Consider the following 45,094-nt stretch of genomic DNA (forward strand, 5'->3'; position numbering starts at 1 on the left):
CGAAGTCGCCGATGGGCTCGGCCTCCTTGACGGCCGACTTGTAGGACTCGACGACCCACTCCATGTCGGAGACCTTCTGCACGCTGAAGCCCAGCACGCCGAGCCCCTTCTTCCCCGCCATGGCGTACGAGGACGGGGACCCGGCGGCGTACCACATCGCCGGGTGCGACTTCCCGTACGGCTTGGGCAGGACCTTGCGCGGCGGCAGCGACCAGTGCTTGCCGCGGAAGCCCTCGTACTCGTCCTGGAGCCACATCTTGGGGAACTCCGCGATGGTCTCCTCCCAGAGCTCCTTGGTGTGGTTCATGTCGGTGATGCCCGGCATGAAGCCCAGGATCTCGTGGCTGCCGGCCCCGCGCCCGGAGCCGAACTCGAAGCGCCCCTCGGAGAGGTGGTCGAGCATGGCGACCTTCTCGGCCACCTTCACCGGGTGGTTGACCGGGGCGAGCGGGTTGAAGATGCCGGAGCCGAGGTGGATGCGGTCGGTGGCGTGGGCGAGGTAGCCCAGGTACACGTCGTTGGCCGAGAGATGCGAGTACTCCTCCAGGAAGTGGTGCTCGGAGGCCCAGGCGTACTTGAAGCCGGACTTGTCCGCCTGGATGACGTACTCGGTCTCCTCCATCAGCGCCTTGTGCTCTGCCCCGGGGTCGGCCTTGGCCCGCGCCGCGGGCACGTACCCCTGCACAAAGAGTCCGAATTCCAAGGGGGTTCACCGTCCTCAATCGTTTCTGACGCATCGTCAGATCGTGATGCGTCCGACTGTTCCACCGGCACCCGCACCCGTCAATAGCTGACGCATCGTCAGCTGAACTCGGCGTGGGCGGGCTCAGAACAGGCTGACGCCCGCCAGCCATCCGCCGTCGATGACGAACGGCTGCCCGGTGATGTACGAGGAGTCGTCCGAGGTCAGGAACAGCGCCAGCGTCGCCACCTCCTGCGGGCGCCCGATCCGCCCCAGCGGCACGAGCTTGCGGTACAGCTCCGCCACCGCCTCCCTGGACTCCTCCGGGTCCGCGTCCGGGTCCAGCGCCGCCGGGTTGGTCATCGCGGTGTCCACGGCCCCGGGGCAGAGTGCGTTGACCCGTATGCCCCGCGCGGCCAGCTCCACCGCCGCCACCCGGGTCAGTCCGAGCACCGCGTGCTTGGTGGCGGCGTACGCGCCCACGAACGCCATGCCCGTGAGCCCCGTGTACGAGGCGGTGTTCACGATGGTCCCGCCGCCCGCGGCCCCGATCTCGGGCGCGACGTTCTTGATCCCGAGGAACGCGCCCACCTGGTTGACCTGCACCACCTGCTGGAACTCCTCCAGCGGTGTGGTCACCAGCTCGTTGAACCGGAGGATCCCCGCGTTGTTGACCAGCCCGTCGATCTTCCCGAAGGCGTCCTTCGCGGCGGCGACCGCACCCCGCCAGTCCTCCTCCCGGCCCACGTCCAGGTGGACGAATCTGGCGGCGTCCCTGCCCAGCTCGCCCCGCAGCTCCTCGGCCAGCGCCTCGCCCTGCTCGTCGAGCACGTCGGCCACCACCACCCGCGCCCCCTCCGCGGCGAACAGCCGCGCCTCCTGCTCGCCCTGCCCGCGCGCCGCGCCGCTGATCAGTACGACCCGCCCGTCCAGCTTGCCCATGGCCTGACTCCTACCTGTCGAGATGAGGGGCGACCCCGGCGGCGAACGCCGCCATCTGGTCGGTCAGTTCACTGCGGCTCCGGCTGCGGAACCGCACCTGGATCTGGTGGACGCCCATGGCCGCGTACGCGCGCAGCGACTCGGCGACGGCCTCCGGCTTCCCGGTGAGGGTGCGCCGCCCGACGGGCCACTCCGGCTCACCGATGTACAGCGGCTCGGTGATCGCGCCGACGACGATCGGTTCCTCGATCCCGGCCGCCTCGCGCAGTTCCCGCAGCCGGGCGATCCGGGCGGGCAGCCGCTCCCGCGGGTCGCCCTGCGGCAGCCAGCCGTCACCCCGCACCGCCGCCCGGCGCACGGCGGCGGGCGAGGAGCCGCCCACCCAGACCGGCACCCGTTCCCGGGCCGGACGCGGCAGCTGCCCGAGCCCGGAGAAGGAGAACCGCTCCCCCGCGAACTCCGGGTACTCCTCGGGGCCGAGCGCCGCCCGCAGGGCATCGATGGTCTCGTCGAGCACCCCGCCGCGCCCGTCGAAGTCGGCCCCGAGCGCCTCGAACTCCTCCGGTACGTGCCCGGCCCCGACCCCGAGGATCAGCCGGCCGCCGCTGAGGTGGTCGAGGGTGGCGTACTGCTTGGCGGTGGCCAGCGGGTGCCGCAGCCCAACGACCGCGACATGGCTCATCAGCAGGACCCGCTCCGTGATCCCGGCGAGAAAGGCCAGCGTGGCGACCGGGTCGTACCAGACGGTGCCCATGACCCCGGCGAGCCGCCGCGGGATCGCGACGTGGTCGCAGCTCGCCAGATAGGCGAAGCCGGTGCGGTCGGCGGTGCGGGCGACGGCGGCGAGATCGGCGGGCCCGGCCCCGGCCTCCCACCGCTCGGCATAGATGGTGCTCTGCGACTGGACCGGCAGCTGCATCCCGTACGACAGCGGCCCGGTGAGCGGTATCGGCACCGAGCGGCCTCCTCCCCGATCGAAACTGACACATCGTCACTTGACGGCGCGGGGCCATCGTCGTACCTGACGTTGCATCAGACAAGGGGTGGGGGCGGGACGGCTCGGGGCCGGGGGCTGTTCCGCAATGCCCGACGGGACAGCCCCTGGCCGGCACCGGCCGACGGGCGCGTCCTCCTTCGAGTACGACGCCCGTCGAGGTGTTCCGGAGCCACTACGTCAAGGTCCGTCGGGCCGGGCCTGCGGGGTGCCGGTGGCGTGGTCGGCGTCGCCCTCAGGGTCGTCGCCGCCGGTGGCCGCGCTCTCCGGGGGCGTGTTCCCGGGCGCCGCCGGCACCCCGTTCTCCTCCTCCTCGTCCTCGTCGGCCTGTTCGTCCGGTGCGGCCTGGACGCCCACGCCCTGCGAGGACGACACGTTCTGGTCGATCGCGCCCCCGCCGCCGTCGTGGTCGCTGCCCGCCGTGCCCTTGCTGAGGGGGCCCAGTACGTTCAGCGTCCGGTCCACCTCCAGCCAGGAGTCGGCGTTGGAATTGTCGATGGTGACCAACGACGGTCCATGATGCGTCTCCATGCCGCCGTCGGGGGCATCGGCCCAGGCGGCGCCCGCGGCCAACTGGCCCTGGCAGAGCGCCCCGAGAGCGATCACCAGGGCGGCCCGCGCCCCGGTCGAGGTGAATCCCATGCGGTGTTCCTCTTTCCGGCCGCGCGGCCCCGGACCGGACGCGGCCCACTTCGCGTGATTCGTATGGTTCGAGCGGTTCCGGCGGGTCGAACGGACCGTACGGCCCGTGCGGTGTGCACGGGCCGTACGGTCCGGAGCCGCGGTGGAGCGTGGGGGTCCACCACCGAGGCCCCGGCGTTCGGGCGGAACCGTCAGGAGCTTCCCGCCGGGACGCCCCACGGGCATCCGGACGCCCGCTCCCGGCATGTCCTCCGCGTCATACGGACACGGGCTCGCGGACGGGGTGGTGCCTGCTGATGTTCTTCTCCAGCAGCTCCGTCGAGCGCTGCACCCCGATCCCCTCGGTGGGCACGAACTCGGGAAGCCGTCCGTCGGCCTGCTTGAGGTCCGTCAGCGCGGAGTCGATCGCGGCGTGCGCGGCGAAGAGGCACGGAGTGCTGTAGATCGCCACCTGGCACTCCAGATCCGTCAGCTCGGAGAGCGAGAGCCGGGGGGACTTGCCGCCCGCGATCTGGTTGAAGAGCAGCGGCTTGTCACCGACCACCTTCCGGATCCGCTTGATCCATTCCACGCTGCGCACCCCGTCGACCAGGACGACGTCGGCGTCCGTCCCGGCCAGCGCCTCGGCCCTGCGCAGGATGTCGGCCTCCTCCGTGGCGTCCGTACGGGCCACGACCACCAGATCCCGCCTGCTCTCCAGGACGAGGTTGAGCTTCTCCAGGTACTCCTCCAGGGGAAGCACCTGCTTGCCGTCCGCGTGTCCGCACCTGCGGGGACGCTTCTGGTCCTCCAGGATGACGCCGGAGGCGCCGATCCGCTCCAGCCGCTGCACCACGTGGCAGGCGACCTCGGGATCGACGTAGCCGTCGTCGATGTCCACCAGCAGGTGGTGGGAGGGGAAGGCCAGCCGCAGCCGCTCCACGAAGGCCACCATGTCCGGCCAGGCGATGAAGCCGATGTCGGGGAGCCCGTAGTGGGAGGCGGCGAAGCCGAAGCCGGACACGAAGAATCCCTCGTAGTGCCGGGCCACGACGGAGGCCGAGTACATGTCGTAGATACCGATGAGAGGAGTCGTTCCCGGCGATCGGACTTCTTCCCTCAGCGCGCTTCCATAACGCACAGCGTCTCCTTGTCAATTGGGTCGTTGATTCGCGAACCGACGCCAGGCGAATCGACGAGGCGCCGGGCAGGGCCCGCGATTCGGACTTCCGGTGTTTCCGTTGGGGGAATGGGTGGAACAGGCGTGGTGCGACGGCGCCCCGCGCGATACGGACCCCGACGACATCGAGTCGTGGAGCCACCGGGGAACGGAAAACGCAACGGGAACGGCAGCGCCCCACCGCCCGGGACGCAAAAGGTCCACCCTCCTTACGAGGGCCCGTATACCTATACAGACATGACCGTCTCTTTACTCCGGGACACGCCGCGCCTGACCTTGCGTACGACACATCGCGGGGATCCTCCGGAAACGGGTTGACGGCATCGCGAAAGCGGGAACGTTTTCTTCCCGTGCCACCGGGAAATCGCTCGCACAGAATTCGTTGAATTCCTTGTGCAGAACCGGAGTTGGACATTGTCCGGTCCGGTTCGGTCGCGGATCATCCGAACTGGTCGAGAAGGCACTCCATGTAGTTCTCCAGGCGTTCCGTGAGCAGTCCGGGCGTCAGATCGGCCCGTCCCAGCTCCCGCCACGGGGTCGCCACCTTCTCCGCGTCGGGTGCATGGGCGAGCGCGTCCAGCAGCCGCCAGTACAGGTGGTCCGCCCCGCTCGCGAGCGGTCGGCCGCCCGCCTCGGCGTACCGTTCGGCGAAGTCCGTCCCGGCCGGAACCCCGTGCAGCAGCGCCAGCGCGGTCGAGCAGTGGGCGACGTCGAGATCGGCCGGGCCCCAGGAGGTCTCGACCCAGTCGACCACCCCGCCGATCCGCAGCCCCGGCCCCTCCCCGGTGAAGAGCACATTGCCCGGGTGGAAGTCACGGTGCAGGAAACACGGTGCGTACGCGGGAGGTTCGCGCCGGATCGCCTCGATCGCGCGCCGCCACAGCAGCGGCCGGCCGGTGTCCTCGGGGACCCGCACCCGGTCCGGCGCGGTCCACGCCTCGTAGCCGCGCGGGCGGGTCCGGTCCGTGACCGCGATCCGGTGGACGGCGGCCAGCTGCCCCGCCATCAACCCGGCGCGCTCCGCCGCCCCGGCGTCGTCGGTCCGCACCTCGCCGGGCAGCAGGGTCATCAACAGCGAGGGGTGGTCGCAGTGTTCGCCCCCGGCGTCGACGGCCACCAGCCGCGCCGCCGGCACTCCGGTGTCCTCCAGCAGCCGCAGGACGTCCGCCTCCCGGCCGAGCAGCCCCGGCGCATGGCGCACGTAGAAGGGTTTGACGAAGGAGCGCAGCACCAGTGAACGCCCGCCCCGCGGACCGGAGATGTGCAGTCGGCGCATCCGCGAGGTCCAGCCGCCGCGCAGCCGTTCCGTGCTCTCGATCCGCTCCCCGGGCGCGAGGTGCTTGCCGACCCACGCGTACGTCGCCGACCGGTCGGGTCCCTCGTCCGCCGCTTCACCCATACGGGGAGCGTACCGAGGAACGGTGCGGGGTGGGGCGTACGCCCCACCCGGCACCGCCCGCCGTGCGTCAGCAGTTCGGGATGACCGTCCCGTTGTTGTCACGGGCCTCGTCGTTGCCCCAGCGGGACAGGTAGTACGCCGAGACGTACGCACCGCGCCCGTTCTTGCCCGCGTAGACGGTGTCCAGGTCGGTCTTCAGCCACCAGTGGTTGTAGCTGGAGCCGGAGCCGACCTGGGCGCCCCACACCTTGCAGTAGACGTAGTTCGTGCCGGCGTTCAGCACGCCCTGCGGGTCGGCCGTGTTCGGGGCCGCGTAGCCGGTGGCGTTGGCGAAGGTGTCGACCCAGTACTTGCCGGTGCCACCGCCCCCACAACCGTTGTCGCTGGTCAGGTACTTGCTGTAGTACGAGCCGGGGTACGGGGCGAGCGACTGGCCGTTGATCGCGATGGTCTGGCCCACGCCGTTGTACAGCTGCTCGTAGTGAATGTGGGCGCCGCTGCTGTTGCCGGTGGAGCCGGTGACGCCGATCTGCTGTCCCTGCGCCACGGACGCGCCGTCGGCGACCGAGTACGAGGAGAGGTGGAAGTAGTAGGTCTGCCAGCCGCCGCCGTGGTCGATGACGATGTAGTTGCCCGCGCCGCTGGGCTGGGAGTAGCGGTGGGCGGTCCCGCCGGACGAGGCGAGGACCGGGGAACCGGCGGTGGAGCCGCCGTCGGTGCGGATGAAGTCCAGTGCCGATCTGACCTCCGCCGAGTGGTGGCCGTAGGTCCAGGTCTGGCCGCAGGGGAACGGCGCCTTGAAGTTGGGAGCGGCTGCGGCGGGAGTCGCGGTCAGCAGGCCCGCCACCAGGGCCACCAGGCCCAGCAGGGCGATACGTATCGAGCGCATGCGCGGTCGTCCTCCGAATCGGGATCGGGTCGTGGGGGGTGGGCATCACTGCGGGTGGAACGGACGTAAGCGTGCCGGACCCACCGGCCCGGCAGTAGACCCACCGGGCCCAAACGGTGGGCCCAAAGTGGGTCCGGAGGAAGGAAGTTGCCTGCTCACCGGCCGCGCTCGGGCCCAGCGACGGGGCAGCGCGCCGCCGCGCACCTCGGTCCACCCGCCCCGGTCCGCCCCGGAGCCGTACGCACCGGGCCCGGCCCGCTCACTTCCGGTACAGCGCCTCGATCTCCGCCTCGAAGTCCCGGGCGATCGCCTCGCGCTTCAGCTTCAGCGAGGGCATCAGATGGCCGCTCTCCTCGGCGAAGTCCACGGGCAGGACGGCGAATTCGCGGATCGATTCCGCCCGGGAGACCAGCTGGTCGGCCTCGTCGACCGCACGTTGCAGGGCCGAGCGCGCGAACGGGATGCGGCTGCCGCCGAGGACCGCGGCCCTGCGGGGCTGCGGGAGTTCGAGGGGGATCATCTCGACCAGATCCTGACTCTTCAGTAACCTTACTCCATAGTAAATCCATGACCGAGCAGGGAGTCCGGACAATGGCCGACCGCTATCTGCACTTCACCGGCACAGCACCCGGCCGTTTCCTCACGCGGCGGCTAGGACTCCCGCAACCCGCCCCACTGCGCCGCTGGTCACCCGGCACGCCGTCGCTGAACGGCCCGCTGCTGCACCTCACCGCCGGGGACTCCGTGGTCTCCGAGGATCTCGGCGCGCTCCTCGCGGCCACCGGTCTCGACGTCATCGGCCCCGGGCACGCCGAACGCACCGAACGTGCCGGACGCCCTGCGGGCATCGTGCTGGACGCGACGACCGTGGCCACCCCCGGCGGGCTCGCCGCCGTCCACGCGGCGCTGCACCCGGTGGCCCGCTCCCTCGCGCAGGGCGGCCTTCCGGTCGATGTCGCCGAGACGACCGCCTGGTTCGCCCAGCCCGCCTCGACGGCCGTGAACGGCCAGGTCGTGCGCGTCTGCGGCCAGAGCCTGCTGGGGGCCTGACCCGTGCCGAACCCGAACGCGGCACTCCTACGGGGAACCGTCACGTCCCCGTTCAAGAAGGCGGGCCGCCCCGGCGCCGTCCTGCCCGCCGACCGGATCGTCCTCCCGGCCGCGCCCGCCGCGCCCGGACCGCTCGCCGCGTACCGCCGGATCTGCGGCTTCCCCGACACCGGCCCGCTGCCGCTCACCCACCCGCACGTGCTGGGCTTCCCGGCCGCCATACGGCTGATGACCGCCCGGCGGTTCCCGCTGCCGGTCCTCGGGCTCGTCCACACCTGGATCGAGATCACCCGCCACCGGCCGCAGCACCCCGCCGATCCGCTCGAACTCACCGTGTACGCGCATGAGTTGAACGCCCACCGGCGCGGCACCGAGGTCACGATGGTCACCGAGGCGCGGTTGGCGGGCGAGCTGGTCTGGGAGTCCCGCAGCGGCTACCTCTCCCGCCACCCCGCCCGCACCCCGGCACCGACGACAGCGACCGGCCCGACCACCGCCGCACCCGCCGCGTCCGGGACTCCGGGCGACGGGACCCCGGGCGACGGGACTCCGGACGACGGGACGCCGCCCCCGGAGCTTCCCGCCCTCGCCGAGTGGCGGCTGCCCGGCGATCTGGGACGGCGTTACGGCGCGGCGTCGGGCGACCGGAACCCCATCCACCTGTATCCGCTCACCGCCCGGCTCCTCGGCTTCCCCCGGCCCGTCGCCCACGGCATGTGGACCGTCGCCCGCTGCCTGGCCGAGGCGCCCCGGCCCGACGAGATCCACTGGGTACGGGCCGACTTCAGGGCACCCGTCCTGCTGCCCTCCACCGTCACCCACGCCGCGGACGCCACCGGCTTCCAACTGCGCGGCGCCGACGACCGCGTCCATCTCACCGGACGGACGCTCCGCGCTCCCGCTCCGGGACCGAGGCCTGAGGCCGGGACCGAATGTCCGAGCCCGAACCGAAGACCTGAGCCGGGACCGAGGACCTGAGCCTAGGCCTGGGCCGGGGGCTGCCAGGGGCGGCCGTTCATCAGGTTCTCCAGCCCCGCCCAGGAGAAGTTCATCAGGGTGGCCGCGGCCTCCTTCGCCGAGACGCCCGGGGTCTCGTTCGCCCAGTCGGCGAGCGACTCCGCGGCCCCCACGAGCGCCTGCGCGAGCCCCGACACGTCCCGGTCGGGAAGCGCCGGATCGTGGTGCGCCTCGCGCGCCGCGGCCCCGATCAACTCCGTCACGAAAGCAACGATCTCGTTCCGCATCACCGTCACCTCGTTGGCGAAGGGCTCCCCGTGCGTGCGCGCCTGCCGGTGCAGCACCGCCCAGCCGTCCGGGTGCTCCGCCGTGTGCGTGAAGAACGCGCGCAGCCCCGACCACAGTTGCCGGTCCGCCGGAAGCCCCGGCTCCACCCCGGCCCGCACCGCTTCGACCAGCGCTTTCGCCTCACGCCTGATGCAGGCGGTGAAAAGCTCTTCCTTGGAGTTGAGGTACAGGTAGACGAGCGGCTTGGACACCCCGGCCAGCTCTGCGATCTCGTCCATCGACGCCGCGCGGTACCCGCGCTGCCCGAAGATCTGCACCGCGGCGTCCATCATCTGCTGCTCGCGCACGGCCCGCGGCATGCGTTTGCTCTTCACAGCACCCACGTCGACTTCCTCCCGCCCCCGTGTGCCACTCCCGGTCAAGGGTACGGCGCGGGGCACCTCCCCTCGTACGGCGCCGACCGCCGCGCCCCGCCCCCGGCACTCCCCCGGAACGCACCGTGGGCCCCTCCCCCGAGTCCGGGGAAGGGGCCCACGAAAGAGCCGTGGTGCGCGCGGGGACTACGCCGCGACCGGCACCCGCTGCGGCTCGGCGCCGACCGTCTCGCCGTCGACCGGGGAGGACGAGGCCGAGTCGTACGCCTCGCGGTCGAGGATCTTCTCGCGGGCCGAGACGATCACCGGCACCAGCGCCTGACCGGCCACGTTCGTCGCCGTCCTCATCATGTCCAGGATCGGGTCGATGGCCATGAGCAGGCCGACGCCCTCCAGCGGGAGGCCCAGCGTCGAGAGGGTGAGGGTCAGCATGACCGTCGCACCGGTGAGACCGGCGGTGGCCGCCGAGCCGATGACCGAGACGAACGCGATCAGGAGGTAGTCGCCGACACCCAGCTGCACGTCGAAGATCTGCGCGATGAAGATCGCCGCCAGCGCCGGGTAGATCGCGGCGCAGCCGTCCATCTTGGTGGTGGCGCCGAACGGGACGGAGAAGGAGGCGTACTCCTTCGGGACGCCGAGGCGCTCGGTGACCTTCTGGGTGACCGGCATCGTGCCGACCGAGGAGCGGGAGACGAAGGCCAGCTGGATCGCCGGCCAGGCACCCTTGAAGAACTGCAGCGGGCTGAGCTTGGCGACGGTGGCGAGCAGCAGCGGGTACACGCCGAACAGCACCAGGGCGCAGCCGATGTAGACGTCGGCGGTGAACGTGGCGTACTTGCCGATCAGGTCCCAGCCGTAGTCGGCGATCGCGTAGCCGATGAGGCCGACGGTGCCGATGGGGGCGAGGCGGATGACCCACCACAGGGCCTTCTGGAGGAGCTCCAGGACGGACTCGCTGAGGCTGAGGATGGGCTGCGCCTTCTCACCGAGCTGGAGCGCGGCGATACCGGCGACGGCGGCCATGAAGACGATCTGGAGCACGTTCAGCTCGGTGAACGGCGTGATCACGTTGTCCGGGATGATGCCGGTGAGGAAGTCGAGCCAGGAGCCCGCGTGCTCCGGCAGCTTGCCGTCCTTCGGCGTGAGGCCGGTTCCGGCGCCCGGGTTGGTGACCAGGCCGATCCCGAGGCCGATGGCGACCGCGATCAGCGAGGTGATCATGAACCAGAGCAGGGTGCGGGTGGCCAGCCGGGCGGCGTTGTTGACCTTGCGCAGGTTGGTGATCGACACCAGGATCGCGAAGAAGACGAGGGGCGCCACGGCCAGCTTCAGCAGCTGGACGAAGATGTGGCCGACCTTGTCGAGCGTGGTGTAGAGCCAGCCGATGTCGTACGTGCGGGTGAGCCAGCCGAGTACGACGCCGAGGACGAGACCGGCGACGATCTGGGCCCAGAACGGGACCTTGGGTATGCGGAAGCCGGAGCCGGACGGGCTGCCGGCGGTGGTGGACGCGGGATTCGCGGACACGGACACACTCCAGATGTGACGCATCGGGGCGCACGGGGACGATGGTGCGAGGGGGACGGGGATGCGGCGCCCGCGTCGGGGGCGGCGCCGCTGCATGGTGCCGGTTCAGACGTTGCGGCAACAGACCGCGGACATACAGCGGCAGAGATCGACGTGCAGGCGCACCACGAGCGGGACGCTCGCGGCGGATCGATGGCGCACTGCGGTCTTCATGGCAAACACGTTAACACTTGAACTTTGAGGTTCTCAAAGTACTTCTTTGATACGGAGACCGGCGGCGGCGCCGGCCCCGACCGCCCCGGAGCCCGTGGGCACGACAAAACCCCAGTACAGGAGCGGGTGCTCCGGCGCTGGGGTTTCGGATGAAAAGCGTACGGATGTGAGGAGGCTTACAGAGCGCTTACGCGCCCCTCGCGTCGTCGCCGTCCGGCGGTCACTGGGTGACGTGGTCCTCGCGGGTCCGGTTCGCCTCCAGGCGCTCCTTGGCGCGGTCGACCGTGGACACGATCTGCACGGACATCTCGTCGCGCTGCTTGCGCAGCAGCACGTAGCTGAGCGGCGCGGAGAGGACCAGGGCGAGCAGAATCACCCAGACGGGATTGGAGCCGTTCGTCCCGGAGGGCAGCAGACCGAAGTGGACGGCCACGGCCGCGACGACGAGGCAGCCGACGAAGATGCCGAACCGCATCGCGGTGTACCGGATTGTCGCGCTCGGCTTGGCAGCGGACACAGTTGGCCCCTCTCTCGACGTATGACGGTCCTTCGATCCTGCCCGACCAGTGAAGCATGCCCCGGAATCGATCACTTGGGAGGGCTCTGCCAAAGGCGCCCCGCACCACCGTCCAGGACCGGCCGGGCGGGGCGGTGACGGCACGCCCCGCGGTCACCGGCCGAGCGGCAGCAGCATGATGATGTCGTCGCGGTCGTCCCCCTCGGCGACCCGGATCGCGTCGGGCACCCGTCCGACCTCCTTGTATCCGCACGAGGCGTAGAACCGGTCGACGCCGGTGCCGCCGCGACAGGTGAGCCGGACGGCCTCGATCCCGTCGATCCCGCGGGCGGCGTCGGCCGCGGCGTCCATCAGGTCGCGGCCGTAGCCCTTGCCCTGGTGCCGGGGGTGGACCATCACGGTGTAGAGCCAGAGCCAGTGACTCATCAGCCGGTGCGTGTTCAGGGCGAGGAAGGCGGTGGCGGCCACGGCGCCCTCCTCGTCGAGGCCGACCAGCAGCCGGGTGCGCCCCTCGGCCATGGCGACCAGGTGCTTGACCAGTTCGGGCCGGATGTCGTCGGGGGTGACGGGCGGGACGAAGCCGACCGCGCCGCCCGCGTTGGAGACATCGGTCCACAGCTCGACCATGCCGTCCCGCAGGGTGCGGTCGAACTTGGGATCCAGCTCGAATGTAAGTGCCATAAATGCAGATTAACCATTACTGCCCGGCGCCTCAAACGGCGTCCGGCACATGAGAGAGCCCCGGCCGGGCGGCCGGGGCTCTCCTGGTGGATCTTCCGCCGCGCGAGGGGGATTCCGTCGCCCGGGTCCGCGCCAGACCGGCGTCGACGGCGTCAGACCCGCATCGGCTGCGGCGACTCGCGCCGCTCGGCGTCCGGGCCCGGGTACTCGCGGATGATCTCGTACCGGGTGTTGCGCTCGACGGGCCGGAAGCCCGCGTCCCGGATCAGCTCCAGCAGGTCCTCGCGGCCGAGCTTGTTCGGCGTGCCGTAGTTGTCCGCGTCGTGCGTGATCTTGTACTCGACGACCGAGCCGTCCATGTCGTCCGCACCGTGCTGGAGCGCGAGCTGGGCGGTCTGCACCCCGTGCATCACCCAGAAGACCTTGACGTGCGGGACGTTGTCGAACAGGAGCCGCGAGACCGCGAAGGTCTTCAGCGCCTCGGCCCCGGTCGCCATCGTCGTCCGCGCCTGGAGCCTGTTGCGGACCTTGCCGTCCTTCATGTCCACGAAGTCGTGCTGGTAGCGCAGCGGGATGAAGACCTGGAAGCCGCCGGTCTCGTCCTGGAGCTCACGCAGCCGCAGCACGTGGTCGACGCGGTGCCGGGGCTCCTCGATGTGCCCGTACAGCATCGTCGCCGGGGTCTTGAGCCCCTTCTCGTGCGCCAGGCGGTGGATGCGCGACCAGTCCTCCCAGTGGGTGTCGTGGTCGACGATGTGCTGCCGGACCTCCCAGTCGAAGATCTCCGCGCCACCGCCGGTCAGCGACTCCAGGCCGGCCTCGATCAGCTCGTCGAGGATCTCGGAGGCCGAGAGGCCGGAGATGGTCTCGAAGTGGTGGATCTCGGTGGCGGTGAACGCCTTGAGGGAGACCTGCGGCAGGGCCTCCTTCAGCGCACTGAGCGAGCGCGGGTAGTAGCGCCACGGCAGGGTGGGGTGCAGCCCGTTGACGATGTGCAGCTCGGTGAGGTTCTCGCCCTCCATCGCCTTCGCGAGGCGGACGGCCTCCTCGATGCGCATGGTGTACGCGTCCTTCTCGCCCGGCTTGCGCTGGAACGAGCAGTACGCGCACGACGCGGTGCACACGTTGGTCATGTTGAGGTGCCGGTTGACGTTGAAGTGCACCACGTCGCCGTTGAGCCGGGTCCGCACCTCGTGCGCCAGACCGCCGAGCCAGGCCAGGTCGTCCGACTCGTAGAGGGCGATGCCGTCCTCCCGGGTCAGCCGCTCTCCCGCGCGGACCTTCTCCTCCAGTTCGCGCTTGAGCCCGACGTCCATGCGGCTGCCTCCAGTGTGTCGACGTGCTGTGCCCTCCCGGTGACCGGTGATACCGGGAGAAACCCCCGGTATCACCGGGGGCTCCACCACGGTACGCCTACACCTCCTCGGGAAGTTCCCCGACCCGGTTCTCCCACTTCGTGGAGAGCACGATCGTGGTACGGGTGCGCGAGACGCCCTTCGTGCCGCTGAGCCGACGGATGGTCTTCTCCAGACCGTCCACGTCGCCGACGCGCACCTTGAGCATGTACGAGTCGTCGCCCGCGATGAACCACGCGTCCTCGATCTCCGCGAGGTCCTTCAGCCGGCGCGCCACGTCCTCGTGGTCGGCCGCGTCGGAGAGCGAGATGCCGATCAGGGCCGTGACCCCGAGCCCCAGGGAGGCGGCGTCGACGGTGGCGCGGTAGCCGGTGATGACACCGGCGGTTTCCAGCCGGTTGATTCGGTCGGTGACGCTGGGCCCGGAGAGCCCGACGAGCCGTCCCAGCTCGGCGTACGAGGCCCTGCCGTTCTCCCGGAGTGCCTGGATGAGCTGCCTGTCCACCGCGTCCATGTGACTGGAACCTTCCATTGTTCAGCAGTATCGCGAGTTTATGTGTAGAATCTAAGGCATGCAGGCTCCATCGCCTGCAAATCTTCTCAAACATCCAAAATAAGCTTTCGAATCTTCAGGAGTGAGAACACCGTGTACTCGATCGAGATGGCCTACGCCCGTATGCGCGAGCTGCAGGACCTGGCCAACCGCTCGCGTGCCCACCAGCCCGCCGCCGCCCACCGGGTCGACCGGGCCCGCAAGCCGCGCACCATGAAGAAGCGCTGACCACGAGGTCAGTCCCCGGAGCCGCGAGAGTCACGGGATCCACCACCGAGCTCTCCCTCCCACCGGCGGTACAGGTCGTGCGGCACCCCCGCCGCGTCCAGCACCCGCCCGGCGACGAAGTCCACCAGATCCTGGATGTGCGTCGCCCCCGCGTAGAACGCCGGAGAGGCGGGCAGCACCACGGCGCCCGCCTCGTCCAGGCTCACCAGATGCTTCAGCGTCTGACCGTTCAGCGGCGTCTCCCGGACGGCGACGACCAGTTTCCGCCGCTCCTTCAGCGTCACGCTCGCCGCCCGCTGGAGCAGATCCTTCGAGAGCCCGAGCGCCACCCCGGCCACACACGCCGTCGAGGCCGGGACGATCAGCATCCCCTTCGCCGGGTACGACCCCGAGGACGGCCCGGCCGCGAGATCACCGGCCGCCCAGTGCCGTACGCCCTCGACGTCCGTGTCGAAGGTGTGCGGCTTCCCGTCCGCGCCCCGCGCCAGCCATGCACGCAGGTCCTCCCGCCAGTGCGCGTCGCGGAACGCGAGCCCGGTCTCGTCCAGCAGGGTCAGCCGCGAGGCCCGGCTCACCACCAGATCCACGCTCTCCCCCGCCGCCAGCAGACCGCGCAGCACGGCGGCGGCGAAAGGGGTGCCCGAAGCTCCGGAAACCCCGACAATCCAAGGCTGTCGCTGGTGTTGGCTCACTGATGTCCCGGATTCCACACTCATGAGCCTATCCGGCTGCCCCTGACCGGAACCGAGGAAGGTGCCCCAGGCGTTTCCCGTGAGGGGACCGGGGTGGGAACAGGGGCGACACGGGACGGCAGGGGGCCACGATGACCGAACTCGATGCGCACGGCACCGGCACGATCCGGACGAGAGGCCCTGGGGCCGCGGCCAAACTGATGCTGGGCTGGGTGGCGTTGCTCTGGCTGCTCGAAGTCGTCGACGCGGCGACCGGCCACGCGCTGGACGGCTTCGGGATCGAGCCGCGCCGGGCCGCCGAGCTGCTGGACGTCGTGCCCGCGTCCTTCGTCCACTTCGGCTTCGACCACGTCGCGTCCAACAGCGTGCCGCTGCTGGTCTTCGGCTTCCTCGCCGCGCTCGGCGGCATCCGCCGGTTCGCCGCCGTGGCCGCGACGATCGTCGTGGTCGACGGCCTCGGCGTCTGGCTGGTCTCGCCGGAGCACTCCAACACGGCGGGCGCGTCCGGGCTGGTCTTCGGCCTCTTCGGCTATCTGCTCGTGCGTGGTTTCGTCGACCGCAGAATCCTCGACATGGCCGCCGGTCTGGTGATCGGCTCGATATGGGGCTCGTCGATCCTGCTGGGAATCTCCCCCGCCAACACCTCGGTCAGCTGGCAGGGCCATCTGTTCGGCCTGGTGGCGGGCATCGCGGCGGCGTTCGTCTTCCGCCGTGACTCCCGCCGTGGCGCGGGGGCACCCGCCCGGCCGCTCGCGCCGTAGGGCGCGGGCGGAGCCCCCGGTGGGCGGGTCAGCCCTCGCCCTGGCCCGCGCTCCCCATAGGGCCGACCTTCACCGAGGAGCCGGAGCCGTCCGTGACGGGCAGCGTGCCGCTGCCCGGCCAGGCGAGGGTGACCGACTTCGTCTCGTCCGGCGGGGTCACCACCAGACCCGTGACACGGACGCCGGAGCCGCCCGAATCGTTGATCGGGTAGGTGATGCCGAAGAACACCGACTTCCCGTCCCTGAGGGTCATCGGGTCGGCCTTCTCACCGGTGCGCTCCGCGGACACCGTCCCCGAGGCGGTCTTCAGGTCGACGCCCGCGTACCCGGAGAGCACGCAGTCCCGGCCGCCGCCGTTCTTCAGCTCCACCGCGACGGTCACCTCGGTGTCGCCGCCGATGGTGCTGTCCGTCGCGGTGATCTCCAGCTCGTCGGTGCGGCACTTGCCGGTCTTTCCGTTCCCGTTCGAACCGGTCCCGGCGGCCGTGCCCTGCCCGCCGGAGCCCTTCCCCGCGGAGTCCTTCCCGTCCTGGTCCGAACCGCCCGAGCCCGAACCGCCGCTCGCGGAGGACGTGCCGGACGCGGCCGGCGGGGCGCTCTGCCCCATGTCGCCCTCGCCGTTCTGACAGGCCGTGAGCGAGAGGCCTGCGGCAACGGCCAGGGCTGCGAAGGTGAGCTTGCGTACGCGCATCGTTACGTCCTCAGTGTCGGTGGGGGGTGCCGTTCGCCCGGTACGAGCGAGCGTTCCTGCCCACCAAGAGCGGCCCGGCCGGACGGCGCGTTCCGCCCAACAACCCGCTAATACACCCCTGTTACACACGGTCGGACGCAACGCGCCCCACCACCGGGCACGGCCCGGGACCGGTTCAGACCGTCAGGCCCCGCACCAGCAGGTCCAGCAGCGCGCACGCGAACAGGGCGATGCCGATGAACCCGTTCACCGAGAAGAACGCCCGGTTCAGCCGGGACAGGTCGTGCGGGCGCACCACCCGGTGCTCGTACACGAAGGCGACGGCGACGACCGCCATGCCGATCCAGTAGAACAGTCCGGCCTCCGTGGCCAGCCCGAACCAGACCAGCAGCCCGGTCGTGATCACGTGGCAGACCCGCGCCCCCCACAGCGCGGCCGGGACCCCGAACCGGGCCGGGACCGACAGCACCCCGTGCGCCCGGTCCGCCTGGACGTCCTGGCAGGCGAAGATCAGGTCGAAGCCGCCGATCCAGATCCCGACCGCGAGACCGAGGATCACCGCGTCCCACGACCAGCTGCCGGTCACCGCCAGCCAGGCCCCGACCGGCCCCATGGCCTGCGCGATCCCGAGGATGGCGTGCGGGTAGTGGGTGAACCGCTTCCCGTACGGATAGACCACCATCGGCACGACGGCGACCGGTGCGAGCGCCAGGCAGAGCGGGTTCAGCAGCGCCGCCGCCCCGAGGAAGAGGACGACCGCGACGAGCGCCCCGGTCCACGCCGACTTCACCGAGACCGCGCCGGTGACCAGCTCCCGGTTCGCGGTGCGCGGGTTGCGGGCGTCGATCTCCCGGTCGATGATCCGGTTGCACGCCATCGCGAAGGTCCGCAGCCCCACCATGGCGACGGTGACCAGCAGCAGCGTGACCCAGTGGATCGACTCGTCGTCCTGGAACATCGCGGTCAGGGCGGCGATGTACGCGAAGGGCAGCGCGAAGACCGAGTGCTCGATCATCACGAGCCGCAGGAACGCCTTGACCCTGCTGTTCGGCCGCGCGGGGCCGGAGCCCACCGTCGCTTCGGCCGCGCTCACAGCCCGTATTCCTTCCAGCGCCGGTCGACCTTCGCCGCCGTCTGCGGGTCGGACTCGACCATCTCCGGCCAGCCGCCGTCCCGGGTGTAGCCCTCCTCGGGCCACTTCCGGGTCGCGTCGATGCCCGCCTTGCCACCCCAGAACTGCTGGTAGGAGGCGTGGTCGAGGTGGTCGACGGGGCCCTCGGTGACGGTCAGGTCGCGGGCGTAGTCGGTGTTGCCGAGCGCCCGCCAGGCCACCTCGTGCAGGTCGTGGACGTCGCAGTCGGAGTCCACGACCACGATCAGCTTGGTCAGCGACATCATGTGCGCCCCCCAGATGGCGCTCATCACCTTCTGGGCGTGCTTCGGGTACTTCTTGTCGATCGAGACGATCGCACAGTTGTGGAAGCCGCCCGCCTCCGGCAGGTGGTAGTCCACGATGTCCGGCACGATGATCTTGAGGAGCGGCAGGAAGAACCGCTCGGTGGCCCGCCCCAGCGGCCCGTCCTCGGTCGGCGGCCGGCCCACCACGATCGACTGGAGCAGCGGGCGCCTGCGCATGGTCACGCAGTCGATGGTCAGCGCGGGGAACGGTTCCTGCGGGGTGTAGAAGCCGGTGTGGTCGCCGAACGGCCCCTCGGGCAGCGTCTCGCCGGGCTCCAGCCATCCCTCCAGGACGACCTCGGCATGCGCCGGGACCTGCAGCGGCACGGTCCTGCAGCCGACCATCTCGATCCGCTTGCCCTGGAGGAAGCCGGCGAAGAGGTACTCGTCGATGTCCCCGGGCAGCGGCGCGGTGGAGGCGTACGTGACGGCGGGCGGCGCCCCGAAGGCGATGGCGACCGGCAGCCGTTCCCCGCGCCGGGCGGCGACCTGATAGTGGTTGCGGCTGTCCTTGTGGATCTGCCAGTGCATGCCGATGGTGCGGCGGTCGTGGCGCTGGAGCCGGTAGAGCCCCAGGTTCCGGATGCCGGTCTCGGGGTGCTTGGTGTGAGTGAGGCCCAGGTTGAAGAAGGAGCCGCCGTCGCCGGGCCAGGTGAAGAGCGCGGGCAGCCGGTCGAGGTCCACGTCCTCGCCGGTGAGCACGACTTCCTGCACCGGGGCGCTGTCCGCCTTCACCTTCTTCGGCGGCACGTGCACCATCGAGCCGAGCTTGCCGAACGCCTCCCGCACCCCGACGAAGCCGTGCGGCAGCTCCGGCTTGAGGAGCCCGCCGATCTTGTCGGAGATCTCGGAGTACGACTTCAGCCCGAGCGCCTTGAGTAGTCGCCGGTCGGTCCCGAAGACGTTCATGGCCAGGGGCATCGAGGACCCCTTGACGTTCTCGAAGAGCAGCGCGGGGCCGCCCGCCTTGTTCACCCGGTCGACGATCTCGCCGACCTCCAGATGAGGATCGACCTCGACCTTGATGCGCTTGAGCTCGCCCTCGCGTTCCAGGGCCCGGAGGAGGGAACGAAGATCGTCGTAAGCCATGCCGTCCAGTTTGTCACCACGCCCGTGGATCACCCGGACTGCCCCACCCATGGCGCCCTCCGGACACCCCGCCGGAACCGGCCTCGGGCCGTCCACGGGTCGCCCCCGGTCGTTCCCGGGCCGTTTGCGGGCCCGCACCGGAGCTCTCCCGCCGTGACGGGGAGCGACTCGCGGTGGGATGTCATGCGTACCGGTTACTCTGAGCCCGTCACCGGGGCGGGACATGCCCCGCCATCTCTCCGCGGGGGGACTTCTCCATCATGTTCCGGGCCCTGATCTATCTCCTGCCTCTGGCGCTGACGATCTACGCGTTCATCGACTGCCTGAACACCCCCGAGGACGAGGCGAAGCACCTGCCGAAGATCGCCTGGGTCTTCATCATCCTGCTCTTCTGGATCGTGGGCCCGATCGTCTGGCTGGCCGCGGGCAAGATGCGTACCGCGCCCGCCGGGGGCCGCACGCCGTCCGAATGGCACCGCAACCACCGCACCCAGTGGGTGGCGCCGGACGACAATCCGGAGTTCCTGAAGGCGCTGAAGGAAGAGAACAAGAAGGACGAGTCGCTCCTCAAGGACTGGGAGGCGGACCTGCGCCGCCGCGAGGAGGAGCTGAAGCGCCGGGAGAGCGGTGCGGGCCCGGAGGAGCCGACCCCGCCCGCCCCGTAGTTCCAGGGCCCCGGATCACCGTTCGGCCGCGGCGTACTGCTCGCGCAGTTCGGCCCACCGCACCGGGGTCCACTTCGACCAGTCGGCGGGGTAGCCGTCGAGTGCGTCCACGAGGTACTGGAAGTGGTCGTGCCAGCCCGCGAGGCGGTCCAGGCGCAGTTCGTCGTCGCCCCGGAACTCGTTGGTGAAGCGCAGCAGCACATGGTCGCCGCGCGGCGGCTCCAGGTGGAAGCGGACCCGGTCGTGGGGCCCCTCGAAGGTGTACTCGGCGACCCGCTCGACGTCCCAGGCGGTGACGGTGCCCGTGGCGACCGTCGCGGCCCCCTCCCGGTCGGGGTTCAGCGGGCGGAGCGTGATCGCGCCGCCCACGCGGTGCTGGAACGGGTCGGCCTCGGCGAGCCAGCCGCGCAGCCCCTCGGAATCGGCGACGGCTGCCCACACCCGTGGCACGGGGTGGGGCAGCCGCAGGATGAACCGCAGGGTGTGCAGGTCGCCGCGGGTCTCGCTGGTGCCGTGCTCGATGACGGGGGTCGCATCGGTCATGTTTCCAGCGTGGCCCGGTGGTGCGGGTTCTGCACCCTTGCTCGTACGGGGCCGGTCAGACGCCCGCGTAGGAGTGCTTGCCGGTGACGAAGATGTTCACGCCGTAGTAGTTGAAGAGCCAGCAGCCGAAGGCGATCAGCGCCAGGTAGGCGGCCTTGCGGCCCTTCCAGCCGGCGGTGGCGCGGGCGTGCAGGTAGCAGGCGTACGCGACCCAGGTGATGAAGGACCAGACCTCCTTGGGGTCCCAGCCCCAGTAGCGGCCCCACGCGTCGCCCGCCCAGATGGCGCCCGCGATGATCGTGAACGTCCACAGCGGGAAGACCGCGGCGTTGATGCGGTACGAGAACTTGTCGAGCGAGGCGGCGGCGGGCAGCCGGGAGAGCACGGACCGGGCGAACGCACTGGGCTGTCCGCCGTTGGCCAGCTTGTTCTCGTAGCTGTCGCGGAAGAGGTAGAGCAGGGTGCCGACCGCGCCGAGGTAGAAGACGGCCCCGCAGAAGATGGCGGTGGAGACGTGGATCCACAGCCAGTACGAGTGCAGCGCGGGCACCAGCTGGTCGCTGTCGGTGTAGAGCCACGTCGTCGCGATGCCGAGGTCCAGCAGGACGGTGGTGACCAGGAGCAGCCCCATCCAGCGGACGTTCTTGCCCAGCGCGAGGAGGACCAGGTACGCGCCGACCGCCACCGTGGAGAAGGTGATGGAGAACTCGTACATGTTGCCCCAGGGGGCGCGCTGCACGGACAGCGCGCGGGCGACGACGCCGCCGGCCTGCACGAGGAAGGCGAGCACGGTCATGGAGACCGCGACCCGCCCGTACAGGTCGCCCTTGAACGTGCCGCCGGCCGCGCCGGGCCCGTCCGGGACGTCGCGGGAACCGGCCGCGGAACGCGTGACGATCTTCGGGCGGTCCAGTACGGCGGTGCCGCCGCCCTTCTGGGCGACCTGCACCTTCACCTGGGGAGCGGCGGCCTCGTCCCCGGTCAGGGCGGCGGCGGTGCGGCCGACCTTGCTGCGGCTGCCGAACACCCATTCCGCGATGTGCGCGAGGAAGGCCAGGGTGTAGACGGCCATAGCCGAATAGATCAGCACATTGCTGGTGTGCGCCAGGTTCTCGTTGGTCGCGGCGGCGAGATTCACTTCTCAGCCCCTTCGGCAGGATCTTCGGAGGATTCTTCGACGGCGTCGGAATCGGCATCGGAGTCGGGTCCGGCGTCGGGGTCGGTTCCGGGTCCCGAACCGGGTCCGGAGTCGGGTCCGGACCCCGAATCGGGTCCGGAGTCGGGGTCGGGTCCGGGCTCGGGGTGGGGCTCCGGGGGTGCCGAGGCGACGAGCGCGACCGCGAGGTCGGCCAGTTCCTCGGGCAGCTTCGCGGACTCGCTGCGGCCCAGGGCCGCCATCTCGACGACGGTGACGCCGTCCGCGCCGCGCACCGCCCGCACCCAGACCCGGCGCCGCTGGATGAACAGCGAGCCCGCGAGTCCGGCGATCGCGGCGACCGATCCGCCGAGCGCCCAGCCGCTGGCCGGCTGCTCCGAGATCTGGAAGCTGGCCCACTCCTGGAGGCCCTCGAACGTGATGGAGCCCGCCCCGTCGGGCAGCTTCATGGTCTCGCCGATCAGCAGCCGCTGCTTGAGCTGCTTGCCGTCGGCGTCCTTGAACTCCGTCATCTTGGTCTTGTCCAGCTGGTACACGTTCTGCGCCAGTCCGGAGTCGGGTCCGAGGTAGCCGTGGTAGCCGTTGAGGGCCAGCACGGGCAGGTCGGGGGCCGGGAACTGCGAGAACATCGTGCCCCTGCCGTTGCCCGCGAAGGTCGGCACGAAGAACGCCTGGAAGCCGAGCTGGGTCTTCTTGCCGTTCTTGTCGCGGTAGCCGTCCAGGACCTTGATCGCCCCGGTCGACGTGACGTTGTTGTCGATCGGCAACAGCGGCACCGCGTTCCGGTAGACCTCCTTGCCCCTGCCGTCCTTCACGGAGACGACCGGCGCGTAGCCGTGCGCGTTGAGGTAGACCTTGGTGCCGCCGACGACGAGGGGTTCGTTGACCCTGATGACGGTCTTCTTCGGCTTGCCGTACGCGCCCTCCGAGTACGTGACGTGTGCCTCGTAGGTCCGGGGCGTGCCCCGCTGGGGGCCGCTGCGCTCGTACGTGCCGGTGAACTTGTCGAGCGTGAAGCTGAACGGGGCGAGCGAGTCGGTGTCGAACAGCGAGCCGGACTTGAAGTCGTCGTACTGCGTGAGCGTGTTGGAGAAGCCGTCGCCCTCGACGATCAGCTTGCCGCCCTCGGACTTGAAGAGCTGTCCGCAGGCGAAGGCCACCAGCATCACGATCAGGGAGACGTGGAAGACCAGGTTCCCGGCCTCGCGCAGATAGCCCTTCTCGGCCGCCACGGCGCCGTCCACGGCGTGCGCGCGGAAGCGGCGCTTCCGCAGGATCGCGAGCGCGGCCTCGCGGACCTGCTCGGGCTCGGCCTCGGTGCGCCAGGTGGTGTACGCGGGCAGCCGGGTCAGGCGCTTGGGGGCGCCGGGCGGCCGGCTGCGCAGCTGGCTCACGAACTGGCCGGTGCGCGGCACGATGCAGCCGATGAGCGAGACGAACAGCAGGATGTAGATCGCGGAGAACCACACCGAGCTGTAGACGTCGAAGAACTGGAGCTTCTCGTAGAGCGGCGTGAGGGTGGTGTGGGCCTTCTTGAACGCCTCCACCTTCAGCTCGTCCACGCTGTTCTGCGGGATCAGCGAGCCGGGGATGGCGCCGAGCGACAGCAGGAAGAGCAGGATCAGGGCGACCCGCATCGAGGTGAGCTGCCGCCAGAACCAGCGGGCCCAGCCGAGGACGCCCATGGCGGGCAGGCCGGCCGGGCTCTCCTCGCTCGGGGCGGTGGAGAGCCGGGAGCCGGCGGCGCCCAGCTCGGCTGCGCTCTCCCCGTCCCGCTCGTCCCGGCGCTCGCGCTCCGCGGCGGGGTTGGACTTGGTGTTGCTCATGGAACTCAGATCCCCACCGTGAAGCCGTTGGACCAGCCCTGTACCTGCTGCATCATCGTGCCCCACACACCTGTGAGCAGAAGCAGGCCGGTCACGATCATCATGCCGCCGCCGATCCGCATCACCCAGGCGTAGTGCCTCTTGACCCAGCCGAACGCGCCGAGCGCCTTGCGGAAGGCGACGGCGGCGAGGACGAAGGGGATGCCGAGGCCGAGGCAGTACGCGACGGTCAGTATCGCCCCGCGTCCGGCGGTGCCCTGGTCCATCGCGAGGATGCTCACCGAGCTGAGCGTCGGGCCGAGACACGGGGTCCAGCCGATCCCGAAGAGAGCGCCCAGCAGCGGAGCGCCCGCCAGGCCGGTCACCGGCCTCCTGTGGATGCGGAACTCGCGCTGGGTCATCCAGGGCATCAGGCCCATGAAGAAGGCCCCCATCAGGATCATCAGCACGCCGAGGATCTTGGTGAGGATTCCGCTGTTGTCCTGGAGGGTCTGGCCGAAGAAGCCGAAGAGGGCGCCGCCGGAGACGAACACGGCGGTGAAGCCGAGCACGAAGAGCGAGGCGCCCGCGACCATCCGCCCCCGCCGGGCCTGCGCCAGGTCGGTGCCGCTCACGCCGGTGACGTAACTGAGGTAACCGGGGACGAGCGGCAGGACGCACGGCGAGAAGAAGGAGACGAGCCCGCCGAGTACGGCGATGGGCAGGGCGACGAGCAGCGCCCCGTTCAGGACGGTCTGGTTCTCGCCCTGGAGCGCGGCAAGGGTGTGCACGGAATCACTTCTCCGCGATCAGCGGGTCGATCATCTCGTGCAGCTTGTCGGAGTCGAGCGCGGTCAGGGAGCGGGCGGCGATCTTCCCGTCCCGGTCCAGGACCACGGTCGACGGGATGGCCTGCGGGCGGAGCGTGCCCTTGGGGAAGCGGAGCATGAGCTTGCCGGTCGGGTCGTAGAGGCTCGGGTAGGGGACCCCGTAGTCCTCCTCGAAGCTGATCGCGGGGCCCTTCTTGGCGTCCCGCGTGTTGATCCCGACGAACTGGACGCCCTTGTCCTTCATCTCCTTGGACACCCGGGAGAAGTACTGGGCCTCCAGGCGGCAGGGCCCGCACCACGAGCCCCACATGTTCAGCACGACGACCTTGCCCTTGTAGTCGGCGACGTCGAGCTGCTTGCCGTCGAGGGTCTCGCCGTCCAGCTTCGGGGCGGCGACGCGTTCGCCCTTGGCCACGGTGGAGATCCCGCCGCTGCCCGTGACGAAGTTCGTGTTGCCACCGCCGCCGGTCTTGTTGTCGCTCCCGCCGCACGCGGTCAGCGTGAGGGCGAGTGCGGCGGCTGCTGCGGGGGCGGCGAGCAGGGTGAAGCGGCGTCGGGGTGCGCGGCCATGGCTCATGTGAAAAGTTTCGCATGGCGGTTCAGGCGATCTCGGGCACCCCCCTCAGTGCCCGTAAAGCCCGTTGTCAGCCCTGTTTAAAGAAGGCGTTCCAGCCACCCGCGGGCGCCTCGCCGACTCCCAGCGAACGGAGCTTGTCGAGGACGGCCGGGGTCTGTACGTCGAGCCAGTCGACGAACTGCCGGAAGGAGACGAGGCGCACGTCCGGCTTCCCGGCGATTTTCTTGATCACCGCTTCGACCGCGTCCATGTAGATGCCGCCGTTCCACTCCTCGAAGTGGTTTCCGATGTAGAAGGGAGCGCGATTCGTCGTGTAGGCGCGGTTGAATCCGGCGAGATACGACTGGGTGGCCTGTTCGCGCCAGCCGGGATAGCGCGAGGGCATCCCCTTGGTCGAATTCAGCGACTGGTTGGCCAGGATGTTGTAGTCCATCGAGAGGACCTCGAAGGTGTGCCCGGGGAAGGGCATGGCCTGGAGCGGAAGGTCCCAGACGCCCTGGCGCTTCTTGGGCCAGACCTGGGTTCCGCCGGGCGAGCTGGCGTCGTAGCGCCAGCCGAGCCTGCTCGCGGTGGGCAGCAGGTTCTCCTGGCCGAGCAGGCAGGGGGCACGGCCGCCGACCAGTTCCTTTCGGTAGTCGAAAGGCAGTGGGTCGAGATCGGTCCAGCCGGTGTTGGTGCGCCATTCGGTGACGAAGGAGACCGCCTGGTCGATTTCGTTGCGCCACTGCTGGGGCGACCAGTTGGCGACCGATCCGGAACCGGCGCAGAAATGCCCGTTGAAATGGGTGCCGATCTCGTGTCCGTCGAGCCATGCCTGACGGACGTTCTTCAGCGTCTCCTTGACGTGCTCGTCGGTGAGATAACCGATGTCGGAAGCGCCGATCGGATTGTTGGGCGGCCGGTACATGGACTTCTTCGACTCGGGCAGCAGATAGATCCCGGACAGGAAGAAGGTCATCGCCGCGTCGTGATCCTTGGCGAGTTCCAGAAAGCGCGGGAAGAGGCCGTTGCCGACCTCGCCCGCACCGTCCCAGGAAAAGATCACGAACTGCGGCGGCGTCTGCCCGGGTTCGAGCGGGACCGGCTTGGCGGGCTGGTGCGGCTGCTTCCCGGTGTCCGCGGTGGAACCGTCCCCGATCTTCCGGACGTCCTTCTTCGCGGGCCCGGTCCCCCGGGTGCTCCCGTCGCTCCCCTTCTCCCCCGTGGTCCCCGACCGGCTCTCGCCGGAGGAGGAGCCGAAGGTGCCACAGCCCGCCACCCCGAAAGCGGCGGCGGCTCCGACGCCGGCCCCGAGCAGACCCCTTCGGCTGATATCACGCATGCTTACCCCATCTGCGGTCGTTTTTCCTCAAGTCCATACAAACTGGCGAAGGCTTAGATGGTGGAACCAACACGGGGGTTCCGCGATTTAGCACATGATTCTTTGCGTGACCAGACCCGGACCGTACCCGAACTTATGAACCAGCAGGTGGAGTGGGCGGGTGTGGCGCCCGATCGCCGCGGAAAACAGCGATCGCCGGACAGGCGAGAAAACACGCCCGTCCGGTGATCGTGGACGAATCGGAGACCCGGCGACCGGGAGGACCTGCGACCCGGCGGCCGGAAGGCCTGGTGACCCGGTGAGCTGGAGGTCCGGTGACCCGGCGGCCGGAAGGCCCGGCGGCCGGGAGGCCCGACGGGACCGGGCCCGGGGCACCCCCGCCGGCCCCGGCCGGTCCGGTCGGCCCGCTACGCGCCGAACGCCTTCGACTTGCCCTTCACCGGCTTCGCCCCGGCCCGCAGATGCGCCGGCACCAGGTCCCGCGCCGGTTCCGTGTACCCGACGGACACGATCTTGTCGCCCTGGTACGTGAAGCTGGTCAGCGAGGCGAGGGTGCACTGCCGCTTGCGCGGGTCGTGCCACAGCCGCCGCCGCTCGACGAAGCTGCGCACGATCCAGATCGGCAGCTGGTGGCTGACGCACACCGCCTCGTGACCGCGCGCCGCGTCACGCGCCGCGTCCAGCGCGCCCATCATCCGTACGACCTGCTCGATGTACGGCTCGCCCCACGACGGCCGGAACGGGTTGGTCAGGTGCTTCCAGTTGTCCGGCTTGCGCAGCGCGCCGTCCCCGACGCCGAACGTCTTGCCCTCGAAGACGTTGGCGGCCTCGATGAGCCGCTCGTCGGTGGCCAGCTCCAGCTCGTGCGTCCCGGCGATCGGCGTGGCCGTCTCCTGGGCCCGCTCCAGCGGGGAGGCGACGACGTACGTGATGTCGCGGCCCGCCAGGTGTTCGGCCACCCGGTCGGCCATCTGCCGGCCGAGCTCGGAGAGGTGGTAGCCGGGGCGGCGCCCGTACAGCACGCCCTCGGGGTTGTGCACCTCGCCGTGCCGCATCAGGTGGACGACGGTGATGTCCTTGTCCTTGCGGCTCCCGGCGCCCCCGGTGCTCGCGTCCTCGCTCATGCGGTGGCCTCCGATGCGGCGCGGGCGGCGGCGGGCAGGGCGGCGGCGATGCGCTCGACGGCCCGCGTGTCGTGGGCGGTGGAGACGAACCAGGACTCGAAGGCCGACGGCGGGAGGTAGACGCCCTGCGACAGCATCGAGTGGAAGAAGGCGGTGAAGCGGAAGGCTTCCTGCTGCTTCGCGTCCTCGTAGTTCCGCACCGGCCGGTCGGTGAAGAAGACGGAGAACATGTTGCTCGCCGCCTGCACCGTGTGCGCCACGCCCTCCTTGGCGAGCGCCTCGCCGACCAGCCCGCGGATCTCCGCGGAGACCGTGTCCACCATGGCGTACGCCGCGTCGTCGAGCAGCCGCAGCTGGGCGAGACCGGCGGCGGTGGCGATCGGGTTCCCGGAGAGGGTGCCCGCCTGGTAGACGGGGCCGGCCGGGGCGAGGTGCGCCATCACGTCCGCGCGCCCGCCGAAGGCCGCGGCCGGGAAACCGCCGCCCATGACCTTGCCGAAGGTCATCAGGTCGGGCCGCACCCCGTCGACGCCGAACCAGCCGGCCTTCGAGGTACGGAAACCGGTCATGACCTCGTCGGAGATGTAGAGCGCCCCGTTCGCGGCGCAGAGCTCCTTGAGCCCGGCGTTGAAACCGTCCAGCGGCGGCACGACGCCCATGTTGCCCGGCGACGCCTCGGTGATCACACAGGCGATCTCGCCGGGGTGCGCGGCGAACGCCTCGCGGACGGCGTCCAGGTCGTTGTACGGCAGCACGATCGTGTCGCCGGCCTGCGCACCGGTGACCCCAGGGGTGTCCGGGAGGCCGAAGGTCGCGACCCCGGACCCGGCGGCGGCGAGCAGCGCGTCCACGTGGCCGTGGTAGCAGCCGGCGAACTTCACCACCTTGGCCCGGCCGGTGAACCCGCGGGCGAGACGGATCGCGGACATGGTCGCCTCGGTGCCGGACGACACCAGCCGCACCTGCTCCACGGGCTCGACCCGGGCCACGATCTCCTCGGCGAGCGCGACCTCGCCCTCGCCCGGCGTACCGAACGAGGTGCCGCGGGCTACGGCCTCCTGGACTGCGGCGATGACCTCCGGGTGGGAGTGGCCGAGGATCATCGGCCCCCACGAGCACACGAGGTCGACGTACTCACGTCCGTCGGCGTCCGTGAGGTACGGACCGTTACCGGACACCATGAACCGGGGCGTACCGCCCACGGCCCGGAAAGCACGGACGGGAGAGTTCACGCCGCCGGGCGTCACGAGGGACGCGCGGTCGAAAAGCGTCTGCGAAACTGGGGCGTCATAGGGAAAGCTCACATACGCCATGGTGTCAGAGCCACGGACGGACTTGCGGACTGGTGTTTCACCGCACGTCCGCGGGGGAGGTCACTGACACGATGATCGGGTTGCGCGGCGGCGCTGTGTCTCCTAAGTAGTAGTCGGGTGGATGAGGTATGCATCGCGGTGGCGGAGTGGGCGAAGGGACCGACGACCTGGGGCCCGAGCCTGCCCGGCGGGGTCGGCACCGGCGTGAGGCCAGGCGCGAGCGGGCCATGCGGCCCGGCGGCGCGCAGGACGGCGAGGCCGGAAGCAGGAGTGGTGGCCGGGTGGGGGTGACCTACAAGTACTTCGGTGCTCCCGACGGGGCCACCGCGGCACGCGTGCCCATTTCGATGCGCCCCGAGGAGCTCGGCGGCGACGAACTGGGCATGGGCGGCATGTTCACCAAGATCAAGCCGGAGACGGTGGCGGCGATGGTCCTCACCGGCATACAGGGCATACCCCTGCACCAGGTCCCCCCGCTGGAACTGGTCGTGCTCCACCCCGACTACGCGGTGGTCAAGCTCCCGATGACGGTCGTCGACCCGCTGCGCGGCGTCGGCGAGGAGTCGGTGGGCGCCGCGGCGTTCATCTGGTCCACGGTCCCGGACCGCGGCGGCCCGCGGGACGCGTTCAACGTCTACCAGCTGCTCCACGAGTGGCAGGACTTCTCCCACCGGCTGCACGACGCCGGACACCAGGCGTACTGCCTGGTATGGCCCTGACCTGGGGTTTGTGAGGCACAAAGGGCCATGAAGGGTGAGGGCGGGGCCGGGGCCCCGCCCTTCGCGGCGTTCTCGGACCGCGTCCGGCCCCCATCTGTTCCATGCTGGAGGGGCATCGACCGTTCCCGATCCCGGGGAGTCCTGATGTCCAGCCAGTCCCTCGACGACGCGACGCTGACCGAACTCGTCGCCGACGCCACTGCCGCCCCGTCCATGCACAACGCCCAGCCCTGGCAGTTCCGCGCCACCCGCGCGGGCCGGACCATCACGCTCCTCGCCGATCTCGACCGCGCGCTGCCCGAGGCGGACCCGGCCACCCGGGCGCTGCACGTGGGCTGCGGCGCGGCGCTGCTGAACCTGCGGGTGTCCGCCGCGCACCGCGGGCTGGACGCCGTCACCGCGCTGCTGCCCGATCCGTGGGCCCCCGCGGTGCTGGCCACCGTCCGCCTCGGCCGCCGCACCGACGCCGGGGACGGGGCCGGGAGCGGGGGCGAGGCCGGGGACAGGGACGGCGCCGGGGACGTGGCGCTCGCCGCGCTGCACCCCGCGATCCGGGAGCGGCACACGAGCCGCTACCCGTTCGACGACCAGGCGGTCCCGCCGGACATTCGGGCACTGCTCGTCGAGGCGGCCCGGGTGGAGGGCGCTGACTTCACGTTCCTGGTCTCCCCGCACCTGGAGGCGGTGCTGGACCTGATCCGGGACGCCGAGGGCTACGTCCGCGAGGACCCGGCGCGGGAGGCGGAGCAGCGGAGCTGGACCCGGGACACGAAGACCGAGGCCCCCGTCGACGGCATCCCGGACTACGCCCTGGGCCCCCGCGACGCCTCGGCACGGGCGACCGCCCGCGACTTCCTGGGGACTGCCCCGCAGCCCGGCCGGGCCCGGGTGCCGTTCGAGAAACGACCGCAGCTGGCCCTGCTGTCCACCCCCGGCGACCACGCCGTCGACTGGCTCCGGGCCGGTCAGGCGCTGGAGCGGATGCTGCTCACGGCCACGCTCCACGACGTGTCCACGTCGTTCGCGACCCAGCCCCTCGAATGGCCGGACCTGCGCTGGCTGCTGCGCGACCCGGTCCACGGCTCGGGCCACGCCCAGATGATCGTCCGGCTGGGATACGGGCCCACGGGGCCGCGCACCCCGCGCCGCCCCATGGAGCAGGTGCTGACGATCGAACCGTAGCGGCAGGCCGTGACGGCGGGCCGGGGAGCGCCGTGGCGGCAGGCCGGAGAGCCGAGCGCGGAAGGCGGTGGGAGCAATGCTGCTCCCGGTGGTCGTGGGGGTGGACGGGTCGGAGGGGAGTCTGCGCGCCCTGGACTGGGCGGTGGCGGAGGCGGCGCGCTCGCGGCTGCCCCTGCGGGTCGTGCACGCCTCCCTGTGGGAGCGCTACGAGGGTGTGCACTCGGTCTTCGACACCGAACGCCCCACGGAGGAGGTCCTCGCCGAACACCTCGTCGCCGAGGCCACCGACCGCGCGCGGCGGCTCGGTCCCCGAGTGGCGGTGGAGGCCGCCGTGCTGGCCGAGGACACGGTGACGGCGCTCGTCGAGGAGAGCCGGGAGGCCACCCTGGTCGTCGTCGGTTCGCGCGGCCGGGGCCGGGTGGCCGGGATGCTGCTGGGGTCCGTCAGCCTGTCGCTCGCCGGCCGGTCCCGCTGCCCGGTCGTGGTCGTCCCGGCGCGTTCGGCCGGGGCCTCGGAGCATCGGGCCCCGGAGCATCCCGGCCGCGTCGTCGTCGGGATCAGCGACGCCACGACGCCGGCCCCGGCCGCCGTCTTCGCGCTGGAACAGGCGGTGCTCCGCCACGGCGAGCTGGTCGCCGTGCGCGCCTGGCGCAGTCCCGCCCACGGGCCCATGGGCCATCCCCTCATCTCGGGTTCCCCGGCCTCCTCGTACCACCGGGAGGCCGAGGAGCACCTCGAAGAGGTGCTGGCGCAGCTGGACCCGGGCGGTTCCTCCGGTGTCGTCATCCACCGGTCGGTGGTGCGGGGGCCGACGCACCAGAGCCTCATCGAGGCCGCCCGGGACGCGGAACTCCTGGTCGTCGGCGCCCGCAGGAGCAGCGGATGGCACGGATTCCGCCTCGGCCCGGTGAGCCACGCGATGCTGCATTACGCGCCCGTCCCGGTCGCCGTCGTCCCCGACACGCACCACCGCTGACCCGGATCGTCGCCACGGTCCGCAAAGGAATTCCACAAAGGGAGTCCGCAAAGGGAGTCCGCAAAAGGGATACTGCATCGAACACTTGACCACCCAGCTGCCCGGGACGGTGGCGGGAGTCCGGTGCGGCCCGACCGCACCGCGGCCACGCGCGACCGCCGGCCCGGTCGCACCGCTCTCCCGTACCCCTCCTCCCCCGTACCCGGCGCGGCACCGAAGCACGAGAGGGAGGCCCGGCCCATGGTCGACGTCGCCGCCGCACGCCTTGTCACCACGCTCGCCGCACCGCTGGCCCACGAACCGGACGCAGCGGACGTCCCGCACCTGGTTCGGTGGCCCGTGCCACACCCCGGCGGGGCGTCCGGCGACGGACGGCCCGCGTCCGGCCGGCGGCTGCTCGTCCAGCGCGGCGACACCGAACTGGTCGTCGTCGCCCTGGACGCGGCGGAAAGCACGGCGGGGGACGCGGCGGAAGGCGTGGCAGAGGATGCGGCAGAGGGCCCGGCGAAGGACGCGGGGAACGCCCCGGTGGTCCGTTTCCCCGCGCCCTGGCCCCGCAGCTTCGGCACCTTCGCGGTGGCACCGGACGGCGGTCTCGCGGTCTTCGCCGGGGTGCACGCGGTGTACGCGGTGGACCCGACGGGCGCGGTGCGCTGGGAGATCGCGCACGGCTGCTGGGAGGGCAGTTGCCGCACGCTCCACACCGGGTTCGAGGAGTACGCGACCGATCCCCGGCACCGGTACCCGGACAGCGGCTCGGCCGTGTTCTCGGCGGACGGCACGCTCGTGTGGGCCCACATACGCGGCCCCGTCGCCGCCTCGGGGCCCGACCCGGAGGCGCTGGACGAGTGGCTGGTCGTCGACGCCGCCGACGGCCGGGTCCTCGGCCGGGCGGACGCGGAGACGGTGGCCGCCGGATCGGACCACGTCCCGCACCCCGACCCCGCCCGGATGGGCCTGTGCGTCGGCGAGGGACAGGACGGGGTGCCGATGCTGTGGGGCAGGTGGGACGGCGAGAAGCTCTCCGTCGAACGGTTCTGCAACGACGAACGGATCCTGACGTCGGTGAGCCCGTCGGGCGAGCGCTTCCTGTCGGTGACGCACTACCAGGAGACGCTCGGCGTGCACCGGGTCGACGACGGCTCCGTACTGCACGAACTCGACACCGAGCACGCCGTTCCCCGTCACCCGGAGGCCGATCCCGACGACCGGGACGCCGACGAGGCGCTCTGGGACTACGTCTGCGGCTTCCTCGACGAGGAGACCGTCGTCGCCGGTACGTCGGAGCGGGACGAGGAGTACGGCGAACCGCGCCACTGGCTGGTGAGCACGGCCGGGGAGCGGATGCGGGTGACGGCGCGACTCGCGTACCCCTTCCCGATCTCCGGCGCCCCCACCGCCCTGGGCGACGGCACCTGGTACACGGTGTCGGAGTCGGGCGACGCACTGCACGTGTGGAGCCGCTAGTGCTGTGGCCGGAAAGGTTTGCCGGAAAGCTCGCGGCGTCCGGTGCGGTGCATCGCAAGGCGGAGCATTGCCCGCGTACTGGATGTACTCGGGTGATGCGACAACGCGGCGAGGTGCCGTGCCGGGCGTCGCGAGCCGGTGAACCCTTCCGGCCACGGCACTAGCCACCGACTGCCATCTGGCCGGCCGGTCGGACACCGTACGGCGGCGGGGTCGGGCACGCGCGCCCGGCCCCGCCGCCGGAAGTCACGCGCCGGCCGCCCGCCGGTGCGGATCACGGGCGGAGGTCACACGCCGGGTGCCCGCCAGTGCGGGTCGCGGCCGGTCAGCGCCAGCACCTGCTCGAAGGGACTGGCCCCTTCCGGTACGGGGCGGGGCTCTCCGAACACCTTCGCCTCCCTGCCCATCGGCGCCATCGCGGCCAGCGCGGGACCGATCTCGTCCAGCACGGACGCGTCCGGTGCGAAGTCCTGGCCGGTGGCCCGCGCGAGGTCCCAGGCGTGGACGGTCAGATCGCCCAGCACCATGTTCCCGACAGTCCTGGCCGGGAGCCCCATGGCCCCCGTAGTGCCTTCCTCCGCGCCGGGCACGGCCCAGGCCGCCACCAGCTTTTCCGTCTCCTCGCCGAAGCGGACCCGCCAGTCCCCCGTGACGACGTCCGGCGTCTCCCCGAAGTCGACCGACTCCCTGGCCGCCAGCGCCTGGAAGTTGACGACCACTTGGAACAGGTGGTTGATCAATGCCCGCACGTCGTACTCCGCACAGGGCGTGGGGGCTCCGAGGCTGCTGGCCTCGATCCCGTTCAGCACGGGCACGGCCCGTGCGGCAGCCGTCTCCAGCAGTTCGCTCATCTTCTTCATCCGCCGACCCTGCACGGCGCGGCGGCCAGGCGCTTGAAGAAACGCGCCATCGCCCCGCAAAGAATCCGCACACCGCGAAACCCGCCACAGACACGCCATAAAATCGCCACCATGGCCGGTCCTCGACGTGACACCCGGGGCATCGTCGACGCCCCCGAACTCTTCGCGCAGGTGCGTTTCCGCCGCCGCGAGCCCGCCGCCGGACTCCGGCCGTACCTGGAGCACTACTGGCTCATCGACTGGGACCTGGCGCAGCCGTACGCCTCCCACCTGGTACCGCACCCGTCCGTGAACCTGGTCTTCCAGCGGTACGAGAACGAGGCCGACTTCGTGGAGGTCTCGGGCATCGGGCTGAAGCTCTTCACGCAGAAGCTGGAGGGCCGGGGCCGGGTCTGCGGCGTGCAGTTCCGGCCCGGCGGGTTCCGGCCGTTCGCACCGGACCGGCCGGTCGCGCAGTGGACGGGGCAACGACTGCCCGCGGACGAGGTCTTCACCCCGCCCGCCCCGCCGTCGGCCGTGCTCGACCCGGCCGACGAGGACGCGCGGGTGGCGGCGCTCGACGCGTACCTGCTGGCGCTCGCGCCCCGGCCGGACCCGCAGGCCGAGCGCGCGATGGCCCTGGTCGACCTGGTGCGCACGGACCGCACGGTGCGCCGCGTCGACGAACTCGCCCGCATCACGGGGCTGTCCCCGCGCTCCCTCCAGCGGCTCTTCTCGACGTACGTCGGCGTCGGCCCCAAGTGGGTCGTCCTCCGCTACCGGATCCACGAGGCGCTGGAGCGGGCCGAGACGGACCCCGCGGTGGACTGGGCGGCGCTCGCCACCGAACTCGGCTACAGCGACCAGGCCCATCTGATCAGGGACTTCACGGCCACGGTCGGCGTGTCCCCGACGGCCTTCGCGCCGCACCGAGCGCCGTCGGCCGGGCCCGGCGCTCAGTCCGAGTCGAGGACCTTGTCGAAGTTGAACGCGACGATGTCCAGCCGTTCCCGCAGATAGAAGCGGTGGGCATCGGTACGGTGCGTGCCCGAGTCCAGGCCGAGGTACCGACAGCCCGCCTCCCTGGCCCGGTCCTCCAGGTACCCGAGGAGCCTTCGGCCGACCCCGGTGGAGCGGGCGCCCTCGGTGGTGACCAGGTCGTCGACGTACAGCTTCCGGATCTGGCTGGTGTTGTCGACGACCCGCCACCCGGCCGCGCCCACGCAAACATCGCGGTCGTCGTAGGCGGCGCTGAACCGCAGGCCCTGCCCGTACCCCCGCTCGTACACCTCGCGGAAGAGGTCCTCGGTGAGGTGGGGGCGCAGTTCGCGCAGGACGGGAAGCAGGTCGGCGGCCAGTCTGGCGTCGCCGGGTTCGAGGTCGATGATCTTCATGAGGGAACTGTAGGCGTGCCCGCTTCTGCCTCCGTCCTCGCCCGCGCCTCTGCCCGGCTGTCCAGCTGTCCAGCTGTCCAGCTGTCCGGCGGCCTGCCTGCCTGCCTGCCCGCCCGCCTGCCTGCCCGCCTGCCGAAAACGTTTGACGACCGGGGCCTCTCCCGGGATATTCATCTGCGTCACGCAACTTATGCGCGTCGCAGTCATATCTTCGGAGAGAGGTTCCTTCGCCATGCTCACTCTCGTCACCGGCTGCCGCGGCCGGGTCGGTTCCGCACTCGTCCCGCTGCTGCTCCGCGCCGGTCACTCCGTCCGCGCCGCCTCGCGCGCCCCCGAACGGCTCTCCGACCCGGCCCTCCCCGCGCTGCCCGCCGACGTACCGGTCGTGGCCTGCGACCTCGGCGACCCGGCCACCTTCGCTGCCGCCCTCGACGGGGTCGACTCCGTCTTCCTCTACGCCGAACCCTCCGGCATCGACGCCTTCCTCGCCGCGGCCGAGGCCGCCGGGGTCGAGCACATCGTGCTGCTCTCCTCCAGCTCGGTCCTCGCCCCCGATGCCCTGGACAACCCGATCGCCGCCTCCCACCACGCGGTGGAACAGGCGTTGACGGCCTCGCCCCTCACCACGACACTGCTCCGTCCCGGCGCCTTCGCGACCAACGCCCACCAGTGGTCGCGCTCGGTACGGGAACACGGCTCCGTCGACCTCCCCCACCCCCTCAGCCACAGCAGCCCCATCCATGAGGCGGACATCGCCGAGGCGGCCCTCGCCGTCCTCACCGAACCCCGCCTGCGGGGCGCGGCGTACCACCTGACCGGGCCCGAATCGCTCACCGCCGCCGAGCAGGTCGGTCTCCTGGCGGCGGCGACCGGGCACCCCATCACCATCAACCCCGTGACCGGGGAGGCCTGGAAGGAATCCGTGGCCGCGTTCGTGCCCGAGCCGATCGCCGACGCGCTGCTCGCGTACATGGCGGCCTCGGAGGGCGCACTGGCCGAGGTGACCGACGAGGTCGAGAGGCTGACCGGCCACCCGGCCCGCACCTTCGCCACCTGGGCCGAGGAGCACGCCGCCGCCTTCCGCCCCTGAGCGTCCGCCGAGCACTCGGAGAGCACTCGGGGCCTTCAGGGAGCGCTCGGGGAGCATTCGGTGAGCACCCGTCGAGCAGCCGGGTAAGTCCGAAACCCCCTGGCCGCCCCGCCTCGGCCGATGACATGCTGACGAGGTGAACGGACCGGAGATCCACCTCGAAGTCGCCCCCGAGCTGAGCCTTTTCGTCGCCCATGAACGCCGCCGGGGACGCACGGCCGTGATCACCGACGGCTCCTCCACCCTCGGCCACGTGGTGGAGTCGCTCGGCATCCCGCTCACCGAGGCCGGGCAGATCCTGGTGGACGGCCGCCCCGTTCCGGTCTCGCACATCCCGGGGGCGGGCGAGCTGGTCGAGGTGCGCGCCGTGGAGCGTCCCCAGCACGTCCCGGGCGCGCCGCTGCGGTTCCTGCTCGACGTCCACCTCGGCACGCTCGCCCGGCGGCTGCGGCTGCTCGGCGTGGACGCGGCCTACGAGAGCGAGGACATCGGCGATCCCGCGCTGGCCGCCCGGTCGGCGAAGGAGCGGCGCGTACTGCTCTCCCGGGACCGCGGGCTGCTGCACCGGCGGGAGATCTGGGCCGGGGCGTACGTCTACAGCAACCATCCGGAGGACCAACTCCGGGACGTACTGGGTCGGTTCGCCCCGCGACTGGCCCCGTGGACCAGGTGCACCGCCTGCAACGGCCCGCTGAGAACTGCCGACAAGGACACCGTCAGCGACCAGCTGGAGCACGGCACCCGGCAGTCGTACGACGTCTTCGCGCAGTGCACGGAGTGCGACCGCGTCTACTGGCGGGGCGCCCACCACACCCGTCTGGAAGCGATCGTCACGAAGGCGCTCCAGGAATTCGCCCCCGCCTCCGCCTCTCCCGCGGACGGCGCCTGAGCCTTCCGCCCACGTCCGCCCACCCGTCCGCGCCGGGACGCGGCCCGCAGCTTCCCCCTCCGCCCGCACCGCAGCCGCTCCCGGCATCCCGCCGGTGACGCTTCCGGCCGGCGGCTCCTCCGGCCGGAAGCGGACGTCAGCCGACAGCGGGCGTCAACCGGTCGCCGGGCCGCCGCCCGTATCCGTCGCACCGTTCCGGGTGTCCGCCGCACCACTCCCGGTGTCCGTCGCACCGCTCCCCGTTCCCAGCTCGGCGGCGCCCTGCCGCAACGTCTCGACCTGGCGCGTGCTCAGCTCGACCGTCCGTCGCATGTGGGCGATGAGCAGGGCCACTTCGTCGTCGTCGTACGCCTCGAACATCGCCGCCCAGGCACCGTTCAGCCGCTTCCACACGGCGCCGATCTCCGCCATCCGCTCCGGAACGGGCGCGACGAGCACGCGCCGCCGGTCCACCGTGTCCCGCTCGCGCGTCACGTAGCCGCCCCGTTCCAGCCGGTCCACCAGCCGGGTCGCCGACCCCGTGGTGAGCCCGGTCAGCTCGGCGATGCGCCCCGTGGTGACCGGGGCCGTCTCCAGCCCGAGCAGGTTGAGGCACTGCAGATCGGTCGGGTGGAGCCGCAGGTGGTCCGCCACGGCCTGGTTGAAGAGCGCGTACGCGGCCATGTACCGGCGCGACTCGACGGTCAGCTCGGCCATCAGCGCACGACGGCGGGGCTGGGACTTCTGCGACATGCAGAGAGTGTACGAATCGGGCCAAGCCCTTCCCGGCGGCCTCGACCCGGCCGGGCGGGACTTCCGGAACACGCCCTACGGCTGCTCGGCGGTCAGATAGCGCTGGACGGTGGGCGCGAGCCAGGCGATCACCTCCTCGCGCGACAGCTCGGCTGCGGGCGGGAACCGCAGCACGTAACGCGTGAGCGCCATTCCCAGTATCTGTGAGGCGACGAGCGCCGCACGGTGGGGCGCCTCCGCCGGATCGGGGCAGACGCCGAGCGTGACCGGCCCTATCTGCTGGGCGAAGACCTCTCTCATCCGCTCCGCGCCGGCCTCGTTGGTGACACCGACCCTCAGCATGGCCGTGAGCACGTCGTCGTCCTCCCAGCGGTCCAGGAAATGCGCCACGAGGGCCGCGCCGACGTGCTTGGTCGGCAGCGCACCCAGCTCGGGCAGCCGCAGGTCGATCGAGGAGGCAGCGACGAACAACCCCTCCTTGTTGCCGTAGTAGCGCATGACCATCGACGGATCGATGTTCGCGTCCCGGGCGATGGCCCGGATGGTGGCGCGCTCGTATCCGTCGGCGGCGAACCGCTCGCGCGCGGCGGCGAGGATCGCGGCCTTGGTGGCGTCCGAACGGCGGGGAGCGGCGGCGGGCTTCGTCATGCCAACAAATGTAGGCCAACAACCGTTGACATGCCAGTCGCGCCAGAGTTACCGTTGCCAACAAGTGTTGACCAACGCTCGTTGGCAACGCGGTGGCGGCTGGTGACAGCCGGCGACAGCCGATGAACGGGCCCAGGAGGCAGACATGACCACCACCCCGAGCACCGCATCCCGAACCACCGACGCACTCGTCGTGGGCGCAGGCCCCACCGGCCTGCTGCTCGCGGGAGACCTCGCCGCCCAGGGCGTCTCCGTCACGCTCGTGGAGCGCCGCCCGCACAGGACGAACAACATGACGCGCGCCTTCGCCGTGCACGCCCGCACGCTCGAAGTGCTCGACAGTCGCGGCCTGGCCGACGAGCTGATCGAGAGGGGCACCCCCATCACCTCCCTGCGCTTCTTCGGCACGCTCTCGATCGACCTCTCCCTGCTGCACACCCGCTTCCCCTTCGTGCTGATCACCCCGCAGTACGAGGTGGAGCACCTGCTGGAACGCCGTGCCCGCACCGCCGGCGTCCACTTCCGGTACGACACGGAGCTGACCGGGCTCCACCAGAGCGCCGCGTCCGAATCCGTCACCGCCGAACTGCGCGAGCCGGACGGCAGCCGGTCCACCCTCACCGCCCGCTACCTCGTCGGCACGGACGGGATGCGCAGCCCCGTGCGCCGGGCGCTCGGGCTCCCCTTCCCCGGCAGGTCCGTGCTCCGGTCGATCGTCCTCGCCGACGTCCGGCTCACCGAGGAGCCCCCCGACGTCCTGACGGTCAGCGGCGGAGGGACCTCCTTCGCCTTCATCGTCCCCTTCGGCGACGGCTGGTACCGCGTGATGGGGTGGGACCGCACTCACCAGCCCGCCGACAGCGATCCCGTCGACCTCGACGAGATGCGCGAGATCACCCGCCGCGCCCTCGGCACCGACTACGGCATGCACGACGCCCGCTGGATCTCCCGCTTCCACAGCGACGAACGCCAGGTGCCCGCCTACCGGACCGGCCGGGTCTTCCTGGCCGGGGACGCCGCCCACGTCCACTCACCGGCGGGCGGCCAGGGCATGAACACCGGCCTCCAGGATGCCGCCAACCTCTCCTGGAAGCTCGCCGCCGTGCTGCGGGGGCACACGGCCGACCCGGAGGCGCTCCTGGACAGCTACCACGCCGAGCGGCACCCGGTCGGCACGAGAGTGCTCCGTTCCAGCGGCGCGATCGTCCGCCTCGCCATGGCCCACACCCCGCTCCAGCGGACGGTCAGAACCGTGGCCGCCAAGGCGCTGTCCACCGTCCGGCCCGCCTCCGACAAGCTCGTCGGCATGGTCTCCGGCATCTCGATCGCCTACCCGGCCCCGCGCGGCGCGCACCCCCTCACCGCGAAGCGCGCCCCCGACCTGAGCCTGCGGGAGGGCCGCCTGCACCAACTGCTGCGCGACGGCGCGTTCGTCCTCGTCACCCCGGCCGGCGCCACCGCTCCGGCGTCACCGGCCCCGTTGGTGCACGCCCACTGGCGGGGCGAGCGCACCACCACCCTGCTCGTCCGCCCCGACGGCTACATCGCCTGGGCGAGCGACCACGCCGACCCCGCGGCCCTGCAGGCCGCACTCGCCCGGTGAGCGCCCGCCCCTCGTCGACACCCGGAGGCCAGAAGACGTACTCGTCCCCGGCGGTCGGAGCCAGTACCTCGTGGTCGTCGTTACGGGGGTTCCGGTCGGTCGCTCCGCCGTTCCACAGCGTGTCGATCCGCACGACGACCTCGTCCGGCCGCCCCGCGAGCTGCAGTTCGAGCGCGAACTGCAGCCTCCCCGCCCCCTCCGCCCCGTCGGCACTCAGTGCGCCCGTCCGGCCCGTCCCCGGCCCACGTCCATCCACTGACACGTTCTGAACCACCGACCCGGGCCCGCCTATCCTGGCCGCGTCACCGATCAGCCGCCCGAGGAGTCCGTCATGGCCGCCACCCCGATCGCCGTCGTCACCGGAGCGAGCAGCGGCATCGGCGCCGCGACCGCCCGCCAGTTGGCCGCCGCCGGCTACCGCGTCGTACTGACCGCCCGCCGCAAGGACCGCATCGAGGCGCTCGCCGAGGAGATCAACGAGGCGGGCCACCAGGCGACGGCCTACGCCCTGGACGTCACCGACCGTGGCGCGGTGGACGAGTTCGCCACGGCGTTCCGCACCCTCGCCGTCCTCGTCAACAACGCGGGTGGAGCGCTCGGCGCCGACCCCGTCGCCACCGGTGACCCCGCCGACTGGCGCCAGATGTACGAGACGAACGTCATCGGCACGCTCAACGTCACCCAGGCCCTGCTCCCCGCGCTCACCGCGAGCGGCGACGGCACGATCGTGGTCCTCTCCTCCACCGCGGGCCTCGGCACGTACGAGGGCGGCGGCGGTTACGTGGCCGCCAAGCACGGCGAACACGTACTGGCCGAGACGCTCCGCCTGGAGATCGTCGGCACCCCGGTCCGCGTCATCGAGGTCGCCCCCGGCATGGTCAAGACGGAGGAGTTCGCCACCACCCGCTTCCGCGGCGACACCGAGAAGGCCGCCAAGGTGTACGCGGGCGTCGACGCGCCCCTCACCGCCGACGACGTGGCCGACACCATCACCTGGGCCGTCACCCGGCCCAGCCACGTCAACATCGACCTCCTGGTCGTCCGCCCCCGCGCCCAGGCGTCCAACTCCAAGGTCCACCGCACCAACTGACCCCCGACGAAAGAACCGGCCGACCCGACGGGAAGACCGACCCACCCGCAGGAGAACCGGCCGACCCCAGCAGGAGAACCGGCCGACCCGACGGGAGACAGGAGAAGGCCCCGGACACACCACCCGCGTCCGGGGCCGACATGCGCGACAGGGCCCACCAGGAGCCCGGAGCGGCCCCCGTGCCGGGGTTCGGAACAGCACCCGGTACAGGGTCCGCGCCAGGGCTCAGCCCTTCACGCACACCACCTGCTTGAGCTTGGCGACGACCTCCACCAGGTCCCGCTGCTGCTCGATGACCTGCTCGATCGGCTTGTACGCGGCCGGGATCTCGTCCACGACGCCGGAGTCCTTGCGGCACTCCACGCCCCGCGTCTGGTCCTCCAGATCGCGCGTCGAGAAGCGCCGCTTCGCGGCGTTCCGGCTCATCTTCCGACCGGCGCCGTGCGAGGCCGAGTTGAAGGACTTCTCGTTGCCGAGACCCTTCACGATGTACGAACCGGTGCCCATCGAGCCCGGGATGATCCCGAAGTCCCCGGAGCCCGCGCGGATCGCGCCCTTCCGCGTGACCAGCAGGTCCATGCCCTCGTACCGTTCCTCCGCCACGTAGTTGTGGTGGCAGGAGATGACCGGTTCGAAGGTCACCTTGGCCTTCTTGAACTCCTTGCGGACCACGTTCTGGAAGAGGGCCATCATGATGGCGCGGTTGTGCTTCGCGTACTCCTGCGCCCAGAACAGGTCGTTGCGGTAGGCCGCCATCTGCGGGGTGTCGGCGATGAACACCGCCAGGTCGCGGTCGATCAGGTCCTGGTTGTGCGGCAGCTTCTGCGCCTGGCCGATGTGGAAGTCGGCCAGTTCCTTGCCGATGTTCCGCGACCCGGAGTGCAGCATCAGCCAGACCGATCCCGACTCGTCGAGGCAGAACTCGATGAAGTGGTTGCCCGAGCCGAGCGTCCCCATCTGCTTCGTGGCGCGTTCCTGACGGAACCGGACCGCCTCGGCCACGCCGCCGAACCGCGCCCAGAAGTCGTCCCAGCCCGGCGCGCGGAAGCCGTACAGCCGGTCGGGGTCCACGGCGTCGTCGTGCATCCCGCGGCCCACCGGAATGGCCTGTTCGATCTTCGACCGGAGCCGGGACAGGTCGCCCGGCAGGTCGTTGGCCGTCAGGGAGGTCTTCACCGCGGACATCCCGCAGCCGATGTCCACCCCCACCGCCGCCGGGCAGACCGCGCCGTGCATCGCGATCACCGAGCCGACCGTCGCGCCCTTGCCGTAGTGGACGTCCGGCATGACCGCCAGCCCCTTGATCCAGGGCAGGGTGGCCACGTTGCGCAGCTGCTGCATCGCGCCGTCCTCGACCGAGGCCGGATCGGCCCACATGCGGATCGGAACCTTCGCGCCCGGCACCTCTACGTACGACATAATCCCTCGATTCCCCCGAAAAGTCTGAAAGCGCAAAACCGGTGCCAAGATCGGCAAATGAGTCGGCCGACCGGCATTCACAGCGGCGCGTGCGATACACATTGTCTCCACCGGTCGCCATCGAGCGGCAACCGTTTTTCGCACGAAGGGAGCCCAGGGCCGTGCGACGAATGGCCTTCGTACCCGGCGCCGCGCTGCTGGCAGCGCTCGCCGTCGGTTGCAGCGCCGACACCGGAACCGATGGTTCCGCAACGGACGGCAAGCCCGGCGAGGCGACCGAGGCCGTGGCGGCCCCCGGCAAGTACCGCACCCTCCCCGAGCCCTGCGGCGCGGTCGCGGCGTCCACGCTCAAGGACCTGCTCCCGGGCTCCGCCGAACTCCCCGAGGAGCAGCAGAAGAAGGTGTACGAGGGCACCGCCACCGTCACCTACGACACCGACCGCCGGGTCGGCTGCCGCTGGAAGTCGGAAGGCCCCTCCTCCTCGCACACCCTGTTCGTCGACTTCGAGCGCGTCGTGTCCTACGACCCCGCGGTGAGCGACGACGACCGCGCCCACGAGGTGTACACGAAGAAGGAGACCGCCGCCGGTCTCTCCTCGCCCTCCGCCTCCGCGACCCCCGACGACGTGAAGGAACAGACGTCTTCGGGTTCCCCCGCCACCGAATCCGACGCCACCGGTCTCGCCGCCGCCGAACCCGATTCCGGTTCGGAGTCCGGTGCGGCCTCGCACCCCCTGTCCGGCCCGCCCGCCGAGGACGAGGACTCCCCCGAGGCCGGCGACGACGCGACCGCCGACGACACCGGCACCGACGGAGCCACGGACGGCGACGGAGCCACGGACGACGGCGAGAACCTCCAGCCGCGCACGCTCGACGACCTCGGGGACAGCGCGTTCCTGAACGATCTGCTCACCCGGGCGGGCTCCACCGCCCGGCACCGCACGGTCAGCGTGGTGTTTCGCACATCGAACGTCATCGTGACCGTCGAGTACACCGAGCAGCCGACCGTCTCCACCGTGGTCCCCGACAGCAAGGAACTGCAGGACAAGGCGCAGGCCCTGGCCCGGAACCTGGTCGACGAGTTCGACGAATAGTCCCGCTCCGGGAGCCTCCGCACCGGACCGCCCCCGACCGCCGCGCCCCGGCCGAGGCGGCATCCGGCCCCGGTCCGTCGTACCGTGGCCCTCCGGAAACCCCGGTCCGGAAAACCTCCGGTCCGACAGAACTTCGGTCCGACCACCCGCCCGACAGCCCGGCAGCCCGACCGCCGCGCCACCCGAGTGAAGGAACCATGCACCGTTCAGCCCCGCGACTCGCCCGCATACTCGCCTGCGCCGCCGTTCCGGTGATGCTCGTCGTCGCCGGCTGCTCGTCGGACTCCGGCGACAAGAAGGAGTCGGGTTCCTCGCCGTCCGCGCCGGCGAGCACGGAGAAGAAGGAACCGACCGTCGAGCCCGCGAAGTTCGCCGCGCTGCCCGAACCGTGCAAGTCGATCACCAAGAAGACGATCACCTCCCTGGTTCCCTACGCGAAGTCCAAGAACGGCACGGCCGCCACCTCCAGCGACGTCTCGTACCGCACGGGCTGCTCCTGGAACGGCCTGGACGACAAGGGCGTGAAGGGTTCCCAGTACCGCTGGCTCGACGTCGGCTTCACCCGCTTCGACTCCGACCAGGCCCTGGGCAGCGGTGCCGAGCGCGCGAAGCAGGACTTCGCGAAGCAGGTCGCCAAGGCCAAGGCGACCGAAGGCGCCAAGAAGGTCGCCGAAGCACCCGCCACCGGCATCGGCGAGCAGGCCACCAAGGTCACCTACGAGCTCACCAAGACGAGCGAGGACTTCAAGTACGCGACGGTCGTGGCCCGTACGGGGAACGTCGTCGTCACCCTCACCTACAACGGCGCCGGTTACGCGGGCGCGAAGGCCCCGTCCGCCGAGGACATCGTGAAGGGCGCCGAGAAGGCGGCCAAGGAGGCGGTGGCCGCGGTCTCCGCCACCGACGAGGCGGAACCGTCCCAGTCGGCCGATCCGGACGGCGCCAAGACCTCCGGGGGCTCCGGCGGCTCCTCGGACGACGACTCCTCGGACAGCAAGCCGAAGAGCCGGAAGGCCTCCGCCCACAAGTCGTCCGTCAGGAAGACCACCTGAGCCGGTCCTGACGGGCCGCCCGCCCCGCCGGGCACGAGTCGGCCACGAGCCGGTCACGGGTCGGCCGCCCGCCGCCCGGCCACCGCTCGCCCGCACGCCCGGAGTTCCCGGCCACGAACGGTTTCACGGAGCCCGGTCCTCCCCCGAGGGCCGGGCTCCCGCCCCCACCCGCCCCTCCCCGCGCAACACGCCGCACCCCGATGTGCCAGGCTGTGCCCGCCGGAAGGCACCGCGGGCACCGATGGAACAGGACGTCCGCGCGAAACGGCAGAACGTCGGATACGGGGAACGAGGAGGGGAACGCGGGTGGCCGCGATGCAGCTGACACGCACCCACCGGATACTCATCGGTCTCGTGGTCGCCGGGGCGGTGCTCATCGCCGCGATCGGATTCGCGGGCTCGTACGCGGCGGTGCGCGAACT

At 71.1% G+C, this 45,094-nt stretch carries 45 protein-coding genes and 2 pseudogenes (1 of these 47 only partly in view); 16 read left to right on the top strand and 31 right to left on the bottom strand.

The window, feature by feature from the left end; translation table 11 throughout:
* The 8 genes and pseudogenes from ACWCXX_RS13890 to ACWCXX_RS13925 form a co-directional block, all read right to left on the bottom strand.
* A protein-coding gene (locus tag ACWCXX_RS13890) for an LLM class flavin-dependent oxidoreductase (RefSeq protein WP_451126740.1) crosses the window boundary here: on the bottom strand, positions 1–703 show its 5' portion. 419 nt of this gene lie to the left of the window's left edge; the window shows 703 of its 1,122 coding nt (coding positions 1–703); its start codon is at positions 701–703; the stop codon falls past the left edge of the window.
* 123 nt (positions 704–826) lie between these two features.
* On the bottom strand, positions 827–1,624 hold the full coding sequence (locus ACWCXX_RS13895; protein ID WP_451126742.1) for an SDR family NAD(P)-dependent oxidoreductase: 798 nt from the start codon (positions 1,622–1,624) through the stop codon (positions 827–829).
* Positions 1,625–1,634: 10 nt separating this feature from the next.
* Positions 1,635–2,543, bottom strand: coding sequence for an LLM class F420-dependent oxidoreductase (locus ACWCXX_RS13900; protein ID WP_451126827.1), 909 nt, complete (start codon positions 2,541–2,543; stop codon positions 1,635–1,637).
* Positions 2,544–2,798: 255 nt separating this feature from the next.
* Positions 2,799–3,260, bottom strand: coding sequence for a hypothetical protein (locus ACWCXX_RS13905; RefSeq protein WP_451126744.1), 462 nt, complete (start codon positions 3,258–3,260; stop codon positions 2,799–2,801).
* Between the two features lie 256 nt (positions 3,261–3,516).
* Positions 3,517–4,380 (bottom strand): isocitrate lyase/PEP mutase family protein, encoded by an 864-nt coding sequence (locus tag ACWCXX_RS13910; protein WP_451126746.1) that lies wholly within the window; start codon positions 4,378–4,380, stop codon positions 3,517–3,519.
* Positions 4,381–4,858: 478 nt separating this feature from the next.
* A complete protein-coding gene (locus ACWCXX_RS13915) occupies positions 4,859–5,818 on the bottom strand; it encodes a phosphotransferase family protein (protein WP_451126747.1) in 960 nt (319 codons plus the stop codon).
* 67 nt (positions 5,819–5,885) lie between these two features.
* The gene (locus ACWCXX_RS13920) at positions 5,886–6,707 is read right to left on the bottom strand and encodes a M23 family metallopeptidase (protein ID WP_451126749.1); all 822 of its coding nucleotides are present in this window, start codon (positions 6,705–6,707) and stop codon (positions 5,886–5,888) included.
* Positions 6,708–6,966: 259 nt separating this feature from the next.
* Positions 6,967–7,158 (bottom strand): annotated as a pseudogene (locus ACWCXX_RS13925) (long-chain fatty acid--CoA ligase); the annotation flags it as partial.
* 140 nt (positions 7,159–7,298) lie between these two features.
* Here ACWCXX_RS13925 and ACWCXX_RS13930 point away from each other — a divergent pair.
* Positions 7,299–7,649, top strand: a pseudogene (locus ACWCXX_RS13930) (3-oxoacyl-ACP reductase); the annotation flags it as partial.
* 111 nt (positions 7,650–7,760) lie between these two features.
* Positions 7,761–8,735: a MaoC family dehydratase gene (locus ACWCXX_RS13935; RefSeq protein ID WP_451126751.1), complete on the top strand. Its 975-nt coding sequence runs from the start codon at positions 7,761–7,763 to the stop codon at positions 8,733–8,735.
* Positions 8,736–8,737: 2 nt separating this feature from the next.
* Here ACWCXX_RS13935 and ACWCXX_RS13940 read toward each other — a convergent pair whose 3' ends face one another.
* From ACWCXX_RS13940 to ACWCXX_RS13965, 6 genes are all read right to left on the bottom strand, one after another.
* Entirely contained in the window at positions 8,738–9,361 is a 624-nt protein-coding gene (locus tag ACWCXX_RS13940) for a TetR/AcrR family transcriptional regulator (RefSeq protein ID WP_451126829.1), read from the bottom strand.
* A 201-nt stretch (positions 9,362–9,562) separates the two neighbouring features.
* Positions 9,563–10,906 carry a dicarboxylate/amino acid:cation symporter gene (locus ACWCXX_RS13945; protein ID WP_451126753.1) on the bottom strand — a complete coding sequence of 448 codons (1,344 nt, stop codon included), beginning with the start codon at positions 10,904–10,906 and terminating at the stop codon, positions 9,563–9,565.
* Positions 10,907–11,339: 433 nt separating this feature from the next.
* Entirely contained in the window at positions 11,340–11,594 is a 255-nt protein-coding gene (locus ACWCXX_RS13950) for a DUF4229 domain-containing protein (protein WP_451126830.1), read from the bottom strand.
* Between the two features lie 195 nt (positions 11,595–11,789).
* Positions 11,790–12,317 carry an N-acetyltransferase family protein gene (locus ACWCXX_RS13955; RefSeq protein ID WP_451126755.1) on the bottom strand — a complete coding sequence of 176 codons (528 nt, stop codon included), beginning with the start codon at positions 12,315–12,317 and terminating at the stop codon, positions 11,790–11,792.
* Positions 12,318–12,469: 152 nt separating this feature from the next.
* Entirely contained in the window at positions 12,470–13,633 is a 1,164-nt protein-coding gene (gene mqnE, locus ACWCXX_RS13960) for an aminofutalosine synthase MqnE (RefSeq protein ID WP_451126757.1), read from the bottom strand.
* Positions 13,634–13,730: 97 nt separating this feature from the next.
* On the bottom strand, positions 13,731–14,186 hold the full coding sequence (locus ACWCXX_RS13965) for an Lrp/AsnC family transcriptional regulator (RefSeq protein ID WP_451126759.1): 456 nt from the start codon (positions 14,184–14,186) through the stop codon (positions 13,731–13,733).
* Between the two features lie 132 nt (positions 14,187–14,318).
* On the opposite strand from ACWCXX_RS13965, the gene ACWCXX_RS13970 reads away from it, so the two are divergent.
* Positions 14,319–14,453 (top strand): hypothetical protein, encoded by a 135-nt coding sequence (locus tag ACWCXX_RS13970; protein ID WP_388989997.1) that lies wholly within the window; start codon positions 14,319–14,321, stop codon positions 14,451–14,453.
* Between the two features lie 8 nt (positions 14,454–14,461).
* On the opposite strand, the gene ACWCXX_RS13975 is transcribed toward ACWCXX_RS13970, so the two are convergent.
* Positions 14,462–15,169 carry a UbiX family flavin prenyltransferase gene (locus ACWCXX_RS13975; protein WP_451126761.1) on the bottom strand — a complete coding sequence of 236 codons (708 nt, stop codon included), beginning with the start codon at positions 15,167–15,169 and terminating at the stop codon, positions 14,462–14,464.
* 107 nt (positions 15,170–15,276) lie between these two features.
* Between ACWCXX_RS13975 and ACWCXX_RS13980 the strand changes: the two genes are divergently transcribed.
* A complete protein-coding gene (locus ACWCXX_RS13980; RefSeq protein WP_451126763.1) occupies positions 15,277–15,906 on the top strand; it encodes a rhomboid family intramembrane serine protease in 630 nt (209 codons plus the stop codon).
* Between the two features lie 28 nt (positions 15,907–15,934).
* Here the strand turns inward: ACWCXX_RS13980 and ACWCXX_RS13985 are convergent, their stop codons facing one another.
* From ACWCXX_RS13985 to ACWCXX_RS13995, 3 genes are all read right to left on the bottom strand, one after another.
* Positions 15,935–16,597 carry a DUF4232 domain-containing protein gene (locus ACWCXX_RS13985; RefSeq protein ID WP_451126765.1) on the bottom strand — a complete coding sequence of 221 codons (663 nt, stop codon included), beginning with the start codon at positions 16,595–16,597 and terminating at the stop codon, positions 15,935–15,937.
* A 175-nt stretch (positions 16,598–16,772) separates the two neighbouring features.
* Entirely contained in the window at positions 16,773–17,690 is a 918-nt protein-coding gene (mqnP, locus tag ACWCXX_RS13990; protein ID WP_451126767.1) for a menaquinone biosynthesis prenyltransferase MqnP, read from the bottom strand.
* Positions 17,687–19,144, bottom strand: coding sequence for a menaquinone biosynthesis decarboxylase (locus tag ACWCXX_RS13995; RefSeq protein WP_451126768.1), 1,458 nt, complete (start codon positions 19,142–19,144; stop codon positions 17,687–17,689). Before ACWCXX_RS13995 ends, mqnP begins: the two co-directional genes overlap by 4 nt.
* Before the next feature lie 260 nt (positions 19,145–19,404).
* Between ACWCXX_RS13995 and ACWCXX_RS14000 the strand changes: the two genes are divergently transcribed.
* Positions 19,405–19,809: a PLD nuclease N-terminal domain-containing protein gene (locus ACWCXX_RS14000; RefSeq protein ID WP_451126770.1), complete on the top strand. Its 405-nt coding sequence runs from the start codon at positions 19,405–19,407 to the stop codon at positions 19,807–19,809.
* Between the two features lie 15 nt (positions 19,810–19,824).
* Here ACWCXX_RS14000 and ACWCXX_RS14005 read toward each other — a convergent pair whose 3' ends face one another.
* The 8 genes from ACWCXX_RS14005 to hemL all read right to left on the bottom strand — a co-directional run bounded on the left by ACWCXX_RS14005 (position 19,825) and on the right by hemL (position 28,478).
* A complete protein-coding gene (locus tag ACWCXX_RS14005) occupies positions 19,825–20,352 on the bottom strand; it encodes an SRPBCC domain-containing protein (RefSeq protein WP_451126772.1) in 528 nt (175 codons plus the stop codon).
* 55 nt (positions 20,353–20,407) lie between these two features.
* Positions 20,408–21,490, bottom strand: a complete 1,083-nt coding sequence (gene ccsB / locus ACWCXX_RS14010; RefSeq protein ID WP_451126773.1) for a c-type cytochrome biogenesis protein CcsB — start codon at positions 21,488–21,490, stop codon at positions 20,408–20,410.
* Positions 21,487–23,334: a cytochrome c biogenesis protein ResB gene (locus ACWCXX_RS14015; protein ID WP_451126775.1), complete on the bottom strand. Its 1,848-nt coding sequence runs from the start codon at positions 23,332–23,334 to the stop codon at positions 21,487–21,489. Before ACWCXX_RS14015 ends, ccsB begins: the two co-directional genes overlap by 4 nt.
* 5 nt (positions 23,335–23,339) lie before the next feature.
* Positions 23,340–24,104 (bottom strand): cytochrome c biogenesis CcdA family protein, encoded by a 765-nt coding sequence (locus ACWCXX_RS14020; RefSeq protein WP_451126777.1) that lies wholly within the window; start codon positions 24,102–24,104, stop codon positions 23,340–23,342.
* Between the two features lie 4 nt (positions 24,105–24,108).
* Positions 24,109–24,720, bottom strand: a complete 612-nt coding sequence (locus ACWCXX_RS14025) for a TlpA family protein disulfide reductase (RefSeq protein ID WP_451126779.1) — start codon at positions 24,718–24,720, stop codon at positions 24,109–24,111.
* A gap of 67 nt (positions 24,721–24,787) precedes the next feature.
* Positions 24,788–26,041 (bottom strand): hypothetical protein, encoded by a 1,254-nt coding sequence (locus tag ACWCXX_RS14030; protein ID WP_451126781.1) that lies wholly within the window; start codon positions 26,039–26,041, stop codon positions 24,788–24,790.
* Between the two features lie 407 nt (positions 26,042–26,448).
* Entirely contained in the window at positions 26,449–27,165 is a 717-nt protein-coding gene (locus ACWCXX_RS14035) for a histidine phosphatase family protein (RefSeq protein WP_451126783.1), read from the bottom strand.
* Positions 27,162–28,478, bottom strand: coding sequence for a glutamate-1-semialdehyde 2,1-aminomutase (gene hemL, locus ACWCXX_RS14040; protein ID WP_451126785.1), 1,317 nt, complete (start codon positions 28,476–28,478; stop codon positions 27,162–27,164). Before hemL ends, ACWCXX_RS14035 begins: the two co-directional genes overlap by 4 nt.
* Positions 28,479–28,606: 128 nt before the next feature.
* Here hemL and ACWCXX_RS14045 point away from each other — a divergent pair, with 128 nt between their 5' ends.
* The 4 genes from ACWCXX_RS14045 (at position 28,607) to ACWCXX_RS14060 (ending at position 32,822) form a co-directional block, all read left to right on the top strand.
* Positions 28,607–29,197 carry a hypothetical protein gene (locus tag ACWCXX_RS14045; RefSeq protein WP_451126787.1) on the top strand — a complete coding sequence of 197 codons (591 nt, stop codon included), beginning with the start codon at positions 28,607–28,609 and terminating at the stop codon, positions 29,195–29,197.
* A 144-nt stretch (positions 29,198–29,341) separates the two neighbouring features.
* Positions 29,342–30,379 (top strand): Acg family FMN-binding oxidoreductase, encoded by a 1,038-nt coding sequence (locus tag ACWCXX_RS14050; RefSeq protein WP_451126789.1) that lies wholly within the window; start codon positions 29,342–29,344, stop codon positions 30,377–30,379.
* Between the two features lie 76 nt (positions 30,380–30,455).
* Positions 30,456–31,355 carry a universal stress protein gene (locus ACWCXX_RS14055; protein WP_451126791.1) on the top strand — a complete coding sequence of 300 codons (900 nt, stop codon included), beginning with the start codon at positions 30,456–30,458 and terminating at the stop codon, positions 31,353–31,355.
* 240 nt (positions 31,356–31,595) lie between these two features.
* Positions 31,596–32,822 carry a hypothetical protein gene (locus ACWCXX_RS14060; protein ID WP_451126793.1) on the top strand — a complete coding sequence of 409 codons (1,227 nt, stop codon included), beginning with the start codon at positions 31,596–31,598 and terminating at the stop codon, positions 32,820–32,822.
* Positions 32,823–33,109: 287 nt separating this feature from the next.
* Here ACWCXX_RS14060 and ACWCXX_RS14065 read toward each other — a convergent pair whose 3' ends face one another.
* On the bottom strand, positions 33,110–33,682 hold the full coding sequence (locus ACWCXX_RS14065) for a TIGR03086 family metal-binding protein (RefSeq protein WP_451126795.1): 573 nt from the start codon (positions 33,680–33,682) through the stop codon (positions 33,110–33,112).
* Between the two features lie 111 nt (positions 33,683–33,793).
* On the opposite strand from ACWCXX_RS14065, the gene ACWCXX_RS14070 reads away from it, so the two are divergent.
* Positions 33,794–34,681 carry an AraC family transcriptional regulator gene (locus tag ACWCXX_RS14070; RefSeq protein ID WP_451126797.1) on the top strand — a complete coding sequence of 296 codons (888 nt, stop codon included), beginning with the start codon at positions 33,794–33,796 and terminating at the stop codon, positions 34,679–34,681.
* On the opposite strand, the gene ACWCXX_RS14075 is transcribed toward ACWCXX_RS14070, so the two are convergent.
* Positions 34,618–35,055, bottom strand: a complete 438-nt coding sequence (locus ACWCXX_RS14075; RefSeq protein WP_451126799.1) for a GNAT family N-acetyltransferase — start codon at positions 35,053–35,055, stop codon at positions 34,618–34,620. The genes ACWCXX_RS14070 and ACWCXX_RS14075 overlap by 64 nt on opposite strands.
* A gap of 232 nt (positions 35,056–35,287) precedes the next feature.
* On the opposite strand from ACWCXX_RS14075, the gene ACWCXX_RS14080 reads away from it, so the two are divergent.
* Complete coding sequence (locus tag ACWCXX_RS14080) at positions 35,288–36,145, top strand: NAD(P)H-binding protein (protein ID WP_451126801.1); 858 nt, start codon at positions 35,288–35,290, stop codon at positions 36,143–36,145.
* A gap of 136 nt (positions 36,146–36,281) precedes the next feature.
* Positions 36,282–37,034: a Mut7-C RNAse domain-containing protein gene (locus tag ACWCXX_RS14085; RefSeq protein ID WP_451126803.1), complete on the top strand. Its 753-nt coding sequence runs from the start codon at positions 36,282–36,284 to the stop codon at positions 37,032–37,034.
* A gap of 153 nt (positions 37,035–37,187) precedes the next feature.
* Here the strand turns inward: ACWCXX_RS14085 and ACWCXX_RS14090 are convergent, their stop codons facing one another.
* Together ACWCXX_RS14090 and ACWCXX_RS14095 are read right to left on the bottom strand one after the other, a co-directional pair.
* The gene (locus ACWCXX_RS14090; protein ID WP_451126804.1) at positions 37,188–37,766 is read right to left on the bottom strand and encodes a MarR family winged helix-turn-helix transcriptional regulator; all 579 of its coding nucleotides are present in this window, start codon (positions 37,764–37,766) and stop codon (positions 37,188–37,190) included.
* Positions 37,767–37,841: 75 nt separating this feature from the next.
* Positions 37,842–38,414 (bottom strand): TetR/AcrR family transcriptional regulator, encoded by a 573-nt coding sequence (locus tag ACWCXX_RS14095; RefSeq protein ID WP_451126806.1) that lies wholly within the window; start codon positions 38,412–38,414, stop codon positions 37,842–37,844.
* Positions 38,415–38,559: 145 nt separating this feature from the next.
* Here ACWCXX_RS14095 and ACWCXX_RS14100 point away from each other — a divergent pair, with 145 nt between their 5' ends.
* Together ACWCXX_RS14100 and ACWCXX_RS14105 are read left to right on the top strand one after the other, a co-directional pair.
* Entirely contained in the window at positions 38,560–40,017 is a 1,458-nt protein-coding gene (locus ACWCXX_RS14100; protein WP_451126808.1) for an FAD-dependent monooxygenase, read from the top strand.
* A 331-nt stretch (positions 40,018–40,348) separates the two neighbouring features.
* A complete protein-coding gene (locus ACWCXX_RS14105; protein WP_451126810.1) occupies positions 40,349–41,107 on the top strand; it encodes an SDR family NAD(P)-dependent oxidoreductase in 759 nt (252 codons plus the stop codon).
* A gap of 225 nt (positions 41,108–41,332) precedes the next feature.
* On the opposite strand, the gene ACWCXX_RS14110 is transcribed toward ACWCXX_RS14105, so the two are convergent.
* Entirely contained in the window at positions 41,333–42,526 is a 1,194-nt protein-coding gene (locus ACWCXX_RS14110; protein WP_451126812.1) for an RtcB family protein, read from the bottom strand.
* Positions 42,527–42,696: 170 nt separating this feature from the next.
* Here ACWCXX_RS14110 and ACWCXX_RS14115 point away from each other — a divergent pair, with 170 nt between their 5' ends.
* A complete protein-coding gene (locus tag ACWCXX_RS14115; RefSeq protein WP_451126832.1) occupies positions 42,697–43,620 on the top strand; it encodes a DUF3558 domain-containing protein in 924 nt (307 codons plus the stop codon).
* A gap of 197 nt (positions 43,621–43,817) precedes the next feature.
* Positions 43,818–44,672 carry a DUF3558 domain-containing protein gene (locus ACWCXX_RS14120; protein WP_451126814.1) on the top strand — a complete coding sequence of 285 codons (855 nt, stop codon included), beginning with the start codon at positions 43,818–43,820 and terminating at the stop codon, positions 44,670–44,672.
* The last annotated feature ends 422 nt before the right edge of the window (positions 44,673–45,094 follow it).

Source organism: Streptomyces sp. NPDC001732 (genome assembly GCF_053596315.1).

Coding starts and splice junctions, on each gene's coding strand:
- ACWCXX_RS13895 (WP_451126742.1), bottom strand. CDS start 1,624: ATGGGCAAGCTGGACGGGCGGGTCGTACTGATCAGCGGCGCGGCGCGC.
- ACWCXX_RS13900 (WP_451126827.1), bottom strand. CDS start 2,543: ATGCAGCTGCCGGTCCAGTCGCAGAGCACCATCTATGCCGAGCGGTGG.
- ACWCXX_RS13905 (WP_451126744.1), bottom strand. CDS start 3,260: ATGGGATTCACCTCGACCGGGGCGCGGGCCGCCCTGGTGATCGCTCTC.
- ACWCXX_RS13915 (WP_451126747.1), bottom strand. CDS start 5,818: ATGGGTGAAGCGGCGGACGAGGGACCCGACCGGTCGGCGACGTACGCG.
- ACWCXX_RS13920 (WP_451126749.1), bottom strand. CDS start 6,707: ATGCGCTCGATACGTATCGCCCTGCTGGGCCTGGTGGCCCTGGTGGCG.
- ACWCXX_RS13940 (WP_451126829.1), bottom strand. CDS start 9,361: ATGCCGCGGGCCGTGCGCGAGCAGCAGATGATGGACGCCGCGGTGCAG.
- ACWCXX_RS13950 (WP_451126830.1), bottom strand. CDS start 11,594: ATGCGGTTCGGCATCTTCGTCGGCTGCCTCGTCGTCGCGGCCGTGGCC.
- ACWCXX_RS13955 (WP_451126755.1), bottom strand. CDS start 12,317: ATGGCACTTACATTCGAGCTGGATCCCAAGTTCGACCGCACCCTGCGG.
- mqnE (WP_451126757.1), bottom strand. CDS start 13,633: ATGGACGTCGGGCTCAAGCGCGAACTGGAGGAGAAGGTCCGCGCGGGA.
- ACWCXX_RS13965 (WP_451126759.1), bottom strand. CDS start 14,186: ATGGACGCGGTGGACAGGCAGCTCATCCAGGCACTCCGGGAGAACGGC.
- ACWCXX_RS13975 (WP_451126761.1), bottom strand. CDS start 15,169: ATGAGTGTGGAATCCGGGACATCAGTGAGCCAACACCAGCGACAGCCT.
- ACWCXX_RS13980 (WP_451126763.1), top strand. CDS start 15,277: ATGACCGAACTCGATGCGCACGGCACCGGCACGATCCGGACGAGAGGC.
- ACWCXX_RS13985 (WP_451126765.1), bottom strand. CDS start 16,597: ATGCGCGTACGCAAGCTCACCTTCGCAGCCCTGGCCGTTGCCGCAGGC.
- ACWCXX_RS13995 (WP_451126768.1), bottom strand. CDS start 19,144: ATGGCTTACGACGATCTTCGTTCCCTCCTCCGGGCCCTGGAACGCGAG.
- ACWCXX_RS14000 (WP_451126770.1), top strand. CDS start 19,405: ATGTTCCGGGCCCTGATCTATCTCCTGCCTCTGGCGCTGACGATCTAC.
- ACWCXX_RS14005 (WP_451126772.1), bottom strand. CDS start 20,352: ATGACCGATGCGACCCCCGTCATCGAGCACGGCACCAGCGAGACCCGC.
- ACWCXX_RS14015 (WP_451126775.1), bottom strand. CDS start 23,334: ATGAGCAACACCAAGTCCAACCCCGCCGCGGAGCGCGAGCGCCGGGAC.
- ACWCXX_RS14025 (WP_451126779.1), bottom strand. CDS start 24,720: ATGAGCCATGGCCGCGCACCCCGACGCCGCTTCACCCTGCTCGCCGCC.
- ACWCXX_RS14030 (WP_451126781.1), bottom strand. CDS start 26,041: ATGCGTGATATCAGCCGAAGGGGTCTGCTCGGGGCCGGCGTCGGAGCC.
- ACWCXX_RS14035 (WP_451126783.1), bottom strand. CDS start 27,165: ATGAGCGAGGACGCGAGCACCGGGGGCGCCGGGAGCCGCAAGGACAAG.
- hemL (WP_451126785.1), bottom strand. CDS start 28,478: ATGGCGTATGTGAGCTTTCCCTATGACGCCCCAGTTTCGCAGACGCTT.
- ACWCXX_RS14045 (WP_451126787.1), top strand. CDS start 28,607: ATGCATCGCGGTGGCGGAGTGGGCGAAGGGACCGACGACCTGGGGCCC.
- ACWCXX_RS14050 (WP_451126789.1), top strand. CDS start 29,342: ATGTCCAGCCAGTCCCTCGACGACGCGACGCTGACCGAACTCGTCGCC.
- ACWCXX_RS14055 (WP_451126791.1), top strand. CDS start 30,456: ATGCTGCTCCCGGTGGTCGTGGGGGTGGACGGGTCGGAGGGGAGTCTG.
- ACWCXX_RS14060 (WP_451126793.1), top strand. CDS start 31,596: ATGGTCGACGTCGCCGCCGCACGCCTTGTCACCACGCTCGCCGCACCG.
- ACWCXX_RS14065 (WP_451126795.1), bottom strand. CDS start 33,682: ATGAAGAAGATGAGCGAACTGCTGGAGACGGCTGCCGCACGGGCCGTG.
- ACWCXX_RS14070 (WP_451126797.1), top strand. CDS start 33,794: ATGGCCGGTCCTCGACGTGACACCCGGGGCATCGTCGACGCCCCCGAA.
- ACWCXX_RS14075 (WP_451126799.1), bottom strand. CDS start 35,055: ATGAAGATCATCGACCTCGAACCCGGCGACGCCAGACTGGCCGCCGAC.
- ACWCXX_RS14080 (WP_451126801.1), top strand. CDS start 35,288: ATGCTCACTCTCGTCACCGGCTGCCGCGGCCGGGTCGGTTCCGCACTC.
- ACWCXX_RS14090 (WP_451126804.1), bottom strand. CDS start 37,766: ATGTCGCAGAAGTCCCAGCCCCGCCGTCGTGCGCTGATGGCCGAGCTG.
- ACWCXX_RS14095 (WP_451126806.1), bottom strand. CDS start 38,414: ATGACGAAGCCCGCCGCCGCTCCCCGCCGTTCGGACGCCACCAAGGCC.
- ACWCXX_RS14100 (WP_451126808.1), top strand. CDS start 38,560: ATGACCACCACCCCGAGCACCGCATCCCGAACCACCGACGCACTCGTC.
- ACWCXX_RS14105 (WP_451126810.1), top strand. CDS start 40,349: ATGGCCGCCACCCCGATCGCCGTCGTCACCGGAGCGAGCAGCGGCATC.
- ACWCXX_RS14110 (WP_451126812.1), bottom strand. CDS start 42,526: ATGTCGTACGTAGAGGTGCCGGGCGCGAAGGTTCCGATCCGCATGTGG.
- ACWCXX_RS14115 (WP_451126832.1), top strand. CDS start 42,697: ATGGCCTTCGTACCCGGCGCCGCGCTGCTGGCAGCGCTCGCCGTCGGT.
- ACWCXX_RS14120 (WP_451126814.1), top strand. CDS start 43,818: ATGCACCGTTCAGCCCCGCGACTCGCCCGCATACTCGCCTGCGCCGCC.